The sequence below is a fragment of the Brevibacillus aydinogluensis genome (genome assembly GCF_961514395.1).
GTDB lineage: Bacteria > Bacillota > Bacilli > Brevibacillales > Brevibacillaceae > Brevibacillus > Brevibacillus aydinogluensis.
Genome location: NZ_OY569118.1, coordinates 1,698,378 through 1,756,048 on the forward strand (window position 1 = coordinate 1,698,378; position 57,671 = coordinate 1,756,048).

At 56.4% G+C, this 57,671-nt stretch carries 43 protein-coding genes (2 of these 43 cut by a window edge); 39 read left to right on the forward strand and 4 right to left on the reverse strand.

What is annotated here, in order from left to right; genetic code table 11:
• From Q7F15_RS08375 to Q7F15_RS08405, 7 genes are all read left to right on the forward strand, one after another.
• Positions 1-1,064: the 3' portion of a right-handed parallel beta-helix repeat-containing protein gene (locus tag Q7F15_RS08375; protein ID WP_171564558.1), read on the forward strand. 316 nt of this gene lie to the left of the window's left edge; the window shows 1,064 of its 1,380 coding nt (coding positions 317-1,380); its start codon lies off the left edge, out of view; its stop codon occupies positions 1,062-1,064.
• Positions 1,061-1,642 (forward strand): nitrous oxide reductase accessory protein NosL, encoded by a 582-nt coding sequence (locus Q7F15_RS08380; RefSeq protein ID WP_304415407.1) that lies wholly within the window; start codon positions 1,061-1,063, stop codon positions 1,640-1,642. The genes Q7F15_RS08375 and Q7F15_RS08380 overlap by 4 nt, the downstream gene beginning before the upstream one ends.
• 17 nt (positions 1,643-1,659) lie before the next feature.
• Positions 1,660-2,478, forward strand: coding sequence for an ABC transporter permease (locus tag Q7F15_RS08385; RefSeq protein WP_171564559.1), 819 nt, complete (start codon positions 1,660-1,662; stop codon positions 2,476-2,478).
• Positions 2,471-3,274, forward strand: coding sequence for an ABC transporter ATP-binding protein (locus Q7F15_RS08390; RefSeq protein ID WP_171564560.1), 804 nt, complete (start codon positions 2,471-2,473; stop codon positions 3,272-3,274). The genes Q7F15_RS08385 and Q7F15_RS08390 overlap by 8 nt, the downstream gene beginning before the upstream one ends.
• A 98-nt stretch (positions 3,275-3,372) precedes the next feature.
• The gene (locus Q7F15_RS08395; protein WP_171564561.1) at positions 3,373-4,788 is read left to right on the forward strand and encodes an FMN-binding glutamate synthase family protein; all 1,416 of its coding nucleotides are present in this window, start codon (positions 3,373-3,375) and stop codon (positions 4,786-4,788) included.
• A 209-nt stretch (positions 4,789-4,997) separates the two neighbouring features.
• The gene (zwf, locus tag Q7F15_RS08400) at positions 4,998-6,518 is read left to right on the forward strand and encodes a glucose-6-phosphate dehydrogenase (protein WP_304415408.1); all 1,521 of its coding nucleotides are present in this window, start codon (positions 4,998-5,000) and stop codon (positions 6,516-6,518) included.
• A 120-nt stretch (positions 6,519-6,638) separates the two neighbouring features.
• A complete protein-coding gene (locus Q7F15_RS08405) occupies positions 6,639-7,268 on the forward strand; it encodes a cyclase family protein (protein WP_171564563.1) in 630 nt (209 codons plus the stop codon).
• Positions 7,269-7,443: 175 nt separating this feature from the next.
• On the opposite strand, the gene Q7F15_RS08410 is transcribed toward Q7F15_RS08405, so the two are convergent.
• Together Q7F15_RS08410 and Q7F15_RS08415 are read right to left on the reverse strand one after the other, a co-directional pair.
• The gene (locus tag Q7F15_RS08410; RefSeq protein ID WP_171564564.1) at positions 7,444-8,001 is read right to left on the reverse strand and encodes a cupin domain-containing protein; all 558 of its coding nucleotides are present in this window, start codon (positions 7,999-8,001) and stop codon (positions 7,444-7,446) included.
• Positions 8,002-8,079: 78 nt separating this feature from the next.
• On the reverse strand, positions 8,080-8,967 hold the full coding sequence (locus Q7F15_RS08415; RefSeq protein ID WP_304415409.1) for an AraC family transcriptional regulator: 888 nt from the start codon (positions 8,965-8,967) through the stop codon (positions 8,080-8,082).
• A gap of 550 nt (positions 8,968-9,517) precedes the next feature.
• Here Q7F15_RS08415 and yjcZ point away from each other — a divergent pair.
• On the forward strand, positions 9,518-9,607 hold the full coding sequence (gene yjcZ, locus Q7F15_RS08420) for a sporulation protein YjcZ (RefSeq protein ID WP_171564566.1): 90 nt from the start codon (positions 9,518-9,520) through the stop codon (positions 9,605-9,607).
• Between the two features lie 247 nt (positions 9,608-9,854).
• On the opposite strand, the gene Q7F15_RS08425 is transcribed toward yjcZ, so the two are convergent.
• Together Q7F15_RS08425 and Q7F15_RS08430 are read right to left on the reverse strand one after the other, a co-directional pair.
• The gene (locus Q7F15_RS08425; RefSeq protein ID WP_171564741.1) at positions 9,855-10,061 is read right to left on the reverse strand and encodes an aspartyl-phosphate phosphatase Spo0E family protein; all 207 of its coding nucleotides are present in this window, start codon (positions 10,059-10,061) and stop codon (positions 9,855-9,857) included.
• Between the two features lie 295 nt (positions 10,062-10,356).
• On the reverse strand, positions 10,357-11,760 hold the full coding sequence (locus Q7F15_RS08430; RefSeq protein WP_212133168.1) for a helix-turn-helix domain-containing protein: 1,404 nt from the start codon (positions 11,758-11,760) through the stop codon (positions 10,357-10,359).
• Between the two features lie 381 nt (positions 11,761-12,141).
• On the opposite strand from Q7F15_RS08430, the gene Q7F15_RS08435 reads away from it, so the two are divergent.
• The 31 genes from Q7F15_RS08435 to Q7F15_RS08585 all read left to right on the forward strand — a co-directional run.
• Entirely contained in the window at positions 12,142-12,699 is a 558-nt protein-coding gene (locus tag Q7F15_RS08435; protein ID WP_171564568.1) for an NADPH-dependent FMN reductase, read from the forward strand.
• A 5-nt stretch (positions 12,700-12,704) separates the two neighbouring features.
• A complete protein-coding gene (locus tag Q7F15_RS08440; protein WP_143862700.1) occupies positions 12,705-12,827 on the forward strand; it encodes an ammosamide/lymphostin RiPP family protein in 123 nt (40 codons plus the stop codon).
• A gap of 102 nt (positions 12,828-12,929) precedes the next feature.
• On the forward strand, positions 12,930-14,312 hold the full coding sequence (locus Q7F15_RS08445) for a TldD/PmbA family protein (RefSeq protein WP_304415410.1): 1,383 nt from the start codon (positions 12,930-12,932) through the stop codon (positions 14,310-14,312).
• Positions 14,309-15,667, forward strand: a complete 1,359-nt coding sequence (locus Q7F15_RS08450; RefSeq protein WP_212133165.1) for a metallopeptidase TldD-related protein — start codon at positions 14,309-14,311, stop codon at positions 15,665-15,667. The genes Q7F15_RS08445 and Q7F15_RS08450 overlap by 4 nt, the downstream gene beginning before the upstream one ends.
• 19 nt (positions 15,668-15,686) lie before the next feature.
• Positions 15,687-16,928 carry an MFS transporter gene (locus tag Q7F15_RS08455; protein ID WP_212133164.1) on the forward strand — a complete coding sequence of 414 codons (1,242 nt, stop codon included), beginning with the start codon at positions 15,687-15,689 and terminating at the stop codon, positions 16,926-16,928.
• A 12-nt stretch (positions 16,929-16,940) separates the two neighbouring features.
• On the forward strand, positions 16,941-19,538 hold the full coding sequence (locus Q7F15_RS08460; RefSeq protein WP_304415411.1) for a lantibiotic dehydratase: 2,598 nt from the start codon (positions 16,941-16,943) through the stop codon (positions 19,536-19,538).
• Positions 19,535-22,042 (forward strand): lantibiotic dehydratase, encoded by a 2,508-nt coding sequence (locus Q7F15_RS08465; RefSeq protein ID WP_304415412.1) that lies wholly within the window; start codon positions 19,535-19,537, stop codon positions 22,040-22,042. Before Q7F15_RS08460 ends, Q7F15_RS08465 begins: the two co-directional genes overlap by 4 nt.
• The gene (locus Q7F15_RS08470) at positions 22,036-24,315 is read left to right on the forward strand and encodes an amino acid adenylation domain-containing protein (RefSeq protein WP_212133161.1); all 2,280 of its coding nucleotides are present in this window, start codon (positions 22,036-22,038) and stop codon (positions 24,313-24,315) included. Before Q7F15_RS08465 ends, Q7F15_RS08470 begins: the two co-directional genes overlap by 7 nt.
• Before the next feature lie 14 nt (positions 24,316-24,329).
• Positions 24,330-26,840, forward strand: coding sequence for a lantibiotic dehydratase (locus tag Q7F15_RS08475; protein ID WP_304415413.1), 2,511 nt, complete (start codon positions 24,330-24,332; stop codon positions 26,838-26,840).
• Entirely contained in the window at positions 26,837-29,326 is a 2,490-nt protein-coding gene (locus Q7F15_RS08480) for a lantibiotic dehydratase (protein WP_304415414.1), read from the forward strand. The genes Q7F15_RS08475 and Q7F15_RS08480 overlap by 4 nt, the downstream gene beginning before the upstream one ends.
• A 4-nt stretch (positions 29,327-29,330) precedes the next feature.
• The gene (locus Q7F15_RS08485; RefSeq protein ID WP_304415415.1) at positions 29,331-31,166 is read left to right on the forward strand and encodes a lantibiotic dehydratase; all 1,836 of its coding nucleotides are present in this window, start codon (positions 29,331-29,333) and stop codon (positions 31,164-31,166) included.
• Entirely contained in the window at positions 31,127-31,816 is a 690-nt protein-coding gene (locus Q7F15_RS08490; RefSeq protein WP_304415416.1) for a hypothetical protein, read from the forward strand. The genes Q7F15_RS08485 and Q7F15_RS08490 overlap by 40 nt, the downstream gene beginning before the upstream one ends.
• Positions 31,813-32,613 (forward strand): hypothetical protein, encoded by an 801-nt coding sequence (locus Q7F15_RS08495; protein ID WP_304415417.1) that lies wholly within the window; start codon positions 31,813-31,815, stop codon positions 32,611-32,613. The genes Q7F15_RS08490 and Q7F15_RS08495 overlap by 4 nt, the downstream gene beginning before the upstream one ends.
• On the forward strand, positions 32,610-34,259 hold the full coding sequence (locus tag Q7F15_RS08500) for a lantibiotic dehydratase family protein (RefSeq protein ID WP_304415418.1): 1,650 nt from the start codon (positions 32,610-32,612) through the stop codon (positions 34,257-34,259). The genes Q7F15_RS08495 and Q7F15_RS08500 overlap by 4 nt, the downstream gene beginning before the upstream one ends.
• A gap of 16 nt (positions 34,260-34,275) precedes the next feature.
• Positions 34,276-36,240, forward strand: a complete 1,965-nt coding sequence (locus Q7F15_RS08505; protein ID WP_171564579.1) for a tetratricopeptide repeat protein — start codon at positions 34,276-34,278, stop codon at positions 36,238-36,240.
• Between the two features lie 44 nt (positions 36,241-36,284).
• On the forward strand, positions 36,285-37,418 hold the full coding sequence (thiO, locus tag Q7F15_RS08510; RefSeq protein ID WP_304415419.1) for a glycine oxidase ThiO: 1,134 nt from the start codon (positions 36,285-36,287) through the stop codon (positions 37,416-37,418).
• Between the two features lie 2 nt (positions 37,419-37,420).
• Positions 37,421-39,427 (forward strand): radical SAM protein, encoded by a 2,007-nt coding sequence (locus Q7F15_RS08515; RefSeq protein WP_304415420.1) that lies wholly within the window; start codon positions 37,421-37,423, stop codon positions 39,425-39,427.
• A complete protein-coding gene (locus Q7F15_RS08520; RefSeq protein WP_212133153.1) occupies positions 39,396-40,220 on the forward strand; it encodes a tetratricopeptide repeat protein in 825 nt (274 codons plus the stop codon). The genes Q7F15_RS08515 and Q7F15_RS08520 overlap by 32 nt, the downstream gene beginning before the upstream one ends.
• Positions 40,221-40,335: 115 nt before the next feature.
• Positions 40,336-42,702, forward strand: a complete 2,367-nt coding sequence (locus tag Q7F15_RS08525; RefSeq protein WP_304415421.1) for a lantibiotic dehydratase — start codon at positions 40,336-40,338, stop codon at positions 42,700-42,702.
• Between the two features lie 10 nt (positions 42,703-42,712).
• A complete protein-coding gene (locus tag Q7F15_RS08530; RefSeq protein WP_212133151.1) occupies positions 42,713-43,882 on the forward strand; it encodes a tetratricopeptide repeat-containing glycosyltransferase in 1,170 nt (389 codons plus the stop codon).
• 176 nt (positions 43,883-44,058) lie between these two features.
• Positions 44,059-45,663: a malate synthase A gene (aceB, locus tag Q7F15_RS08535; protein WP_171564585.1), complete on the forward strand. Its 1,605-nt coding sequence runs from the start codon at positions 44,059-44,061 to the stop codon at positions 45,661-45,663.
• 15 nt (positions 45,664-45,678) lie between these two features.
• Entirely contained in the window at positions 45,679-46,368 is a 690-nt protein-coding gene (locus Q7F15_RS08540; protein ID WP_304415422.1) for a FadR/GntR family transcriptional regulator, read from the forward strand.
• Between the two features lie 25 nt (positions 46,369-46,393).
• Positions 46,394-47,704 carry an FAD-binding oxidoreductase gene (locus Q7F15_RS08545; protein WP_304415423.1) on the forward strand — a complete coding sequence of 437 codons (1,311 nt, stop codon included), beginning with the start codon at positions 46,394-46,396 and terminating at the stop codon, positions 47,702-47,704.
• A gap of 1 nt (position 47,705) precedes the next feature.
• The gene (locus tag Q7F15_RS08550) at positions 47,706-49,136 is read left to right on the forward strand and encodes a (Fe-S)-binding protein (protein ID WP_304415424.1); all 1,431 of its coding nucleotides are present in this window, start codon (positions 47,706-47,708) and stop codon (positions 49,134-49,136) included.
• The gene (locus Q7F15_RS08555; protein WP_171564589.1) at positions 49,055-50,482 is read left to right on the forward strand and encodes an FAD-linked oxidase C-terminal domain-containing protein; all 1,428 of its coding nucleotides are present in this window, start codon (positions 49,055-49,057) and stop codon (positions 50,480-50,482) included. Before Q7F15_RS08550 ends, Q7F15_RS08555 begins: the two co-directional genes overlap by 82 nt.
• Before the next feature lie 39 nt (positions 50,483-50,521).
• Complete coding sequence (locus Q7F15_RS08560; protein WP_212133180.1) at positions 50,522-52,219, forward strand: L-lactate permease; 1,698 nt, start codon at positions 50,522-50,524, stop codon at positions 52,217-52,219.
• 181 nt (positions 52,220-52,400) lie between these two features.
• Positions 52,401-53,939 carry a spore germination protein gene (locus Q7F15_RS08565; RefSeq protein WP_304415425.1) on the forward strand — a complete coding sequence of 513 codons (1,539 nt, stop codon included), beginning with the start codon at positions 52,401-52,403 and terminating at the stop codon, positions 53,937-53,939.
• Positions 53,940-54,090: 151 nt separating this feature from the next.
• A complete protein-coding gene (locus tag Q7F15_RS08570) occupies positions 54,091-56,136 on the forward strand; it encodes a molybdopterin-containing oxidoreductase family protein (protein WP_304415426.1) in 2,046 nt (681 codons plus the stop codon).
• A 495-nt stretch (positions 56,137-56,631) separates the two neighbouring features.
• Positions 56,632-57,345 carry an urease accessory protein UreH domain-containing protein gene (locus Q7F15_RS08575; RefSeq protein ID WP_230077034.1) on the forward strand — a complete coding sequence of 238 codons (714 nt, stop codon included), beginning with the start codon at positions 56,632-56,634 and terminating at the stop codon, positions 57,343-57,345.
• Positions 57,346-57,461: 116 nt separating this feature from the next.
• Complete coding sequence (locus Q7F15_RS08580) at positions 57,462-57,548, forward strand: YjcZ family sporulation protein (RefSeq protein WP_171564742.1); 87 nt, start codon at positions 57,462-57,464, stop codon at positions 57,546-57,548.
• A 116-nt stretch (positions 57,549-57,664) separates the two neighbouring features.
• A protein-coding gene (locus Q7F15_RS08585) for a hypothetical protein (protein WP_171564594.1) crosses the window boundary here: on the forward strand, positions 57,665-57,671 show its 5' portion. Its footprint extends 287 nt past the window's final position; only the first 7 of its 294 coding nucleotides appear in the window; it begins with the start codon at positions 57,665-57,667; its stop codon lies off the right edge, out of view.

Here is a 57,671-nt window from a genome sequence, read left to right on the forward strand (position 1 = left end):
GGAACCACAACATTGTGGAGGACCTTGTGATCGAGACGATGGGAACAGGGGTGCAGCTTCGCAATGCCAGCGACAATACGCTGCGCGGCATCCGTGTGATCGGCATGGTAACCGACCCGGACAAGGATGAAAATGGTCTTCACAATCACAGCCAACACGCGCACCATCTGTTGAGACCAGTCAACAAAAATCCGGAGGTAACGCCCAAAAAAGGAAACGGCATCGACTTGAAACACGCTCATCGCAACCAGATCGTATCCAACCGGATCAGCAACGTGTTTGACGGCATCTATGTGGAAAACAGCAACGATAACCGCATCGAGCAAAATGTCGTGGAGAACTCCCGCTACGGTTTCCATTTGATGAGCGCGAATGCCACGAAACTGCTCGGCAACACGGGCAGTGCCAACATGACAGGCGCGATGCTCATGGAATCGGATGGCGCAGTCGTTCAGCATAATCGTTTTGTCAAACAAAGGGAAAATCCCAACGCCCAGGGGATTCTTCTCTACGACGTAACGGGCTCGCAATTCGAGGGGAACCGCATCGAGGGAAACCGTGTCGGAGTGTACGTGGAACGCTCCACAGGGAACCGTCTGGAAGGCAACGAAGTCACGCTGAACTTCGTCGGGATGCAGCTCAAACAAGCCTCAGGGAATGCCATGACGTCCAACCATTTTGTCGCCAATGTCATCCAGGCGCAGGCACAGGACAGCACAGCCAACACGTTGGAGGGGAACTACTGGGACGACATGCAGGGCATTGATCTGGATGCAGACGGCCGCAGCAATATTCCCTATCAGCTCAACCCGTTTTTCCTGGCGTTGACTGACGCAGTGCCGCCTTATCAGATCTTTTTTCAAGCGCCCGGCTTTGTGTTTTTGGAGGGGCTGTTTACTGCCGGGACCGACGCATCGATTCGGGACGGAGCCCCGTTGCTGGCTCCGGCAAAGACGCAAACGGACCAACAGCGGGCGGAACAGCAGACGGTTACAGGCGTACTCAGTGTGCTGCTGTTAAGCGGAAGTTGTTTAATGATGTATAGAGGAGTGAGACGAACATGAAATCGCGAAAGTGGACAATTGGTGCAGTGGTGATGACCTTCTCCATGCTGATGGGAGGATGCGGCAAGGAGGTAGCAAAACCGGTGGACATCGTCGAAGGCGTGGACAAATGCGACGTCTGCCATATGAATGTGCCCAATGACCACAACGCAACGGAAATCGTTTTGCAAAACGGGAAAGTGTTAAAATTTGACGATATCGGATGCATGCACCGCTGGACAAAGGAGCATGAAAACGAATCGGTGGAAGCCAAGTTCGTGCGCGACTACCTCTCCCAGGAATGGGTAAACACCGATCGGGCGACGTATGTTTACGACAAATCGTTCGAGACCCCAATGGGCTATGGCATCTATTCCTTCAAGGACAAGGAAGCGGCGGAAGCGTTCGTCAAGGAAAAGCAAACCGGCCTGGTTATGAGCGTACAGGAACTGGACAAGCACACCTGGGAGAGAAGCATGAAAAAACATGGGAAACATAAGGGCGATTCAGAATCGGATCAGCATGGCTCGAAGGACGACCAGCACGGCATGCAGGATAACCAGCACGGTACGCAAGAAGCACAGCAAACACAAAACTAATAGAGGAAGTGGCACACGTGCACATCATGACGATTGCCAAACGGGAAATACAGATCGGGTTTCGCAATCCGTGGGCGTATTCTTTCACGGCCCTGTTTTCCCTGTTCACGCTGGCCCTGTTGATCATTCAATCCCAGTCCTACATGGAGGGATACACGTATACGACCGGCACTATTCTCAACCTGATCTTGTACCTGCTCCCCTTGATGACCATGCTGCTCGCCTCCTTTTCGGTGACGGCAGAAAAGGAGGAGGGGAGCTGGGAGCTTCTGTCCACCTACGCCGTTACCGCCACGTCGTTTTTGTGGGGGAAGTACGCGGGATTGGCAGCGGTGCTCGTCTCCATCGTGTGTTTTAGTTACGGGTTTGCCGGGCTGTCCGGCACGCTTCTGGGAAAAGGGTTCACCCTTTCCGCCCTGCTGTTTTTCCTGTTGTTTTCCATCTGCATTGTGCTGCTGTTTCTGGGGATCGCCATGGTGGTCGGCTCTCTCAGCCGGAATCGGTGGCAGGCGCTCACGCTCGGGGTCAGCATCTGGTTTTTCTTGGTTCTGGCCTGGCCCACGCTCCTGATCTCGCTCTTGAGCTTTTTGCCGTATACGTGGATCAAACCGGCACTCCAGGTGGCCAGCTGCCTGAATCCCGCTGAGTTGGTGCGCATGTTTTCCGTCGTCAGCCTGGGCGGAGGCGCCATCTTCGGTCCGGAGTACTACAAGTGGGTAACCTGGATGGAATCCCCTTTTGGCATTGCTGGGTTTGCCGCGCTTTGCCTGATGTGGATCGGCGTAACGATGCTGACCGCGATAGCGGTGTGGGAAAGAAGGCGATACCGTGACTAAGACCGGACTGCACATGATGCAGGTGGAAAAGGCGATCGGCGGAAAAACCATTGTGCATCCGTTTGATTTGCACGTCGAACCGGGACAGGTTGTTGCCGTTTGCGGGGGCAACGGGGCGGGGAAAAGCACCATTCTCCGCATGATTGTGGGAATTACCCAACCCAGTGCGGGAACGATTGAGCTGAACGGAATAAACTTGAAGCAAGATCGTGTCAATTATTTGCAGCAAATAGGCTATATGCCGGACCACTTCAATTTTCCAGCCGGACTGACGGCGAGCGAGTGCATGCGGTTTTACGCTTCGCTTCGCGGCAGGACAGCGTCGGAAGCAGATGAGGCGCTCAAGGCGGTAGGTCTTCACGAGGCCCGCAACAAAAAAGTGTCCGTGTTTTCCAAAGGCATGCAGCAGCGTTTGCTGTTTGCCCAGGCCATGTTGGGCAAACCGGCACTGCTTGTGCTGGATGAGCCGACAAACGGTTTGGACCCGTACTGGATGGGCGCCTTCGTGGATCTGGTAAATACTCTTAAAAGGGAAGGCATCTCTGTGATTTTCTCCACGCACCAGCTGCAAGCAGCGAACGAAGTGGCGGATCGGGCGCTTTTTGTCATAAACGGAACAATCGTCCGCTCCGCCGCGATGGAGGAATACCGGGCGGAATACGGCGAATTGGCCTTGCACCGTGCGTTTTCCGAACTATTTCCCCGTGAACGGCAGCCAATAAAGCATTCGGAGAAAACCTCCTCAGTGACCGTCACGATTCGCGGGCGTGAGAGCAGGAACGGTAGGGATGCTTGAGCACGCGGTCGGGACGCGGCTTAGGCCCAAGCCGATCAGTGCATAGACAGCGCGCATGAGCGGGATAATGATGGAAGAAACAGTGCAAGGAGGTTGTCATGACCATCAACTGGGGGGAATTTCTCGTCGGCTCGTTTATTGGCGCATGCCTGGCCATTCTCTGTGCGGCTCTGATTGCCATCGCGACTGCCCGGCCCATGATCAAATGGGTGATCGGGCGCTTTACGAAACGGCTGATGGAAGACCGTTACCCGGAAAACATCTGGGAGATGGTCTCGGCGCTGACCAGGACAAGCCCCCGGATTGTCGTGGAAAACAGTATGCGTGCAGCCAGAGGAGACGTCATCAAACGACCGTTTGGCACCCCGCGCCGATATCTGTTCTATGACAACCTGGTTTTTTCTCCCGCTCAGCTTGCCACGCTGCCCGCATCGGAAAACGCTCCCGTCGACATGATGATTACGATCGGCCCGCAAGCCAAACGGCCGCTCATCCTGAACATCCCCCTGCTGGCCGGAGCGATGGGCTACGGGATCGGGGTGTCTGAAAAGGTGAAAATCGCCATCGCCAAAGGAACGGCTGCGGTCGGAACCGCGACGAACTCAGGTTTAGGCCCTTTGCTGCCCGAAGAGAGGGCCTGCGCCGCCCACTACATCCTGCAGTACCATTCCGGATACTGGGCCAAAGAGACAGAGATTCTCCAGCAAGCGGACGCGATCGAGATTCGTCTCGGCCAAGGGGCGGTTGCAGGGGCCGGGACCGAGATTTCGCCCGAGGATCTGAAGGGAAGGGCCCGTGAACTTATGCATGCTCCGGAAGATGAGGTACTCGTCGTCCCTTCCCGCTTTCCGGAATTGGTCGAACCGAAGGACTTGAAGCCCCTGGTCGAGAAACTGCGCACCATCACCCAAGGCATCCCCATCGGAGTGAAGATGTGTGCCACCGGACAGCTGGAAGCGGATCTGGAAGCCGCTATACAGGCCGGGGTGGATTTTATCAGTCTGGACGGAGGCAATGCCGGCACAAAAGCGGGAGAGCCTATTCTGGAAGACGATTTTGGCCTGCCGACGATTTTTGCCTTGTCCCGTGCCGTGGAATATCTGAAAAAACGGGGCGTAAAAGACCGGATCACCCTCCTTACCGGCGGAGGATATGCCACGCCCGGCCGATGTTTGAAAGCGCTCGCCCTTGGAGCGGACGGCGTCTATATGGGAACGGCCCTGCTGTGGGGGATGGCCCATGATCAGGTGACAAAAGCGATTCCGTGGGAGCCGCCCACGCAGCTCGCCTTCTACACGGGAAGCCTGAAAGACGAGTTTGAAGTGGAAAAGGCGGCGCGGTCTTTGGAGAACTTGCTTCAAGCCTTTGCAGAAGAGATGAAAATTGCCATTCGCGCATTGGGGAAAACGTCTGTGAGGGACGTGAATGCGGACGATCTGGTTGCTCTTGACAGATGGACGAGCGCCGTCACGAAAGTGCGGCTGGTCACGCAACCCGATGAGCTCGTCCGGTGAAGTGGACAACAATTGCAGCACCAGTGAAAAGGTGCTGTTTTTTTATGTTCAGCCGATTGCCAGAAAATGACAAAAAATATTTTTGCTTGAGTAGATACTTGTTTATTTAGGCTGAAAGAATCATAATGTATCATTGTTCGATGTATTGAGTTCGTCACGGTTATCCGTCAACAACAGGTCAGTCATATGCAGTTACGGAGGGTGTAAGGATGGATGGGATGACGTTTATCCTGTTTGGAGCAACAGGGGATTTGGCAAAAAGAAAAATATATCCTGCCATATACAATCTGTTTCTTGATGACAAGCTGCCGCGCGCGTTTGCTGTCTTTGGTACCGGAAGACGGGAGATGTCCGATGAGGACTTTCGTGCTCATGTGGAACAGTCGGTGAAAACATTCTCCCGTCGCTGGGATGACGATCGTGACCGTGCGGGGCAGTTTTTGCGCATGTTTCACTACTGCGCCATGGACGTGACGCAACCGCAGGATTACGGGAAGCTGGCGCAGCGCATCCGGCAGCGTGAGCAGGACGGGAAGATTCCGGAAAACCGAATCTACTCGTTGTCGGTGGCACCGGAGCTGTTTGGCGTGATTGCCTCCCATATTTCAAACAGTGAGTTGGGTTCGGCAACAGGCTGGAAACGCCTGATCATCGAGAAGCCGTTTGGGCACGATCTCCGGTCAGCCCAGGAACTCAACCGTTCCTTGCGGCAGTTCTTCGACGAAGAGGAGATTTTCCGCATTGATCATTACCTTGGCAAGCCCATGGTGCAGAACCTCGAGGTATTGGAATTTGCCAACCCCATTTTGCGGACGTTGTGGAACAATCAACACATCGCCAATGTCCAGATTACCGCCAGCGAAACAGTCGGGGTGGAAGAACGGGCAGGGTATTACGACAAGGCGGGCGCGATTCGGGACATGTTTCAAAACCACCTGCTCCAACTGCTCATGATGACGGCGATGCAAATGCCCCGGCAGTTTTCCGCCCGGGAAATCCGCAATGAAAAGATCAAGGTGGTAAAAGCGCTGCGTCCGCTGCGTCGGGAAGACGTGGCCAAGCATGTGGTTCGCGGGCAGTACGGAAGCGGATGGATCAACGGGAAGCCGGCAGTGGCGTACCGGGACGAGCCGGGGGTGGACAGGGAGTCGAACACCGATACGTTCGTCGCCGCCCGGCTGTGGATTGACAACGAGATGTGGAGCGGGGTCCCCTTTTATATCCGGACCGGGAAGCGCATGCAGGAGAAGTCGACCCGAATCGTGATCGAATTCAAGAATCCGTTGAGGGAGTCGTATCCCGTCCATGTGAATCCAGCTCCCAATCTGTTGGTCATCCATGTAAATCCGCACGAGGGTGTTTCGTTTCAATTAAACAGCAAGCATCCGGGGAAAGACAGCAGGGTGGAGCCGATCACCATGGAGTTTGCGGCAAATGCCAACGATGTGCCCGAAGCCTATGAGCTGTTGCTCTATGACGCGCTGCGAGGCGACTCTACGTTCTTTGCCCATTGGGAAGAGGTTGAATGGTGCTGGAAGTGGGTGCAGCCCATTCTCGACGCCTTCTCCGATCAGCAAGTTCCGCTTCATTTGTACGAAGCCGGCACGCAGGGTCCCGAAGCCGCTTTTCGCCTGCTGGAGGAAGACGGTTTTTCATGGTGGGAACTCAACCGCCATGCGGAAGAAGGAACGCTGGTGGTTCGCAGGGAAATGCTGTCCGCATCGATGTAGATGCCTTTCCATTGACGTGATGGCGAGATCGGGCACAAACCGGCAGATGCTGTGGAACAGCAGTATTTGCAGTGGAATAGCAGCCATTTTCAAAACATATGTCCAGGCAGGTGACTCCACATGAAAATCTACGATGTAACCGGATCAATTTTTGAAGGCATGGCCGTGTACAAAAACAAACCGGAAAAGCAGCCAAAGCTGAAAACGGTCACGAATGGATATGTAACCGAATCCCGCATCGACATGGATGTGCACACGGGCACGCATATTGACGCGCCGCTGCACATGATGACCGACGGGGACACGTTTGAAAGCATACCGCTCGACAGTCTGGTCGGCATGTGCACTGTGCTGGATCTGACAGGGGTCCACGACCGGATCACAAAGGAGGACTTGGAGCGATTTGCGATTCGCAAGGGCGATTTTGTTCTCTTGAAAACCAGAAACTCCGATGTTGATGAATTCCGTTTTGATTTTGTCTTCCTGGCGCAGGATGGAGCCGAATATCTGGCTCAGCTGGGCGTTCGCGGAATAGGCATTGATGCGCTTGGCATCGAGCGGGATCAGCCGGGCCATCCGACGCATCACATCCTGTTTCAACACGGCGTGATCGTCATGGAAGGCCTTCGCTTGAAAGAAGTGGAAGCAGGCGAGTATTTCATGGTGGCGGCTCCGCTGAAAATCGTGGGGACCGACGCTGCACCTGCACGCGTCCTGCTGTTTACCGGGCTGGCCCCCACGGCATCATAGCCTGTGTCTGCATTTCCCGCTTCCCTTCCCAGAAGAAAGAGCGGGCGCTCGTAACAAAACGCTATGGAAACGAACAGATCGCACCGTGTTGTGAAGCTGCACGGTGCGATCTGCTTTTTTCATGTGCTGCGGCTCCGGCATGCTCCACTGTCATGATGGAATCCATCCGTCTGATTCAGCGGTCATGTCCGCTTTCTTCGGCAGCCATGGCAATTTGTTTGGTTTCATGGACGGTCCCAAACGGATGTTCAGGCGGCGCATAGATCACGTACACTTTCAGCGGTTTGTGACCGGTATTCACGACGTTGTGCCATGTGCCGGCAGGGATCATGATGGCATCGTCCTCATAGGCCATCTGCTGAAAATCCAGGCGATCTCTGCTTGGCCCCATTTGGACAAGTCCCTGTCCTTCTTCAATCCGTATGAATTGATCCGTAGTCGGATGGACTTCCAAACCAATGTCATCGCCCACATTAATGCTCATCACCGTCACCTGGAGGTGCTTTCCTGTCCATATGGCCGTCCGGTACGTCTGGTTTTGTTTGGCCGCCTGTTCAATATTCACGACAAACGGACTGTTGCCATGATCGGTCAGGTTGATCCGTCTGTCATGAGGATAGCGGCTGGGATTCCAATGGGCATAATAGGGATTCCACTGGTAGCTCCACGGATTGGGAGTCCAGTCGTACACGGGAGTATGCCAATATGGGTATCCCCACGGTTGTTGGTACATGCGTATTCGCCTCCCATACATTCATCATGCACCATAGCCTATGCCGTTTGCTGTGCATGGGTGTATAGGAAGCAATCGTTATCCATTCGCGTGCGGTTTTTTCACAACCGGAATCCAAATCTCGCTGCGAAACGTGGGGGAATGGATATCTGCATGCTCGTTCCACAGAATTTCCGGACCTTCTGTTTGTTCATAGTGCGCGGTGGGAAACCATTCGGAATAGATGCGTCCCCAGATATTCTGCAGCGTGTCGGGAAAAGGACCGACTGCTTCAAATACAGCCCAGGTGGAGGCGGGCACTTCCAGCTGCGTGAGACCTTCCGGGCACTCGTTCGTCGTGGCCACGCCAATGTAGTGATCGAGCTCTCCTTTTTCCTCCATTCGCCCTTCCGAAAAGTTGGTGGATGCTTGAATCAGCCCCATTGGCTCGACATTGGAAAGACTTTTGAGTGTTTGGATCGTATGCATGTCCAGACTTTTCCACATGTCGGCGATGGCCGGATTCACTCCTTTGAACACGATGGGCACTCGTTTCATGATCCCCACAATGCGAAATGCCTCTTTTTCTACGATGCGGTAGTTCATTTCGTTTCCCCCTTGAATGGTTAATTGGAAGCTCATTAGAGGATAGGCTTTCAGGGAATGGCCGTTTGTTCTGGCTTCCGACGGTGTGATCCCATGCAGGCTCTGAAATGCGCGGGCAAACGAATCAGGGGAGTTGTACCCGTATTTCATCGCGATGTCGATGACCTTCGCGCTGCTGTTTTGCAGCTCAAACGCAGCAAGTGTCAGGCGCCTGCGGCGAATGTATTCCGACAGGGTAATCCCTGCGAGGAAAGAAAACATCCGTTTGAAGTGATATTCGGAGCATAAAGCCAGCCGTGCCGCTTCCTTGCAATCAATGTCGTTCGTCAGATTGTCTTCGATATACTTGATTGCCTTGTTCCAGTTCGTCAGCACATCCATTGAATTCGCCTCCTTATCCACAGCATAGCAGGTGAGGAATCGACTCACCCGACATTTCGTGCCCAATCCTGCAGGGGATTCGAGTGTGTCGCTGCTTTGTGTACCGGCTCATGAGAGAAAGGCCCGTTTTATGCTGTCATTCTGTATGGTGAACGGACGGAAATCCGCCTGTTTTGACTCTCAAGTAGACGAGAATCGAGACAGGCCGATGATGCCATACATAGTATAACCTGGGTAGGGACAAACACAGGATGCCCTGCTCATGGCGAGATGGAAGGGAGGGAATAACATGAGCGGGAAGCACGGTTTCTTTGGCGGAGGGTTCTTTGGATTGATTCTGATCCTGCTCCTCTTCTTCATTCTCTTTGAGGAAGACCGCTGGTAACAGGAGCGGACAGAGCTGTCAGGATAAAGCGTCCGGAATGGGGTACATTTCTCGGCTTGAACGGTATCGGAAAAATTGTGCTCATTCCATGACACCAGTCTATACCCGTTTCCTTCTTGCGACATAGCATAAATACTGAATCAACAGGAGGAGGTGGATCCAACCATGAGTGGAATCTTCAACGGTTTCGACGAATTTGGGCTGGTCCTGGTACTGTTCATTCTGCTGGTGATCGTGGGTTGTTCTTGCGACTAGGATGGATTCACTTGCGTCGATGGTAAGGCAAAGAGAAAAGCAGCTGCAATTTCTTCCCCTTCACACAGCAGAGGGGAATCGCATAAGCATGTTGACCCGAGAACACTGCAGCATCGCTCTTTCAATCCTTCCCTCAGGTTGGGGGAGGGATTTTTTACGTGCAAAGGGGAGTGCGCCGAACGAAACTGCCCGGAGAAAACAAATTGGGAACCAGCCGCTCACCTGATTCCCAAGAGGAGTATTTGTTTTACAGCTTCTTTTTTTTCTCATTCATCCGGTGTTGAATCGCCAGAATATACTGGTCCAAGCGTTGGCTTAGCTCCACCACGGTATCATTTGACAGGCTGCCCGTCTCCTGAACCAATTGAACCAACTGCCGGCGCAGTTCTTCCGTTATTCCTACGATGTCATAGACATGTGGAAATTTGCTTCTTTCCTGTTCAAATGATTGCATGGTAGACTTTACATATGGAAGTCGTCTCTCTTTTTTTGGGGGCGTTCCTTTGCTCTGGCGAGGAGGAGGAACGTCCTTTTCGTTAATCATTGTGATTATGAGATTCACCTCCTTTTTTTGACAATAAAGGACAATTATTACTATACAATGGTATCCCAAAACTTCCGGGCTGAAAAAAATGGAATAATGAAAAGCACCCCAAAGGGTGCTTTTCATTGCTCAACCGCCGAATCCGTGTGTAAGCATGGTTATAGTTTGACTTGTTTCAATCGGCATCGCAATAGCGCAATATACACTAAATATGACGATAAGCGGAAGGAACAACGTTTTTACATTCATTTGTTGAACCTCCTTTTAAAATTTCTTCAAAGACGCTTAACTGCTGCTTGGATGCTTGGTGTCGGTGCTCCCAGAACAATTCTGTACAACGTTTGAAGGCTTGGTAGTGATTCATCTTATCAGCAAGGGAAAGGCACAGTAACGTTTCTTCGAGAGCTTTGGCAATACGCCCCCTTTTAAACTCATATATAGTTTTACAATAACGAAAATGATAATGTCTGCCAATATTAATTGGGTCTTGATATTGCTTGAAACGGTCAATTTCCTCAGAAAAGCGTTCCAAAATATGGTCAATGGTAATATCATATTTACTGGCTGACTCCATAATGGTTAATAATCCCGCTGGTATTTCGGCGGGGTATTTCATCAGAAAATCCACGTACTCCGGCAGAACGTCGATATTCCCCGTTAACAGATCAAGGGTATAGAGATTGGCTTTCGCCCAGATTCGGAACTTCTCGACTTCCCTTCGCCCAGTTTCATCCAAAAGTTGAAACCACCCAAGATCGGCGTATCCCTGCACATACGTTTTGGCCTCTTCGTACCTGCCTTGCATTTGTAATGCCACGCCTTTTGCAAGAAATCCTTGCCCATAGTATACAACCAGGTGCCGCTCTGTTTTTAACGGTTCGAATTCCTTGTTACTTTGCTTTTTTCGCAATTGGTCTTCATATACTGCCATTGCAAGCGCACGCAATTCGTCAGCGTATGTTTCAATCTGGTTCCACTTTTGTAACATAAAGCAAGCATTCGCCAGTTTTAATAGCGCATCTAACTGATACTGTTCAGGCAGCCGCTTTCGATAGGGGGCAAAACGTATGACCGCCTCCCAATGTTCTTCTGCATTTGTACCTTGCAGCGATTGAAAGATCCGATAGTGAGCCAACACAAAACGATCGTTGTGGCTGTCCTTTTCGTTATCTATAACGTGTTGATAAAATGGCACTGCCTCTTTTCGTTTTCCGGTCTCAAATAGCTGCTCGGCCACGGAGAAAAGAATCGACACATGTTTAGGGTTCTCCAGCAATTTGGGGACAATCGACTCAATACAATCCTGCCTTCCGATTTCCGCACAGCGGATCAAATATGGCACCAGTCGTGGGCGTGATACTTTTCCCTCGGAGAAACACTCTTCTTCGTACAAATCGTACAGCCACCCCGGAGCCTGTCCAAAAGCTGTAGCCAAAGCATCCAACTGCCGAATCGTTATTGCCCGAGGAGGATTTCTGTTCAGGATGGCACTTAAATGTCCCTGATTAATGCCAGTTATTTCGCTAAGTTTCCTGAGTGTGTAGCCGTGCTTTTTAATCTGACGCTCAATTTCAGATCGCAAGGACCGGCGCACCTGTTGAAATCCCATAAGCACTCCCCCAAGAAATTAGAGAAATCACCCTTATTTTCCTGTATATTACAATATCATAAGATGATAGACAAGCGCTTTTCCCATCCTGCTCAGAATGTTCGGGTGGCTGGGTGAATAAGATTAGGGCAGCGATCATTTCCGACTGCCCCTTTTTGTTTGGGCATGCTGGGGGTGTGTCGAAAAAAAGTGCACATTTGCGGGCCCACATGGACTTCACGACCAGATGGAAAAAATGTAAGATACAGGAAAGAACTCCTTTTCCGGTGAGGCTGAACGGAACGAATGGGTGCATCGTCAAAAACGGGGTTGAATGGTCGTGCCATATCATGTAATATGTTAGAAAAGTTTCATTTTTATGGAAATTCGGAGGAGAACGTCATGGCAAAAATCGTCTTGATCAACGGCAGCATGAACCCGGAATCGGTGACAAAGCGCGTACTCAATCTGTTCGCAAAGCTGTTGCAAAAACAAGGTCATGAAACGGAACTGATCTGTGTGGCGGAGACAAACTTCCCGCTGTTTAGTTTTACGGTACCGCAAACGGACAAAATGATCGAAATTTCGGAAAAGATCAAACAAGCTGACGCTTTTATCGTGGGTTCGCCCGAGTATCACGGCGGCTACACAGGTGCGCTGAAAAATCTGCTGGACTATCAGGATGGGTCGGGATTCAAACATAAGCCGATTGCGTTATTGGCCGTATCGGGAGGCCTAAAGGCAGGAATTCTGACGCTGATGAGCCTGCGGCAGGTGTTTCGTACGCTGCACGCAAACGTGATTCCAGAAGAGATTGCCATTTCCAGTGAACACGAGCTGGACGAAAACGGGCAGTTGAATGAGGCCTGCCGGAAGCGCGTGCAGAGCGTCATTGCCGGACTGCAGCGGGAGTTAAACGTTTTGTCCCTACGCAATCGTGTGGAAATGGAAAGGAGGTGAGTCCCATGGAACAAGTAAAAAATCAACAAGAAGCAGTGGAAAACAATGAAGATCTGGACCTGGAAGAGCTGGAAGACATTGATTTTCTCCTGGAGGACATCGAAGACAAGATCGCACCGCTTGCGTAGCCTGCGGGTAAGATGATCTATCATCCGCTTGATAGGTCATCTTGCCTTTTCTTTCCGCTTCAGTATCTATTTAAGAATCCTCATGAACAGAGAGGGTGTGTGATGGAAAAAGCGCTCGCAAACGAGTTGATCCAGCAGTTCCTGGCGTACGGGCATGAGGAAGTCGAGATATTTCATGAAGAAAAGCAGGTCCACTCGCTCCGCACGAGGCGGGGCGGCGAAAAGCCAGAGTGGAGAGTGACAGTTGGTCAGGGGGTTGGGGTGCGTATTTCAGGTGAAATGGGAATGAAATACCTCCACTTTCCCATGTCACCTGCCGATCTCCTGGAGCATGTAAAAAGCAGCCGGAACACGGCCTTGTTGAGAGAAGTGCGCAGCGGGAAGCAGGTCGGCGATGAGGAGGCTCAACATGTCGGTGTATCCTTATCGGCGATGGTTGCAGCGTTTGAAGAACTGCATGACAGGTGGCAGCGGGGGTTCAGAGCAGCCGGACGGGTGAACAGCCGTTGCATGGAAAGTGTCACCTCGTTTGACCAGCGCATCACCGTGGCCCGATCCGACGGCTTCTATGCTGACGATCACCGCTCCTACTACACGATCGACATCCAGGGGGAATGGACGGAAGAGTCGCGTCCCATGTACATGAGCCGTTCCTGCGGCGGCCTCAATCTGGAAGAACTGCGTGCGGGGTTTGCCGGATTCGTTCAATCGGCACTCGCTGAGTTCGACGATTTGCAACAGTACATAGAGATCGAAGGAGGAGACTGGTGCGTGGTGCTGGGGCCGGGAAACCCTGCGATCCTGATCCACGAAGTGTGCGGGCATGGATTGGAGGGCGATCTGGCTGCCCATCCGGACGCAGTCTACGGGGGAAAATTTGGACAGCCTGTGGCATCGGAGCAGGTGACGTTGGTTGACGACCCGACCATACCGGGTCTGTCCGGCAGTTATCGCGTGGATGACGAAGGGGAAAAGGCCCAATCCACCGTGCTGATCCAGAATGGCCGGCTGCAGGAACTGATGTACGACCGTACGGCCGCCAAGCGGTGGGATACGCATTCGAACGGACACGGGAGGCGTGTGTCGTATCGATACCCGGCGATTCCGCGGATGTCAAACACATTTATTCAAGCAGGCGAGTACACGCCTGAAGAAATTGTGCGTCAAACCTCCCGCGGGCTGTATGTTCGCAAACTTGGCACGGGAGAGACGGAACTGACCACCGGGCGGTTTCGGGTGCGTGTGGTGGAAGGTTTTTTGATCGAGAACGGCCGGATTACGCGTCCGACAGGCGACCTGTGGCTGGTCGGCAACGGTCCGGATCTGCTGTCTTCCATCGACCGTGTCGGCTGCGATCTCCGGATGCATCATTCCCGCCACGCGACGTGCCACAAATTTGACCAGATGAATCTCGCGGTCAGTGTCGGTCAGCCGACGATTCGGATAAAGAAAATCCATGTGGAAACGGGTGCTGGTAGATCATGAACATCGGGGTGATCGATAACGTACGCGTCGACGATTGGGCGGTCCGGCTGGCGGAAAGGGCAGTGGCGGCGGGCGCTGACAACGTGGAGATTTTCCTGCGTGTGGAGGAGATGGTGCGCCTGCACTGGACACCTTACCAAGGAGTCGCATTGAGAAGCGGCGCGGAAAGCAATGTGCATGTGCAGTTGGACGTCGACGGACAGACCGTGACGTTTGTTTCCGACGCGCTGAATGCTGCCGGCATCGAGAGCCGATTGATCCAGACGGTGCGCGAACTGATCCGCACTCCACGAGAGCGGGTGAAGCAGATCACGTGGGTCGATGCGGCCAGGCAGGGGCGGTATGCACACGTTGATTCGGACACGGATGCCGTCGATTTTCTTGCAATCCGCGACATGATGCGGAAATGGCAGGAACGATTCGTCCCTTCCGCCTTTCATCTGCATCGCTGGGAGTGCATCAGCGGGCGCACATTCACGGCGCTGGTTCGCTCAGACGGCCAGATGATGTCGGATGCAGCAAACAAGTACAGTCTCCAGCTCTTGCTGGAGGGGCGACACGGATTTTTGCTCGAAGGAACGTTCGCGCTTCGAGCGGCTGATTTCAGGACGGGTGACCTTGAGGAGCGGATCGGTCAGTTGCTGGCATGGCCGCGGGAAGAGACGACACTTCAACCGGGCACCATTCGGCTGTCCATACCGCCCAGCATCGGGGCTGACATCGCGCGCAAATACGGCATCCTGTTTTCCGGGCCGCGTTTGTTGGGCTCACCGGAGTTGGCGGGTCTGATTGGGAAGCGGCTGGCCAAAAGGCATGTAACGCTGGTCGATGATGCCTGCTTGCCGGGCGGATGGGCAAGTCGTGCGTTTGACGAGGAAGGAACACCGTCGCAACGCACGGTGCTGATTGACAGCGGCGTCATGGCGAAGTTTCTGCACTCGACGGTAACGGCGCAAAGGTGGGGCGTCACCTCCACAGGCAATGGCGTTCGCTCGCGGAACCACTCCGACAGTGTAAGTCCGAGCAATATCTATTTTGTACCTGGCGGGACGGATCACGCGGAATGGAGGAGGCAGACCGATCTGGGCGTGGAGATTGTTCACGCAGTCCAGCCGCCTGAATTTGTCAGCCAAAACGGGATGATCAGGTTTGTTGCCGACGGGTGGCTGATACGCGGCGGCAAGCGCGAACGACAAGTGAGTTCGGTAGCAGTCGCCCTGCATCCGTTCCGCTTTCTCCGCAAACTCTCTTCCTTCGGCAGCGACCTGACGTTCTTTCTTCAGGCAAAGGGCGCCGGATCGCCAACGATCTTTGTTGACGATGCTGAGGTACAGGAGGGGCACATTGTCATCTGAAGCAGAGGAGGATGTTCCTATGGCACACGATCAAGCCGGGTACAAGCAATTGTTCACCATCCCGAATTACGTGTTGGTGTGGATCGGGCAAACGACCGCAAATTTCGGGGACTCCCTGTACCAGATTGCGTTTTTCTGGCTCGCCTACAAAATGACCAATTCCTCATTCGTCGCGGGTCTTGTGGTTCTCGCCACATCGGCACCATACATCTTCTTTGGGCTGCTCGGCGGCGCCTATGCCGATCGCTGGGACCGCAAACGCGTGATGGTGTACGGGGACATCATCCGCCTTGTCTCTCTCCTCACCGTACCCTTTTTCTACTGGCTCGATCTTTTGCACGTATGGAATCTGGCCATTACGGCATTTGTGCTCAGTACGGTACGCTGCTTCTTTTTCCCGGCGATGAGAGCGTCGCTTACGAGCTTTATGCCGAAAGAACTCTGGTCGGCAGGCAACTCATTCATGCAGGCGTCCTTCCAGCTGATGCGCGCCATCGGGCCGATGATCGGAGGCGTGCTGATTGCGCAGACCAGCGCGATTTTCATCTATCTGATCACCGCCGCCAGCTACGTCGTCTCGATTCTGTCCCTGCTGCCGACCAAGATACCGCCGATTGAAAAGAAGAATGTGCAGGTATCAGTATTCCGGGACATTTACGATACTTACCTCTTCGTCAAAACCGTTCGTCCGCTGTTTTGGTCCATCTTTTTCTTTGGCGTGGGTCTTTGTCTGATTGTCGGTCTTGACCGTTTGGGCCTTCCCATTCTGTCCGATCAGGTGTGGGACATGGGCTCCAAGGGGTATGGGATCATTTTGAGCGCGTTTGCGGTCGGCAACTTGCTGATGACGCTTCTGCTCGGCAAAATCCAGATCAAGAAATTCGCAAGGGTCATTTTCAGCGGCTGGGCGCTCTGGGGCTTGTTTTACTTCCTGATCGGCTCCACAGACATGTTTGTCCTGGCGGTCGGCTTCGCCTTCCTGGCCGGCGCGGCGGAATCGTTGATCGATATGCCGCAGATTCTGCTCGTGCAGAACTCCGTGCCCAACGACCGGCTTGGCAAAGTGTTCAGCATGCAATCGACGACCGCCTTTATCGGCGAGTCCGGTTCCAGCCTGCTGGCCGGTGCGTTGATCGGGTGGCTGGGAGCAGCTGACAGTTACAAGGTTGCAGGCGTCGGGCTGATCTTGTGCGGCGTGGTTGGATTGTGGCTGACCCGGACTGCCCACCGTGTTCCATCTTCCGTTTCTACACAGGGATAGGGAAGTGATTTGATGTTGAAAAACAGCCAAGCGGTGCAGACGCATTCGCTGGATACCGGTTGGGAGCTGCTGCAGGATTTCGTGTTTCGTACGACCGGCTTTCCCTTTGAATGGTTGGAAGAGTTGCGGTGCACACAAACGCTGGCGCAAGCGAAGCGGCTGCTCGCACTGGAGCAGGAGCAGGACCGGCTGCGCGATCGCTTTGTGCACGAGCTGTTTCCCCGCCTGATCGCGTATGAACAAGAGCGGGAAGAGGTCGGGTCGGCGGTGTTTCCGACACTGTACAAATTAAGGAAGCGCGTGATGAAAAACCGGACGCTCTCTTTGGACGATGTGGCCTTTTGGAAGAGCCGCCGGTATGAAAACACAGACTGGGAGCACTTTGTGGATGAGTGGAACGAGCTGGAAAGCAGGCGGGCAGAGGCAATAGCGGCGGGGGAGGAGCTGTTTCAAGCGGAGTTGGCCCGCGTGCGCCGCGTCATGATGGCGAAGGTGAACGATCCGCGTTTTCAGGAGGCGGTGTTTCTCAGCAGCCCGTCTTCCTTTCAGCGAGTGATAAAGTACAGCAAGGACTGGGAAGCCAAGCCAGAACCGGACTGGAACAGCACCGCACGAGGTGCCGAGCGAATGATCTTTGCGTACCTGCAGCGCTTTTGTGCCAAGAACGACACGACGTCGTTCTTCGGGCCCGTCAATTACGGAACGTGTAACGCCGCAGAGCCGCGAGCGATTCGACGCGCGTTTCGCGAAGGGAACGTCCTGGGAAAGCGGCGCGTGTTTATCGCCCATTGGTATGTCAAGCTGCTGGCGCAAAAGCTGGCCGGGCGCAACGAAATCCTCCCGCATCTGAAGCCGCGCCCCAATCCGCTGGTGCGCCCCCTGGACAGCCACACGTTTCATTTCCACGGACTCAACCGGACGTTCCGCTTGCCGGATGCGCATGCACGTGTGTTTCTGGCGTTGGACGGCGAGAAGACCGTTTCGCGAGTGGCCGCGGAATTGTCCATGGATGAAATTGCGTTGATCGCGCTTTTGCATGAGCTCAAGAACAAACGGTTGATCGATCTGTCGATTCCCCTCTCTCCGGTGCGCGTAGACGCCTTGGCCGAACTGCGGGACCAGCTGGCGGCACTTCCGCCAGCGGCGCGTCAAGCGGGGGAGGAGTTGATCGATAGACTGGAAGGTTTCCGGGTCTTATTGGAACATACCCCGTATCCGGAGCGCGTACAGGTGTGGGAGGATGTGGAAAGGCAGCTCGCTGACCTGGTGGAAGAGGATACGCGGCGAAAGGGCGGAGCCTTGTATGCGGACCGCACCGCGCTGTACGAAGATTGTGCAGGCACGCTCTCCGCGTTGACGATTGGCGGCCCCCTCTATCGGGCGCTGACCGGTTCGTTTTTAACAACATTAAAACTTCTGACAGCCGCTGCCGTCCTGAAATGGATGGATTACCAACAGGAGGGCAGGACATTGTACCGCAAGCTGGCGGCGGACGGGAAAGTGGTCCGCTACATCGACATGATCCCGCTGTTTGAGCAGGGCGAACCGGAGATGAGGTACACCCGTCAATTCCAATCCCGCATCCAAGCGCTGCTGCGCCAGCGGCAGGAGGAACATTCGGGGGGCGAACTGCACATCAGCGAGGAAGAGGTCCGCGACCTGTTGGAACCGTTCCAGGAAGAGATCGAACGAGCGCTGGCTCACCTGCAGATGACCCTGCCAAGTCCCGATATCATGGTCGCGGCACCTTCTGCTGATGCGGTCGAGCGAGGGGAGTTCCGGCTGGTGCTCGGAGAACTGCATGATGACTGCTCAACGATTTTCAACGGGTTCATGGCGTACTTTGCGGATGATCCAGAGGCGCTGTGGGCACGGTTTGAACAGCGCATTCAAAGGATGCCGCAGTGGGAGCGCATGGCTACAATCATCACGGAGCGGCGAAACAAGCATGTCACTCCGGAGCTGCCGGGCCATACGATCCTGCTCTCCGCCGTTTCGACCAAAGAGCCTGCCTATGTCATTCCGATCCATCAGGTCGAGGTACGTGAGATCGACGGGCGGCTCACGCTTTGGGCAAACGGAAAGCCGCTCACCCTCTATCCGGGAGATTTGCACTCGGCCGCGCACGGTTGTTTTTCCCTGCCATGCGTGGTGCCGATCGCAATTACGGTTTCCAGCGAGCAGGAGGAGGCGGATGTGAAACGCTCTCCACGCATCGTCGTCGACGGTGTGGTGATGCAGCGTGAACGGTGGGAGATCCCGGCCGAACACATGCGGGCTGATTCCCTGGAACTGAAAGGGTTCCCCTTGTTTGTGCACATGGCTCGCAAGCAGATGCAGTTCGATCTGCCCGACCGCTTTTTTGTGAAATGGAAGGCGGGCGAGAAACCGATGTATGTCGATCTGTCCATCCCCTGGTCGCTTGAGTGGATGGTGCGGGTGGCGGCCCAGACGGACCGCGTGTCGATCAGCGAGATGTATCCGGGCCCGGAGCATCTGTGGTGGCATGATGATATCGGTGTGCATACGTTTGAACTCCGGACAGGTTATGTGTACGACTACTCTGCCGGTTTGAGGCAGAAGCAGGAAGCGAGGATGGATAGGCGATGAACATGATGACGGCCGAAAATCAGGCGGGGACGCAGCCGTTTTCCCCTGATTTTGAATGGCGTTTTTTCCCGTACTACATCATCCGCAGCACCGGATTTCCATTTGAGTGGCTGGAAGCATTGGCGTTTCCCCGCACCAGCGACATGGCACGGCAGATTGTGCAGGTAGAGCGTTCACTGGATGTCCAGACGGCAGCGCTGCTGGAAATCGCCGAACGAAGCGGCGGGTTGCCGAGAAAAAGCAGGCAGAAGCTGTCGCGGTTCTTACAGCGCCGGGAGACAGGCGCCGCTGTCAAACTGGCCGAACTGGAACTCACCGGCCCGAATGAGCTGCTCGACTGCGCGGCAGCCTGGGACCGAATTGCCAAAGACTACCAGGAATTGCTGGCGCTGGTGCCGGAGACGTTTGAGCAGGAGTTGGCCGAAAAACGCGAAAAGCTGCGCCAGCTCGTGAAAGATCGCAAGTATCAGGAGGCAGTCTACCTCTCCTCACCGGACATGTACGCAAACAACGTCCCGAAGTATCTCAGCTACACACCGCTGCCGGACCGAAACGCGGCCGTCAAACGCATGGAGCGGCGCTTCTTCCATTACGTGCAGCGCCTGTGCGGAAAAAACGAGACCTCCAGCTTCTTTGGCCCGCTGAACTACGGCAGCATCGACGATTCTGATCCGTCATACCTCGACGCGCGTTTTCAAACGGGCGACATCATCCGGCATCGCGAAGTATTCCTGGCTTTCTGGGCGATCAAGCGCCTGGCGGAAGCCATCAGGCAAGACAATACGCTCCGGCCTCATCTCCCGGTCCACCTGCATCCGATGGTGGAGGCGGTTCCGGAGAAAGGGATTTTGCACCTGCACAACAGCGGAAAAACCGTAACGGTAGGCCGTACGCTGGCCTCCCTGCTCAGGAAGGCGGACGGCACGAAAAGCCTGCCGGAGCTGCTCGCCCCTCTGGACGAGAAGGAGCGCCTGACTGTGGAAAAGCCGCTTTCCCACCTGCTGCAAGCCGGGCTGTTGAAGCAGGAACTGCACGTTCCGTCAACGCTGGGGAACCCGCTCCCCTACGTGATCGAACAAGTAGCGGCGCTGCCGCCGTCCGATCAACGGCAGATGTGGCTGGAGCGCTTGCGCGGTTGGGAGGCATGGCTTGCGCGCATGTCGGCCGAGCAGGATTTGCAGGCCCGCATCGAGCTGATCAGCGAAGGCGAAGCGCGATTCACCGAGCAGACCGGAGAATCGGCCCGCCGGGGCAGCGGCAGTCTCTATGCCGACCGCTACATCTTCTACGAGGAAACAAAAGGGCACATCGAGCGATTTGTCATGGGCAGGCAGTTCCATGAAAAGCTGTGCAAAGACCTGCGCGGGGCGCTGGAATTGAGCGCGTACTACGGCTACGAACTATGGCTGCATGCGCAAAGGCTCGGCAAAGAAGTGTTTGACTCCATCTCCAACGGTGGCGCTCCCGTTCCGTATTACACCTTTGTGAACGCGCTGCGGGACAGGTATCCAGATTCATTGGAACCGTTCAAACCACAAGTCGTCGGGCAAATCGAAGAACTGGTCCGCTGCAAAGCGGCTGACAGCCCGCATTGTGTCGAGCTTTCCAGCGCTGCACTGCCGATTCGCGAAGTCACGATGCCTATGTACAGCTTGCCGGACCTGTTTATCGCCAGTGAAAGCATCGATGCGATGGCGAAGGGAGATTTTCAGGTGGTGCTGGGCAAGCTGCACAGCCACCTGCTCGTGCCAAACTGGATGACCATCTTCTACCCGAACCGGGAAGCACTGCGGGAAGACCTGTGCCGTGAGCTGAATAAAACGGCTGAGTTCCGTCAGCTCGTCGCGCCGGAAGTCGTCCGCCGCAACAAAGGCTTTTACGATTTTCCGGGCCGTGCGATGCAGTTTTCAGAGCTGTCCTTGAAAAAGGGCGACGACGTCATCCCGATGTACGATCTGGAGGTCGTATTGAAGGAAGACGGCACACTCGGGCTGCAAAACGTGAAGAGTGGTGAAGAGATCCGCCTGTACATTCAACTGGCTGATCAGGTAACGTATCTGCCCTTCATGCTGTTTGCCCTGCCGGCTTTGACACACATGCCGATTTCGCTCGGCGACCATACCCCGCGCATCGTCATCGACGGAGCAGTCTACCAGCGGGAACGCTGGGAATGCGGGGCACAGGCGGTCGCGGAACTGCTCGACAAAGACGATGCAGCTGCGTTCCTCAACGTATTCCGCTTTAAAGAAAAGCAGGGCATGCCGGACGTGGTCTACATTCGCGGTTTGTCGGAGCGCAAGCCCTATGTGGTGGATTTTCGCAACTTCTTCTGCGTTGAGATGCTGCGCTCGATCGTGCAAAACAATGAGCGGCTCTTGATCGAAGAAATGCTGCCGACGCCGGGTCAGTTGTGGCTGACCAGTGAAGCGGGCCGATATTCCTGCGAATTTCGCATGAACGTGTGGAAGACCAGAACCGAGAACAAAGGAGGCGGACTATGGTAGCCGTTCCTGAAACGTCTGTGAAAGTTGATTGGAACCGCTCGCTGATCGATCAGCTTCAATCCGTGCGAGAAGCGGCAGTGCTCTTGATCGGAGAAGAGCGGCTGGGCGGTGCCATGCTTATGGCACAGGCAGCAGAAGACGTGCACCAGGCAGGTCATCTCGCCGTGTCGATCGACGTAACCGGGCGCATGTCCCACTCTTTTTACGGGCTAAAAGCGATGCTCATGGCGCTGGAACCCGTTCTTCGGCAGGAGGCTGCCGACTTGCTCAAGGCACATGCGGCCGAGTGGACCAGTCTGTTCCCCCATGCCAGGGACGACGAGCTGTTTGCGAACACCGTCAGGATTGAAGAGATCGCCCTTTCGGCTTCCGAACGGCGTCTCTCGCGGGAAAATGAGCAGGTGTTTCGCCTGATTACAGGCTCCGTAAGCCTCGTCCTGCAAGCGATGGAACGCTGCCCTTCATTGGCAGGCAAAACGCTCTGGCTGTTTATTAACCGCCTGGATGAGGCTGACCGGCTCTCCGCTCATGCCTTCCACAATCTGCTGCTGCGCCGCCATCCGCACATCCGCGTCGTCGCCACGATGCGCAGCGTTCCGCGGCCAGCGCCGAAAGCGCAGGAAGGCAATCCGCTCCAGGTATTGTTCGATGTTCGCCGGATTCGCGCGCAGTTCTTGTCTGATCTGGTGGGCGATGTGCAGCCGCGTGTCATGGAGCTGCAGGCGTGGACGGAAGACCAGGTGCGCGCGTTCGTGGAAGCGAAGCGCCCCGATCTTGTGGAACGGGTCCCGCAGATGTACAGGCAAAGCGGCGGCATGCCGATGCTGGTGCAGGCACTGCTAGCCGGCGCCGGAGAAGGGCTGGGCACATTCGAATGGACAGCGGAGGAGCAGGCGTTTTTGCGGCTCTATCGCGCCGTGCATGCCAACGAGCACGTATGGACCGCGGCCGGTATTCAGGCGATGACGCGGGACCGACTGCTTCTGGCGGAGCAGCTCGACTCGCCGGAAGCGCCCGGTGAAGAGGAAGTGCAGGCTGCTCACCGCTTGTTGTACGAAAAACTGATAGCGCGTGGATGCCCGTCATACTGGACGGCGGAGGAGTACTACAGCCACCTGGCCTATCACGCTTTAATGGCAGGCCTGACAGCGGATGGTTTCGCACATGTAGAGCAGGCGGTGTCGATTTCTGAACATTGGGGCAACTACGAAAACGTGCTTGCTCTCGTCAAGCTGGCCCTGCGCACGGAAGAATCATTCTCAGTGGAGCAGCGAGTCTACCTGTGGAAGCGCTGCGGGCTGATGCAGGCATACCTGGGGAACTACGACGAGGTGAACGCCGCATACGAACAGGCACTCCGGGTCGCGGATACCCCTACCATGCGCGCCCAGCTGTACGCCTATTTGACGTTGGTGGCCACGAAGCGACAGTTCAACGTGGAGCGCGCCGAAGTCCTGGCGCATCAAGGGTTGCGAGAGATCGACGGCCTGGAGGATGAGGCGACCATGATCGAGCGCGGCTGGCTGCACAACACGCTTGCGCTCACCCGTTTCATGCAAAAGCGGTACAAGGAAGCGTACGAACTGTGCAGGACGGCGTTTCAGTTTCTCAAGAGCCAAAGCAACTCGGAAGCGCTGCATTTGAAGATCAATCTGGTTTCCAATATGAGCGTGGTCGCTGAACAGATGGGCAATCTGGACATGGCCCTGAAGATTTGGCGCCGCTTTGAACAGTTCCTCCGCGGCAGCGGCAGCCGTCTCTTCGCCAAAATCTACTTCTATCGGGAAGCGGCTCTGCTCCTGTGCATGGGCGACGAGGAAGCGGCGTTGCAACAGCTCATCCGGGCGTACGAGGAGGCAGGCGCCATCTCGGATCATTTTCATATGGACGTGATCTCGCGCAACATCAGTTCCCTGTACCGGGAGCGGGGAATGGTGGACGCGTGCATCGACTGGCTTAGCAAGAGCGAACGACACGCGCTGGAAGTAGGCAGCTGCAACCGTGCAGAAGGAGCCAGAATTGCCGCTGCTGCCATCGCGTACGAAACGGGGCGCGGCGGGGAGCAATCGGTGGAAATCCTGAAGCAATTGGAGGCCACTTGTCGCATAGAACGGCGGCGCGACTTGTGCAGACAGCTTCTTCTCGAATGGGAGCAGGGCGGCCGCGATACAACGCAAGCAGTCATTCGTCAGGAGTTGCAGCGGCCGCGCACCAAACTGGGCATGCCGTTTTATCTGATTCATATACCATACGGCCACGTGATAAAAGAGTAGGGGGGACCCGCTGCATGTCAGAATGGAAATATATCTCAAAAATGGTAGTTCGTCGCACCGGTTTTCCCTTTGAATTGCTCTACCGAATCGCGTTTGATAAATCGGCTGCGCACATTGACAAGCAGCTGGAAACGGAGGAGCAGCTGCAACGGGAAATTGGCGTTCTCCTCAGTGAGCGGTTCACCGAACAGGTGAAAATATCCCAGGCAAAACAGGCCCGGCAAGAGCTGAAGCTCCTATCGAAGTATCGCCGAAAAGTGGCGAAGGGGCAGGTGTCGTTGCAGGACCTGGAACACGTGCGACTGTATTGGCCGAATACGCCGTTTTACGAGCAGTTTGCCAAGGTGGTCGCCCTGGCGGAAGAGGTCAGGAAGCTGCATCGGGAAGGAGAGGCAATTCTGGCCGAGGAGCTTGTGCACAAGCGCCGCGATCTGCAGAAACTGGTCGGAGACCCTTTCTTTGCGGAAGCAGTGTTTATCTCCAACCCGGACGTCTACGAATACTCGTACCTGAAATACATCGCCCACGACGAATTTGAAAAGCGCACAACCCGGTTAAAAATGCTGGAAAAACGGTTCATCGCCTACCTGCAGCGATTCGCCGCGAAGAACGATACGGCGAGCTTCTTTGGCCCGATGAACTACGCCCGCTTCGACCTGGAGCAAACAGAACCGGTCAAGCTGGACATGGTCAGTGGGAAATTCACCAAGCGCGCTGTCTTCTATTCATTCTGGATGACCATCGTTCTGGCCGATGCAATCTCTAAAGAGCCTTCAATCCGTCCCTATCTGGCTCCGCGCCTGCACCCGCTGTGCACCCTGACCGAAGACGGCGTCGAGTACCTGTTTATCGACGGCCGGCGCAAACTGCCTGCTCATCTTCTGCGGCTGCTGCGCGATGTGGACGGGACGACCACGGCAAGGGAGCTGGCAAACCGCTACGACATGCCGGTTGAGCAGCTGATTCAGCAGATTGAGCTGTTGGTCAAACAGCGCATGATCTTGTTCGGCATTGAAATCCCGTCTACCATCTTTGGACCGTTTGACTATCTGCACGAGTTCGTTCGTGCCCTGCCGGATCATGTGGAAGCCAAAGCCAAATGGGCAGCCGAACTGGATCAATTCGAACAGCTCCGGGCCGCATTTGAAGGCGGTACGTTTGAACAGCGCGTGGCAATCAGCAAGCGCATGGAGGAACGGTTCGTGGAACTGACCCGGCATGCAACGCGGAGGCTTGCTGGCAAGACGTACGCGGACCGCACGCTTTATTACGAAGAGTGCAAGGGCACCATCCGGAACCTGTCGTTCAACAAGGCGTTTCTTGACGATTTTCATTCGCGGATTGAACCGATCCTCGAGCTTATCGCTTCCTACGGGGAGATGATGCGCGGGTACTATCAGCGGATCGGCAAACAGGTGTTCCGGGAGATCGCACAAGGACAGAGCGAAATTCCGTATGCCCACTTCATTCGCCGCGTCCAGGAGATGGAAGAGCAGGGGAAGATCAACTACGATGACGAGATCTTTAACGAGTTCCATCGGAAGCTTTACGCCGTGGTGAAAGCCAATCAGGAAGGAAACATCGTCCGCCTGACGCAAGAGGACCTCGCGGAACTGATCGCGCACGATGCCGGCGGTTCCCTGCACACGTCGCCGGACCTGATGTTTGCCGCCCGGGATGTGGAGGCGCTCGCCCGCGGTGATTACCAGATCGTGCTGGGTGAGGTGCACCAGTTTGTGTCCATGTGGGGGTCGCAATTCCTGTTTGATTCAGATCGCGAAGCGGTGGAACAGGAGATCGAGCAGGTGATCCAGGAACTGCCTGCGTATCAGAAGCTGTCCACCATTTTGAACACACGCCGGCACAAAGGGCTGCTCTACGAAGCGTTCCCGGGCACGTTGATTCAATTCCTCGGCAAGCCGTCCGATCGTGCCAAACACGTCGTTCCGCTTCGTGATCTGGTGGTGCGCATCGAGCAAGACGAATTGGTGCTCGCCGACCGACATTCCAACAGAACCTTCACGATCTACAACAGCGGCGACGACAACCTGCACTTGTGGGCGTTTGCTGTACCGCGCGTGGCAAGCATCCCGATTGATTTTGGGCAGCATACGCCGCGCATTGAAATCAACGGCGTTGTCTACCAACGGGAACGTTGGGTGCTGCCGTCGAGGGAGTTTATCGGCACGGACCCTGACACAAGCGACTACGACCTGTTCCTCGCGATGCGCCGTGCGAAGCGCCGCCATCAATTGCCGCGCTGGGTGTTCGTGCGTGTGGAGAATGAGAAAAAGCCGTATTACTTCGATTTCGACAGTTTCTTCCTGATCGAACTGCTCCACGGCCACTTGAAGACCAACGACCAGGTGACCATGACAGAGATGTATCCTGGTCCAGAGCATCTCTGGATGCGCGACGAGGACGGCAGCTATTGCATCGAACTGCGCGGCACCGCATTTCGTCCGCCGCTGCCCGGCTCCAGGGAGTATGAAGCGACTCGGGAAGAATTGGGGATGAACATATGAACCAGACGGCACTGGCTGCGTCTGTGTGGACGTGGTTTCCGCATTTCGTCCTGCGCAGTACCGGCTTTCCGTTTGAATGGATCGGACGAATGAGGATGGAGGAGACCCAACAGGTGCTGGAGGCTGTGTTCGCGTGGGAAGAAAAACGCCACCGCCTGGTGGAGCAGTGGGAGCGGGACGTGCTGCCGCTCCTTACCGACAAGGCGATTCGCTGGGAGAAACCTCAGCAGAAAGTGCTGGCCAGCGTGTACAGGAAAGTAAAAAAAGCGTGTGCGTTCAACGAAAATGAACGGGCCGGGATTCAAGCGATCGGCCGCTCCGAGCTGAGCGAATGGGCGCACCAATGGCAAGAAACGTTTCAACAGGAGGAGCAGCTCTACCGTCAGGCGGAACAGGTATTTGCCGGCGAATGGGAGCGGGTACGGGAGGAACTGCACACCTGCATTGCGCATCCCCGCTTCCGGGAGGCGGTGTTTCTCTCCAACCCATCCTTCTATGAACGCGGCTTCGCCTATTTTGACCAACACCGTGCCGACCAGACCCGTGACTCGCGCTGGCGGCAGTTGGAGCGTCAATTTTTCACCTATTTGCAGCGGTTTACAGCAAAAAACGAAACGGCCAGCTTCTTTGGCCCTGTCAACTACGGCCGGATCGCGGAAGGGGAGGGTACCGGGACCAACGGCTTGATCACGGCGCAATGGCCCGACACATTTGCGCTGGAAAAGCGGGTCGCGTTCTACGCCTTTTGGGTCTTGCAGGAACTGGCCGCACTGGTTGCGGCCGATCCGGCGTTGGCCGATGTCGTTCCCCTGATGTTTCGGGGAAGCTCCAAGCAGGTGCAGCTTGAACACTTCTCGGAAGGAATGAGCGTGCGGGAATGGGCGAAAGCGACAGGAGCGGCAGTTGAGCAAACCCGTCAGGAGGTTGATCGCTTGATTGCCAACAGCACGCTGCAGCGCATTTTCCCCATTCCGTCTTCCGTGATACACGGGCTGGCCGATCTGATCGAACGGATTGGGAGGCTGCAGGCGGAAACGGAAGCGGAGCGCGGCGCAAAAGAACGCTGGCTGTCGGTGCTGAGACAGCTTCAGCGCCTGCAGCATCAATTCGAACAGGGGGACCTGCAAGAACGCATCGCCATCCTGGAGCGGGTGGAGACCATGGTTTCCGACTTGACCCGCCTGGCACCGCGCCGCGGTGAAGGGGAGTTGTTTCGGGACCGCACGGTGCTTTACGAAGACACTCGCGGCAATCTTACCATCTGCCTCGACCGGCGGATGGTTGACCACCTGCTCACGGATTTGTACGGCCCGCTGAAGATCGCCACCGTCTACACGACACTCCGCAAAGAGCGGTACATGAAGATTGCCATGCAGATCTACCGCAGGATGTTTGGCAATCGGCAAGCGGTGCGCTTTGACCAATTTGTCGTCGCATGCCACAAGCTGCTGCCGGAGCTGGCGGACGGCGCGCGGGAGCATGGGGACGCCGATGATCCGCTGGAGGAATTCCTCCGGATCTTTCACCAGTCATGCGACGCCTATCTGGAGGGGCACTCCCCCACGCTGATCTCACCGGAGTTCGCGGCGTTCTTGCACAAGATGAAAGACGACGACCTGTACCTCACGTCCCCCGACCTGCTCGTGATGTTTGATTCGGGCGCAAAAGGAGGGGCGACTGCACCCACATTCGTGCTGGGCGAACTTCATCACGGTATCACGATGGAAGGGTGGATGCTCTCTTTCCATTCTGACGCGGACCGTGTGCGGGAGGAGATTCGGCAGGAAATTGTACGTCATCTCGCAATCGTACAGGAACGGTCGAAACGGAAGATCCTGCCGGCCAACCTGATTTTCAACCGAAAGATGAAAACGGCGCCGCAAGAGTATCCGGGTGTGATGGTGGAAGTGTCGGGATATGCCTCCACGCGCAGACCGGATGCGACGTTTGGTCTGAAAGATCTGGTCGTACGAGTGGACGGGGACGAACTTGTCCTCACGTTGCGCGGAGATGATCGAGCCATTCGTTTTTATCCGCCGGCCTTCGGGTTCACAGATCAGGCGTATGTTCCCTTTGCCCTGTTTTCCTTCCCGATCGTCCAGATGCCGACCTATCGCCGTGAGGGATTCACGCCAAGGATTGAAACGGGGCACCTGGTCGTGCAGCGGGCGCAGTGGACGCTTTCGACGGAAGACCTGCAGACGGTAATCCGGGCAAAAGAGCCGTTTTCCGCCTACGTCGCCGTGCAAAAGGTCAGACGCCAATATTCGCTGCCCCGCCATGTGTTTCTCCGCGTGCCCTCCGAACAGAAACCGGTCTACCTCGATCTGGAAAATCCGTACGCGGTGGAATTGCTGCAGCATCTCGCGGGCAAAAACGAGACGGTCACATTCAGCGAGATGCTGCCGGCCCCCGACCAGTTGTGGCTGCGCGATCGGCACGGCACCTACTGTTCGGAACTGCGCACACTGCTGATGAGGAGTTGAATCGATGAGCGGAGAGTGGAAACTGGCCAATGATTTTATCCTGCGGAGTACCGGGTTCGCCTTTTCTGACATCGAGCGTCTTCGGTTTTCGAGAACAGTGCAGGCCATTGAGGACTTGTTTGAAAAGGAAGAACAGTTGAATCGCGTGCTCAGTTCCTTCCGGGAACACGGCAGTGACTGGCTGAGGGACCGGGATGTCGCACTGCGCTGGAAGAGGCTGAAAAAATCAATCGGCAAAATGCAGGCGATTACCGCGGAGGAGTTGGAATGGATCAGGCAGCACGGCGGACCTGCGGAGACGGCGGCAGACTGGAACCAAAAGCTGGACGCCCTTCACGCTGCCAAGGCGGCCGCTGTCCGTGTGTTTGAAGCAGAACTGCAGGAAAAGCGGCGCGAATTGCGCGCCCTCGTCTCCAACCCGCGTTTTCAGGAGGCGGTCTTCCTCTCCAGTCCCCATATGTACAGAAAAGGGCTGCTGGCCTACTTGCATGCATCGGGTGAAGAACGGAACGCGGAGACCAAACGTTTGGAGCGGCAGCTTGTCGCCTATCTCCAGCGCATGGTCGGCAAAAATGAAACGACCAGTTTCTTTGGACCGATCAACTACGGCTGCTTTGCAGACGACTGCGCCCCGCACGATCCGGACGTCTCCCTAAAGCGGCCCGATATCCGCTACAACTGGACGCCTGCCCTGCAGCACAGGGAGACATTCATGGCCTATTGGGCTGTCCAAACGCTTGCGGAGACGTTTTCCCGCCTGCCAAGTGTGTTTACCCGGCTGAGACCTGTACGCAGCTTTCTCTATCGCCTGCGAGACGATGGAACGATTCAAAACGCGCTGACACAAAAACGATCCAAGCTCCCTTCTGCTGACTACGAGCTGCTGCATCTGGCCGACGGCACGCGGACGGTGGAGCAAATGATGCGGGAAGTGGAGATGTCAGAAGAACAGCTCAGGGAAAGGCTCTTCGGTTTGGAGCAGCAGAAGCTGATCAACCTGGCATGGGAAGTGCCAATCACCGCCACCCGCACGCTCGAATGGCTGATGCACGAGATGCAGTGCGTGCAGACGGATGATCCGGAAGTGGATACGTGGCGCCAATCGGTGCGGCGGCTGCTGGAGCTGAAAAACAAGTATTCGGACGGGGACGTCGCTGCAAAAGAGCAGATGCTGGGAGAGGCAAACAGAATCTTCCAGGAACTGACCGGGCAGGCAACTGAACGCAGTGGCGGTCGCATGTACGCGGACCGTACGCTGTTTTACGAAGAGTGCCGGGGGCAGCTCGCCCATCTGCGGATGAGCGTCGAAACCCGCCGCCAGTGGGAACAGCGGTTGCGCCCCGTGTTGCAGATTGCGGCCAAGCACGCTGTGGAACTGAAACAGCTTCATCGGACGTTCGCGCTAAAGGTATTTCGGGAACTGTACGGCGAGACCGACCGTATGATTCCGTTTATCCGCTTCCTGACCGATGCGATGCGGCATGAAAAATGGGAGCAGTGGACGCGGGAGTTCGCCGCGTTGCAAAGCTCGTTTGCCGAGAAGTTCGGTGAACGGGTCCGCCAGCTTGCCGAACAAAGCGGTGAGCGCGTCGTGGTGCTTGACCCCGACGAGATCGCTGCGCTGGTGGGGGAGGAGGCCCCCGACGTCGAGGACCCGTTGTTCTGCTCCCCGGACTTGATGGTGATACCAGGGGGGAAGCCGTCGCCGACCAGCTTATTCTCGGGGAAATTCACGATACCGTGCTGCTGTGGGGCTGGGCGTTGTCCTTTCACCCGGAGGAGGAGCAGGTCCGTGAGCGGATGTGGCAGGAACTGGCCGCGATCGTCAGACGGCCGATAGCAAACATGCTCGGCTCCAAGCGTTTGAAGATCATCCCGTTTGAGTTTCCGGGGTACACCATTCAGATGAGAGCGCGGTCTGTCAGCGACCGCCACGACAAAAAGGGAATTGCGGAACTGTACGTCAGTCCGGATGGAGAATTGCAGCTCAAACTGGCGGAGGAACAGGAAGCGATCCGCCTGTACAACGGCGAACTGCACTCCATGGCGCACGAGTGGTTTGCGATCCCGAGAGTCGTTCCCTTTCGGGTGGACCTGGGCGACTGGACGCCGCGCATCGTGTTGGGTGACGTGGTGTACCAGCGCGAACGATGGAAGGTGACCCGCGACGACCGCTGGCGGAAAACCTATGCCGGCACCTCGTTCGAGCTGTTTTACGACATGTTGAAACTGCGCAGGGAATTGAAGATGCCGGAGTATGTGTACGTCAGAGTAAGCACGGAGCCGAAACCGTTCCTGATCGATTTTCACAACTACTTCCTCCTGGAGATGTGGGAGTCCTTTATGCGGGAGGATCAGGTGGCGATCGTCACCGAAATGCTGCCGGGTCCTGAACATCTCTGGCTGCGGGATACGGAGGGGAACCGCTACTGCGCCGAATTTCGGACGTCCGTCTTCTATCATGCCGATGCGGTGGGGGATCAGGAATGAGCAAGTGGCGGATTATGCCGTACGTAATCGTTCGGCGGGCCGGGTTTCCAATCAACTGGCTGGAAAGTCTGCGCTTTACCGAAACGCTTGCGTGCGTAAAAAACGTGCTGGAGATCGAAAAACGGCTGGATGAACAAAGGCTTGCGATCGTGCGTTTGATTGAACACCTGGTAGTGCGCGAAAAAAACGGTCAGGACCGGCGGCACCTCCTCTCGACGATGTCCAAGATCCGCAAAGGGCTCGCAAAGCGGAAAACCTTGCAATGCCCCGCCATCCCGGTGGAAGAAGAGGGGTACGATCAGCTCGGACGCGAGGTAGCAGCCTGGAATGATCTGCTGCAGCAGGCAGCCGAGCAGCAGCGGGCCGGCCGGGAGTGCGCGGAGTCGGAAATGAAAGAAAAGCGCGCCCGATTGCGTCAGTTGCTGCATTCGCCCCGCTTGCGGGAAGCGTTGTGGTCGATGAATCCGCGTTTTGACGAGGCTGTGACGCGCTACCTGGAAAATCCGCGCGGGGAACGCACCTCGGACGACAAGCGATTTGAACGCAGATTGATCACGTATCTGCAGCGGTTGTGCGCGAAAAACGAAACGAACAGCTTTTTTGGTCCGATCGATTACGCCAAGCCCAATCCCGAACAGCAGGCGCCTGTCGTGTACGAATGGGCTGTGCCGTTTGTCAGGGAGCGGCGCGTGTTTTGCAGTTATTGGGCGGCGGAAACGCTTCTCGAGAAGATTTGCTCAGAACCGGGAGCCACCCCTTTTTACGGCCGCGGCGTCACACGCTGTACAGCCGCGTGAACGATCACGTGCTCCGTTCAGGCTTGAGCGGACGAGAGACCACCCTGTCCGCACTCGCCGCTGCCGTCTACGACCTGGCGGACGGCACGCTCTCGTTTCGCGAGATGGCCGAACGGCTCCAGCAGCCGCTTGACGCGGTTTTGGCGGAGGGGAAACTTCTCGCACAGCAACAAGCGATCATTCTGCACCCGCTCCTGCCCGGGGATGAAGCAGACCCGATCGCCTGGATACTGACGTGGCTGAAGGAACAACCGCAGTCGTTTCCGCAGCGGGATGGCTGGATTGCCAACCTGCTCCGCCTGCAAGAGGAGATCAGGACGCTGGAAGAGACCGGGTGGCCGGAACGAAAGGAGCGGCTGCGCGAGTTGGAGCGGATGTTCGCCCGGTTGACAGCGCGGGATGCGACCCGCGAAGCGGGGGAGATGTACGCGGACCGCAGCATCGTGTTTGAAGATGCGCACGGCCCGCTAGCCATCGAGATCGGCGGAACGCTTTGGGCGCAGCTCGAAGAAAGTCTGCAGCCGATACTGGAGGCAGCGCGTGCCGATGCGATCCAGACATCCCGGCAAGAGCGGCAGGCCGCCGCCCGCCTGTTGGATGAATGGTCCAACGGCCGAGGAACGATGCCTTACCTGCGCTTTCTCCACCATCGCTCCCGGATCGCTGGCGAACAACATCTGCCCGAACCGGCGCTCTCCAGCTTCCAGCGGGCGGCAGCGCAGCGGTTTGAGGAAGGCGATCCTTCCACGCCGATCTGCCTGCAGGCGGCCGATCTGGACGCGGAAGGAACGGGGCAGACGGTGGGAGAGGCGGAAGACGACCTGGATTCGTACTTTCTCTCCGTCGATTTGATGTTCATTCCTACAGACGGTGGTGACGTACAGATCGTGGTGGGCGAAGCACATCCGCAATTTTTGACGGCGGTGTTCCCGTCCGCCTGCTTCCACCCGGAACGGGAGCGAATGATGGAAGAGATCGACGCGTGGGCCAAACGACAGCGCGCGTATCCGCATATGGCCCAGATCGCCTACCACCGCAAGACAAAAATTTTCCCCTATCGGCTGCCCGGCAAGGTGATTGAATTGCTGCCGCGCCTGCCGGAGATCGACGACCATGTAATCCCGGCCGGTGAATTGCACGTGTCCAATCGGGAGGGGCAGGTGTACCTGCACGATCAGACGGGCAAGGAGTGGCGCTTGTATCCGCCGCTGCACGCGGAGCCGCTGGACCCGGTCGCCCTGTTTTCGCATCCTCGCCTGGGAATTGGAACAGTGAAGACAGGGAATCGCACACCGCGCATCGTCATGGGGCGTGTACTGCTGCAGCGGGCACATTGGGAATTGGATGCTGACGCCTGGCGTGTGGAACAAGGAAGCGATCACCCCTTCGATTTGATGCTGCACGTGTATCGCCTCAAGGAGCAGGAAGGCATGCCGGATTGGGTGTTCGTGCGTGTGGAAGGGGAGCGAAAACCATTCTGCATCGATTTCGCGAACGTTTTCCTTTTGGAAATGCTGCAGGGACTGTTGAAGCAATCGCGGACAGCTGTCTTCAGCGAGATGCTGCCCGCACCGAACGACCTGTGGCTGGACGACGGCGGAGAGCGCTATTGCTGCGAATTTCGCACAATGTGCCTCCGCGCATAATGAAAGGGTGAGCCGGATGAAGGTGAAAAGCCAAACGTCGAGATTGAAAGCGCAGCGGGAAATGGATGCACCAACCTTGTGGAAAACGCTCAAGCGGCGTTTGCAGGAGCGAGGCCATGACAGCATGTTCTGGCTGCTGGATGTGGACCATGGCATCGCGGCGGTGAGGGAAAACCTGGCAGACATGGATGTAAAGATTTTCGTCGTGGATGGAACGGAGTCCGATACGCTGGGGTTCAGTTCCCTGATGCCGCTGATTCGGGAAGCCCTTGGCGTGCTGATGGATGACAAGCGGGAAGAGGCATGGCTGAAAAGCGTCGCATCTGAAGTGCTGTACCTGATGCCGGAATTGCGAAGCGACGAGAAGTTTCGCTCCGCACCTGCCCTGGATGCCATCGCTGTGGCTCCGTCGCGCCGCCGACTGCACAAGGAGTCGGAGCAGATGTTCCGCGTCACCCAGATGGTCGTAACGCTTCTGGTGAAATATGCGAGACGTCAGGAGCGGAGCATTTTGTTTCACTTTGAGCATCTGGAGCGGATGGATGAACACACGTTGACGTGCATAGCCCGTCTGGCACAATGCCTCTTCTCCCTCCCGGCTGCCATCACCGCTACAGTGCACGAGGAGGGCGTGCCGGATGTGCTGGCGGCTTCCGGCGCAGGAACAGGACACGTAGCGTTTTTCCCCGTGGCGAAGATCCGCATCGACCTCTTGAACCGGATCGCCGAAAAGACAGGAGCAATCCTCTGCTCGCTAAAGGGCAAAGCGTACCAGGCCCCGGCAAGAGAGAGACAACCGGCGGGCGAGGCGGCTGCGGCGGCAAATGCGGAGCGTGAGAAAACCCGTGCCTTCCGCGAGGCGCTGCAGCGCGGCGATGTGCAGGCGATCGAAACAGCGGTTCTGGAATTGTTGGAAGTTTCCGTATTTACAAAAAATCACGACCACTCCCTGCGGGCGATCGCGCAGGTGTGGCCGATGCTTCCCAGGTTTTCAACAAAAAACCGGGTGGAAGTCATTCATCTGCTCGGCATCCTCTACGCCTATATGGGAGACTTCCCGACAGCGATTGACGTGTTCACATACGGGGGGCAGTTCGTATCGGACCCTGTACAGGCGGCGGAAAACAAATTTTTCCTGGCGTTGTTGTACACGAAACGGCTGAACGACTCCGTCACGGGACGCGACTACATCGCACAGGCTCTGGAGTGCCTCGCCGGCGTGCAGGGAGAACTGGCGGACATTGAGCGGACCTGGTTGAACAACCTGTGCGCCTTGACGTACGTGAACGAGAAAAACAGAAGCGCTGCCTACGAGTGCTGCCTCAAAGCGCTTGACTACATCAAACACGGACACCGCTCGAGCGACGCGATCCACATTAAAATCAACCTGATCTCCAACATCACCGTTCTGCACGAATACGGAAAAGAACTGGATAAGGCGATCGCCAAATGGATGTTCTTTGAAAAGTTTCTCAAAGCGTCCGGACCGGTGTTTGCCAAGCACTACTATTACCGCAAAGGCGGTCTGCAGTACAAGAACCGGCAGGTAGCGGAAGCGATCACATCGCTTACGGCCAGCTATCGGCTTGCCTGCGATCTGCATTCGCTCTTTTACCAGGACGTGATCGCGCGAGGACTGGCCGGCGTGTATTTCTGGGAAGGACAGTACGAAGAAGCCGCCCATTGGTATCAACTGGCGATCGACGCCAAGAAGAAACTGCTGCAGGAAGACAATCTCCCCAAAGTGGCGCTTGGCCGTGCGCTGAGCCTGCGAAAACAGGGACGAACCCTCGAGGCCGAACAAGTGCTCCGCGAAGCGCTGGACCTGCAGCCGACAGGGGACGCGGCGGAAAAAGCGAAAAAGGCGCTGTCCCGCTGGAACGACCTCTCCGCTGAGGAGCTGGAGGAGCTGATTTCGTACGCGATTGACAAACCGGACACCAAACTGAATCGACCGTTTGATCTCACCAATCTCTATTGATTTGCTCCTCCAATGAAAAGAAGACGAAAAGGGGGTGGTATCCCTTGGAACGCACATCTGACGTTATCGTAGTCGGTGCGGGGATTGTCGGCTCGGTACTTGCCTATCTGCTGGCACATAGCGGACGCAGCGTCCGGATGCTCGATCGCGGGCTGTCTGGCGGGGAGGCATCCGGCGCCAGGGCGGGGCTGCTGACCACTGTTGCAGAGGGCAGCGGGAAGGGACCGTATCTCGATCTGTCCGTACAAGGCCTGGCGGAGATGCGAACAATTATTCAACAACTGGAAGAAGAAACAGGGATAGACTGCTGGCTGGAATGCCACCCGCTGTACCGGATCGCGACAAATGAGCAGGAACGGGACATGATGTTTGCCCTCTATCAGGAACGTCGCCAACTGGGAGGGCAGGAAGAATGGCTGGAACCAGAGCAGGTGCGGCGGGAACAGCCCCTGTTGTCCCCGCGCGTTACCGGAGCCATGCGCAGTCCACAGGAGTATCACGTCACGCCGGGGTTGTTATTGAAAGCCGTGCTGCAGGCTGCTCGCCAGCGCGGAGTGCTTGTGCAGGAAAACACGGCGGTCACTGCATTCTTGACGGAAGGGCAGCGCGTGATCGGGGTGGCTGCCGGAATGGAGCACTATTACGCGGAGCATGTGATTCTGGCGAACGGAGCGTGGTCACCGGAACTGCTAAAGCTGGTCGGCATTGATTTGCCGGTGACCCCTTTGCGGGGACAGATGCTGGTCGTTTCGCTTGCGGGATTCGCTCTGCCTTGTCTGATAAACACTGCACGCGGCTATCTGGTCCCGAAAAAGGACGGTCGCATCGTCGTCGGGGCGACGCAGGAACACGCCGGCTTTGCCAAGGAAATCACCGTTGCGGGCATCACGCACCTGCTGAAAGTGCTCTCCGCAGTTCCCGCCTTGGTGCAAGCCAGGATTCATGATACATTTGTCGGATTGCGCCCAATGTCCAGCGACGGAATGCCGCTGATCGGCCCCCTGCCCGGGTGGGAGGGACTGCATGTCGCGACGGGTCACGCCCAGCACGGTATCCTGCTCAGCGGAATTACCGGCAGGATGATGACCGCCTACCTGAACGGTGAAGACCCGGGCGAACTCTGGCGCCATTTTCAGGTCCAGCGAGTCTTGACATGTAAAGCGGAAACGGAGGTATGACCATGTTCTCCTTGCAGGTGATCGTTCCCCCTCAGGCCGATCCGTCGAGCGTCCCGTACCGCGCCTCCACGCTTGCCAAGCGCTTGCGGGCGCTGCATCACACTGTTCGGCTTGATGACGACAATCAGCATGCCTACGACTTTTTCCTTGATCCGAAAAGATTGACGGCCTGCCGGCTGGAAGCGGAGCGCACGCTGAACCAGATGGAGGAAGGCAGCAGGCTGTCAACACTTCGGGAAGAGTACCTGTATTACCGAACTGGCCGCGCGCTGCTGTACGGCGCCAATCTGCCCAAGCAGGTGGAACACGCCTGGTCTGTCCTGCAAAACCGGGGTTCCTCTGTCGCGCAGCGCGAGGAGGCAAAACGCATCGTGCAGCACGCCTTGGAAGTAGCGGGACTGTCCGCCTTTCCGTCGCTGATTTCGCTTCATGACCTGAATCTGCCGTATTCCAGCGAATCGTCCGAGCAGTGCCGTCGAGCGGCCGTTGACGATGCGGTTAATCCGTACGTCCCCTTTTGGCGAGAGCGGGTCGGGCAGATCAAATCGGATCGTCCGGATGCGGTCATTCTCTGGATCGAAGTGGATCAGCAGGTGATCCCGTCGCTGACGCTGGCCCGCATGTTAAAGGAAGCAGCAGTCTCTGCCGAGATTGTGTTGGCCGGTCCTTTCGCCCAGTTCATCAGTCGAGCGCTCGGGGGAAGCAATCCGTGGAAGGAGTGGATCGACACCCTCGCATGCGGTCCGGGTCTGTTCTCCGGGATCACAGTGCAGGAGCAGCCATTGCTGGCAGAGGGTACTGACAGCCCGGACCTGTGGACGTTGGAAGGACTGCCGTTGGACCGTTATCTCGGCCAACCTCCCGTGGCGGTGCTCCCGCTTGTGGAGGACGACCCTTTCTTCGATGGAAAGGGGGATAAAGAAACAATTGCCGGCTTGTATCAGCGGATGCGCGCATTGTCGCAACGCAAACCAACGCTTCGCTTTTACCTCTCCACACCGCTTATCCCGGAATGGCTGTGCGAACTGGCGCGCTTGATGGAAGCGGACGGCTTCCGGCCTGCCTGGGGCAGTCTGGTCTCCTATGGCACCTGGCTGTCTGCGGAACAAGCGGCTCAACTGGCCGCGGCCGGCTGCGAGTTTTTGCACTTCGAGCTGAAAGGATTCCTCGGTTATCCCGATCAGCATACGGCCAAACAGCAGATGACCGATTCCTGGAGAAACGCTCGCGCAGCAGGTTGCAGCGTGCTTTTGTCGGTGGTGTTCGGCCATCCGCTGTCAGATCCGCGGGATTTTGAGGCGTTTGTCTCTTTCCTCAACGAGCACCAATTCGCGTACGATCGGCTGGTTCGCTTTCAACTGTTCCGGCTTACCCCGGGAAGTCGTTTTTGGAACGATCCGGCCGCTTACGGCATCGTCGAGATCGGGGAGGCAGAGCGGGAGCGTGATCTGAAGCGCCACTTCCCGTTTGTGTCCAGGTATGGAGTGAACAGTGCGGACCTGTACCCGCTTGCAGCGGATTTTATCGCCGGATTGAAAAGACGTGCGGGTGACCTCCCGACGACCGCCCTGAAACTGGATGATTGGGCATTTCGGGGGGAAGGACGCAGTGCAGTTTCGCAGCAGGCGAACCAGTTGCCGGACGAAGGCGGGGAAGCGGTCCTGCAGCTCTCCCCGGACGTGGAGGCCCGCCGCTTTTCTTATCCGTTTGGCACGCTTGAGCAGCGTTGGCGGACATTTCTGATCGGGCAAACTCCCTGGCCGGAAGCAGAGCCGCTTCAACAATCACTTACGTATGTCGTCTATCGAAACGACCGGGGGAAGATGTCGGTGGTAAACAGCGCGGTGTTCAACGTGATCGAGTTGTGCAGACAGCCGGTCAAAGAGGCCGAGCTTCTGGCGAAATTCCCCGCCCGACAGGCGGAGTCACTACGCAGTCTGCTTCGCAAATGGAAAAAAGAAGGGATGGTGCGGGTCTATGCCGAATCCGCAGCCGCTCTCTCCGATTGAGAGCAGCAAATCGTCCGGTTTGCTGGTGCAGGATGGTTCCCGCTTTCGGATCAAGTTTTACCTGCTCTGGGCCTGGTGGCATCTCTGCCTGCTCGTTGTCCCGCGCAGTTCCTCGGCCCGTTTCCATCTCGGCAACGCCTATGCTGCGCAAGGCATGGAGGAGCAGGCGATCAAAAACTGGAAGCGGTGTGTAGAACAGGAACCCGGACATGCAAAGGCATGGCACAATCTCGCTGCGCTGTACATGCAAAAAGAGCGGTGGAGTGAAGCGATGCAGGCATTTGCGCAACTGCGGCGGCTGCATCCCGCGCAGGCGGAACACGCTTTTCACTATGGGCGATGCCTGGAAGAAGCGGGTCAGGTGTCAGAAGCGCTGCAGGCGTACGAGCAAGCACTGGAACAGGCTCCGGAGCAGATCGAGTGGCGCTATGCGGTGGCCAAAAGCCTGCTTCGCCACAAGCGTCTGAAGGAAGCGGCCGAACACCTGCGGCACATCGTCGCGGTGCGCGAAGATCACGTCGGCGCGTATGAACATCTGGGAAAAATCTATCTGGCTCTGAAAAAGTATGAAGCTGCTGAGCGCATGTTCCAGAAGGCGCTCGCCCATGCCGAACATCCCGACCCGCTGTATTACGTGCTGGGGATGGTGGCGGAGCGGCGCGGACAGGTGGAGGAAGCCCGCGCGTATTATGAGCGCATCACGGCACTCAACCTAGTCACTGAAGCAAAAAAACGCCTCGAAGCGATCCGGCAAGAGCAGGCCAAGGCACAGACAGAGCAGATGCAGGGATGACTTCTGTTCGCCGTCGTCAGCGTGGAGAATGCCAAAAAGGGGTGATTGAGTGGCTGGTCAGTGGTCGTTCTTGTCAGCGTTTATTGTCAGAAGCACAGGTTTTCCCCAGCATCTTATGGATCCGCTTGAGTTTTCCGCCACTGTGGAGCAAATGCAGGCGATTTTACGCGCTGAGGCAGAGCTCAAGCGGGAACAGGAACATTTTTTGCAGCAGTTTCCCGCGTGGGTGAAAACGTTGGAGGAAACGCATCCGAAAGGCGATCCGGTTTTCAAGCGGTTGTACAAGTGGCGAAAAGCAGTCGAAAAGGGAAGCGCACTGCCTTTGGAAAATCCGCTGCCTGACGTACTGCCGCTCGTTGAATGGCGCAATCGCTACGAAGCAATCCGTGAGCACAAAATGCGTCTGACGACCGAGTTGGCAGCGATTTTTGAGCGCGAGTTGCCCCAGTGCATGGAGGCGTTCAAACGCGTGCTTTCCCTGCCGCGCGTGCAGGAAGCGGTCGCACACTCCAGTGCGCAGGTCTGGCGGTCGCTGCAGCGCTTTCTAGCCGCCGATGCGAAAAAGTTGAAATCGTCCGGCAAGCGCTATGACAGCCGCACATTGATTCGCTACCTGCAGCGTTTTTTGTTCAAAAATGACACGACGAGCTTTTTTGGTCCGCTCAACTACGGCTTGTTTCGAGACAGTGAACAGCTGCTTACGGTGGAGCGAAGCGGTCCGATTCCGAGACGCCGCCGCAGCTTTTTGACCTATTGGGCGGTGGAGGCACTGGCAGAGCAGGTGAGCCGCCGCAACGAATGGCGCGAGTACATGCCGATCGCTGTGCACGATGCGTTTTATCTGGTGGAAACAGGGCTGGTTCACGCCCAGACGCAAAAACGGATCCCTCTGCCGTCCGAAGTCGTGCGGGTGCTGCACCGGGCGGATGGTCAAACTCCGGCGCGGGATTTGTTGGCAGGATGCACAGAGACGACGAGGAGTACTTTGGAAAAACTGCGGGACAAAGGAATCATCCTGTGGGAATTCCGTGTTCCGCAAGCGTGCCATGAGGTGCTGGAAGAACTGCTCGCCTTTGTGGACGCTCTCCCGGCCGATGAGGCACAGCGGCAGTGGAGCGCTGATTTGCGGCAGTTCGCTGCGTGGCAAACGGCCTACAGCGCCGCCGACGCGCAAGGCAAAACGGAGATTCTGGAACAGGCGTCCGCACTGTTTGAACGGCTGACCGGACGCGATTCCACCCAACTGCATGGCGAGACGTATGCGGATCGTTCGCTGTTTTGTGAGGAGACGCTGGGCGATGTGCAGGAATTCTTGATTAGCCTGGACATGAAGGAGGACTTGGAGCAAAGGATCAGCCCGCTGCTCGATTGGGGCGCGGCGGTGGCGATGAAAAAGCGGGAGCATGCGCAGCGTCAGGCCAGGCAGATTGTTGCGGCGATGAGGGAAGAGTGGGGCCAGGAGAAACTGCCGTTTCTCGCCGTATTGTCGGAATTGACCAGCCGGATGAGCAGCGAAGGGTTCCATCCTGACTTTTCTAACATCGTAGAGCGGTTGAATGCGAGCGGGAAGCGGGACCAGCGGGTCGTCGAGCTGCCGGACGAGTGGCTCCGCGAACAATCAGCCGGTCACGCTTTCGATCAGCGGCTGTGCGTCTGCTCCCCGGACCTCATGCTGCAAGCGAGAAGCGTGGAACACGTCAATCGCGGCGAGTATCAATGGGTGATTGGCGAAGTACATTGCTGCACGCAGGGCATGAGCAACCTGCTCTATTTCCATCCACAGCGCGAAGCGCAGATCGCCGAGGTGAGGGAGGCATTAAAAGCCTTGCCGAACGGCGAATTTCTGGCAAACGTCGTATTGAAACAGCGGGCAGGCAAAAGCTTCTTTGTCGAAATGTTCGAGCAGACGTTGACGCTGCTTGGGCGTTCGCAGAAAGGAGGTGATGCCGTACGGACATTTTCTGAACTCTGGGTCGTGGAACAAGACGGAGAATTGGTGCTGGTGGATGCGGACGGCAAGCGGTTCATTCCGTACATGGGCGACCCGAATTCACCAGTCGCTTTTGTCTTTGCCGAGCCGAGCATCGAAATTCCCAAAATCAGGACGGAGGGGCACCTGCCCCGTCTGACGTATCGTGGCCTGGTGGTCCAGCGGGAGACATGGAACCTGCCGGCAGCCGACTGGTTGTCCGATTCCACGTTGCCGCATGAACGGTTTCTTCACGTGTGGCGGTTAAAAGAGCATTACGGCATGCCCGACGAGGTGTTCGTGCGTGTGAACAGTGAGTTGAAACCTTTTTATGTCAACTTCCGATCGTATTTTCTGGTCGACCTGCTCCTCACGCATCTGCGGGGAGAAACACGGGTGACGTTCAGTGAACGGCTGCCCGACCGCTCCTCGGAGTGGTTTTCCAACGACGAAGGAGCGTATTGCTGCGAACTTCGCACCAATATCGTAAGGCGTCAACCATCAAACCAATGAGGTGAGAACGATGTTGAAAAACCTGAGTGCGTGCGTCATCCTGCGTGTCCCGGCAGAAGAACCGTTTCTCCATGCGAGTTTGTCTTCGTTCCGTCCGCTGACGGAAGACCTGTACATTCTGGACATGGGGCAGCATGCGTTTGCAGAACGATTTGCGGAAGAATACGGTGCCCGCGTGGTCCGCGTTCACGATCAGCCGCACGAAGCGGCCATGTTGAACATCATGCTGAAGGAAGCCAACAAAGAGTGGCTGATTTGGATGGATGCGGACGAGTTTATCCTGGAAGGCCATGCGTTGATTGGCGAACTGGTGCAGGACGGGAAGACCAAAGCAGCGAGCGTCCGGGCGATTCACTTCGAGGACCCGGTCAGCACGTTTGATGAACCGCGAACTTACCGCCTGCTGAATCTGCAACCCGACTCCCGCTTTTTGGGAACGATCGATCCGCAGTTGGTCCTTCCGGAAGACCGGGGAGCGGTTGTGGACAGCGAAATCAAAATCGCCCACCGCGCCTACATGCAGGACGAGATCATCATCCAGAAAAACCATCTGCGCGTCAAAAATTTCAGCCGACACCTTGAGGAGCATCCGGATGACCGGTTTGCACGCAACAAACTCGGGTACTATCTGATGGCAATCCGCGAGTGGGGCAAAGCGCTCGAGCAGCAGAACATCCTGATCGAGTCTGATCCGAATGACCCTGAGAATCCGCTGTTTATGCTGCGTGCCGCCACGTGCGCCCTGTCGCTGAATGACAGCGAACTGGCCCTGCAGTACGTCGAGCGGGCAATTGAGCAGCAGCCGAACTTCTCCGACGCTTATTTCATGCTCGGTACGATTCTGGTGCGGTACAACCGCCTGGACGAAGCAAAAGCCGCTCTGCAGCAGGCGCTGGAGCGCAAGGCGAAGACGCCGTATTACCTCTTGGCAGACGAGAGCATGTCTACCTGGAAACCGCTCAACGAACTGGCAGAGATCAGCCGCCGCGAAAACCGGTTGTTGGATGCGGTCCGCTTCCTCGAGCGCAGCCTTGAAGTGTATCCGACCAACTATCGGACCAATCTGATGCTCGCGTCCTTGTACAAACAACTGAACCGACCCGAAGATGCGAAAAAAGCGTACCAAGCGGCAATCACCATCAATCCCGCAATACTGCAAAAGAAAGCAGTGAAGCCTTGAGGCGTGTTGGGCTGCATGGGCAGGCGAGCGCAAAGAGTGCGTCAGGACAGTTGATCCTGGCGCGCTTTTTTTTTGGCGTGGTCTGGAACAACCACGTGACATGATTTTTCCGCTCATCACATATCTGATAACTGAACAGGGTTCGATTTCCCATCAGGAATGGAGTGAGGACAATAGTGGCGGTAGGAGGACAACAGGTAAACGGAGTGCAGATTGCCGGGACAGTTACGCCGGCGTTTGCCGAGATTTTGACGCCGGAGGCACTGCGGTTTGTCGCCGGGTTGAACCGGGCGTTTGCCGCGCGGCGGGACGCGCTTTTGCGGCAGCGGGTCCTGCGACAGGCGGAACTGGACACCGGTAAAAAGCCCGATTTCCTGCCGGAGACCAAACACATCCGCGACAGTTCGTGGACGATTGCGCCAATTCCATCTGATCTGAAGGATCGTCGGGTGGAAATCACCGGGCCCGCCGGAGACCGAAAGATGGTGATCAACGCCTTGAACTCGGGGGCGAAAGCGTTCATGGCTGATTTGGAAGATGCCAATTCGCCGACGTGGGTCAATACCATCCAGGGGCAGATCAATTTGCGGGACGCGGTCAACCGCACGATCCGGTACGTCAGTCCCGAAGGCAAGACGTATGCCCTGAAGGAACAGGTGGCCACCTTGATCGTGCGGCCGCGCGGCTGGCACCTCGATGAAAAGCACCTGCTGATCGATGGAAAAGCGGCGTCCGGCAGTCTGGTCGACTTCGGACTCTACTTCTTTCACAATGCCAAGACGCTGATCGCAAACGGTTCCGGTCCCTATTTTTACCTGCCCAAACTGGAGAGCCATCTGGAGGCGCGGCTGTGGAACGACGTGTTCGTCTGGGCCCAGGATCAATTGGGAATCCCTCGGGGAACCATCAAGGCGACCGTTTTGATCGAAACGATTTTAGCCGCTTTTGAGATGGACGAAATCATCTGGGAACTGCGGGATCATATGGCCGGACTCAACTGCGGACGCTGGGACTACATTTTTAGCTACATCAAAAAGTTTCGCCGCGACCCGGATGTGATTCTGCCCGATCGATCGGTCGTGACCATGACGGTCCCATTCATGCGGGCCTATTCCCTTCTGACCATCAAGACGTGCCACAAGCGCAATGCCCACGCGATGGGCGGTATGGCCGCCCACATTCCGGTGAAACACGATCCGGCTGCAAACGAGGAGGCCCTGAAACAGGTCCGGGCGGATAAACTCCGGGAAGTGCGCGACGGGCACGATGGCACGTGGGTCGCGCATCCGGGATTGGTGCCTGTCGCGATGGATGTGTTCAACCAGCACATGCCGGCCCCCAATCAAGTGGAGAACAAACGGGAAGACGTGCATGTGACAGCCGCAGAGCTGCTGGCGGTTCCCAAAGGGCCGATCACGGAAACGGGGCTTCGGACCAACATCCACGTCGCCATTCGATACATCGCAGCCTGGCTGAACGGTACCGGCGCTGTCCCGATTTTTAATCTGATGGAAGACGCTGCGACTGCGGAAATCTCCCGTGCTCAGGTCTGGCAGTGGATTCGCCATCCGAAAGGCATCCTGGAGGACGGGCGGAAAGTTACGGCGGCATTGACAGAACAAATCCGGGACGAAGAGCTGGAGAAAATCAGGGAGGCAATCGGCCGGGAGGCGTATGAGGCGGGACGCTTCGAGCAGGCTGCCCGGCTGTTTACCGAACTGGTCCTGGCCGATGAATTCGTCGAGTTTTTGACCATCCCCGGCTATGAGATCTTGGAGTAGGGAAGGAGTGAGCAGATGGAAGCGGTCAAAATCGACAGACAGAAGCTTTCTGACAGGGTGGCGCTCCAAATAGAGCAGTGGATTACCGCAGGACATGTACGGCCCGGCGCCAAGCTTCCATCTGTACGGGAATTGTGCCAACTGTTTAACGTGGGCCGTACCGCTGTGCGAGATGCCATCACGACGCTGAAAGGGAAAGGATTGGTGGAAGTCCGACACGGCAACGGCACATTCGTCCGCCAGTCTGACTGTTCTCGCGTCTTTCAAGGCGTGAGCCTCGTGCGCAAAGAGGATATCCACAAGCTCTTTGCGGTGAGGAAAATCCTTGAGGCAGGGACGGCCGAACTGGCGGCGGTTCACCGCAATACGGACCACCTGTACCACATGAAGAAGGCGTTGGAACGCTTGGCCCAGGCGGATTCGCGGGATGGGTGGAGAGCCGATCTCCACTTCCATCTTGCTATTGCGGAAGCCACGCAAAACGAGCACCTCGTGCAGTTGATGCAGACCGTTTCGTCGGCGATCCGCAAGGGGATCATGGACTGCCACCGGATCATTCTGGCTGATGCCGAGCAGGAGCGGGTGATTTTTCACCAGCATGTGGCTGTGTTCGAGGCCATCCGCGATGCAAAACCGGAACAGGCGAGACAGGCGATGGTGGAGCATTTGGCCCATGTGGAAGCCTTGTTGAACGGAACGTTGTGACATTGTGTCCAAGGGAGGGAAGAACATGGACGCGACGCTGATCTCACAGGTCATCGGTACGGGGAGCATACGGCCGGCGGCGAACTCGTCCCACGTTCTCGGCAATCACGGCTTATACGAAGTCTTTCCGGAAACCGAAGAAGAGATCGCAGCAGTGCTGAGAGCGGCGTACGAACAAGGGTGGACCGTCATTCCGATGGGCGGCGGAACGAAAAGAGGTTTTGGCGGTACCGAAGCAAACACAGACATCCTGCTCGGTCTGTCCGCCTTCCGGGGGATTGTCGACTACGCGCCAGGTGACATGACCGTGACGGTCAAGCCCGGAACGACCATCCAGGAGATCAATACGCATCTGGCTGCCCATGGCCAGATGCTTCCGTTCGATCCGTACTGGCCCCGGCATGCGACCGTCGGCGGCGTCGTGGCTACCAACGACAGCGGGCCGAAGCGCATGCGCTACGGTTCGGTCAGGGACCACGTCATCGGGATGCGCGTCGTCTATCCCAATGGCCGCATTATTCGAACAGGCGGCAAGGTAGTGAAAAATGTAGCCGGCTACGACATGAACAAGCTGTTTATCGGCTCCATGGGGACGCTGGGCGTCATGAGTGAAATCACGCTGAAACTGCGCCCGCTCCCGCCCTTTCAAACCCTGCTGCTCCTCGCATTCTCCCGCTCTGACTTTACCCAGATCCGCTCCTTTGCAGTATCTCTCCTCGATTCCCTAATGGAACCCGTCTCGTTGGAATTCCTCAGTCCCGCTGTCAACCAATACATGAGTGGAGGAAACGGATATGCGCTGGCGATCGCCTTTGAAGATGAAGAGAAAGCGGTCCGCTATCAGGAAGAGTGGGTAAAGGCACGACTGCCGAAAGATACGGAGATTCTGTCTTGGGAGCAGGAGGAAGCTGCAGAGTGGTGGATGCGTTTCGCCCGGCTGCCTCCCTCCGCCCTTTCTTCCGGAGATGGAGAGGAAACGATGGCGATAAAAATTGGCAGTAAAAACCTGGATGTGCTCGAAATCGTCAAGACCTGCCATGAGCTCGGCGAACGGTACGATCTGGCCGTCCAGACCCACGGCGGGGTTGGTCACGGCATTACCCGAGTCTATTTAAGGGGAAACCCGGCGCATTTTGCCGCATACCTGACAGAGATACGCTCGCTGGCCGAAAGCAGGGGAGGCTATGCAGTCATACAGCACGCTACGCTCAAACAGAGGCGAGAGCTGGACGTGTGGGGGAGACAACCTGCCGCCTTTTTCCTGATGGAGGGCATTAAGCGAACCATCGATCCGCGTCGTGTGTTAAACCCAAACCGATTCATAGGGGGGATCTGACGTGAGTGCGCCTGTATCTCATGCAAAAGGCAATTTTCGGTGGGAAGATCCGCCGGACGAAGAGAAGTATTCCGCATGCGTTCACTGCGGGCTCTGTCTGGAGTCGTGCCCCACCTATCTGGAGACAGGGCATGAGCAGCAATCCCCGCGCGGCCGGGTACATCTGATCAAGTCCGTGGCAGAAGGAAAGCTATCGATCAGTGCGGGGATTGAAAACCCTGTCTTTACCTGCCTCGATTGCCGCGCATGTGAGACTGCCTGCCCGTCTGGCGTACAGGTGGGCTCGCTGATTGAGGCCGCTCGCGGACAAATTCGCAAGGCCATTCCGCTCACGGGTTGGAAAGCGTTTCTTCATTCCTTTTTTCTGAGAGGCGTGTTTCCTCATCCATCCCGGCTGCACATGGTGGGAAATCTGTTGAAGATGTACCAGAAAAGCGGTTTGCAGTCGCTCTTCCGAAAAACGGGACTGCTCAACCTGCTCCCGCAGCACCTGCGAGAGATGGAGCGCGTCCTGCCGACCGTCACCGATCCCGTTATGCGTACGCGCCCGGAAGTGATTCCGGCGGCAGGACCGGCCAGGGGGAGAGTCGGCCTGCTCACCGGTTGCGTGATGGATGTGATGTTTGGTGAGATCAACGCAGCGACGATACGCGTGTTGAATCGAAACGGGTACGACGTGATCGTGCCGCGCGGACAGCGATGCTGCGGAGCGCTTCACATTCACGCGGGCGACCGGGAGCAGGGAAAGGCGCTGGCCAGACAAAACATCGACGCGTTTCTGGCGGCGGATGTGGAGAGCGTGGTGGTAAACGCAGCGGGCTGCGGATGTGCGCTCAAGGAATACCCCGAACTGTTGCGCACCGATCCCGCGTATCACGACAAAGCCGTTCGCTTTGCGGAAAAAGTGGAAGACATCTCCCGGTTCCTGGTTGCCCGCGGTTATCAGAAACCGCGCGGCAGGGTAGAGGCGAGGGTGGCGTATCATGATGCCTGCCATCTCGCCCACGGGCAGGGCATTCGCGACGAGCCGCGGCAGCTTCTGCGCGAGATTCCGGGAGTGGAGTGGATCGAGATGGCGCTTGCGGACCGCTGCTGCGGCAGCGCCGGCATCTACAATCTGACCAATCCCGAGATGGCCGGCAAGATTCTGGACGAGAAAATGAAAGCCGTCCCCGATCAAATTGATCTGCTCGTGATGGGAAATCCCGGCTGCATGTTGCAGATGATAATGGGGGCGAGGAAGCACGGTCGAACGACAACAATCGTCCATACCGTACAACTGCTGGATTGGTCGTACGAGCGGGAAGCGCTGACTGCGAACCAAGCGGAAGCGGTAAGGGGGGGTGATCCATGTCGGCAATCGACCCGATTGTCCATGAACTGGCGCGGATTGTGGGGGCGGATTCCATCCTATATCAACAGGAGGATCTGATGACCTACGAGTGCGACGGCTACACTGTGCACAAACACCCGCCGCGGGCTGTCGTCTTTCCGTCCTGCACTCAAGAAGTTGCCGCAGTGGTGAAGTATCTGCACGACCAAAACATCCCGTTCATCCCCCGCGGAGCGGGAACCGGGTTGAGCGGCGGAGCCGTCCCGTTGGGCGGCGAAGTGATCATCAGCCTGGTGAAGATGAAACGGCTGCTTCACGTCGATTACGAAAACCGTCTGGCCGTGGTGGAACCTGGCTTCGTCAATCTGAAACTGACAAATTCCGTAGCGGGCAAAGGCTACTATTACGCACCCGACCCTTCCAGCCAATACGCCTGCACCATCGGCGGCAATGTGGGGGAAAACGCGGGTGGGGCCCATTGCCTCAAGTACGGCGTGACCACCAACCATGTGCTCGGCCTTGAGGTGGTGCTGGCAAACGGAGAGATCGTGGAAATCGGCGGCGTTCCCGATGCACCGGGCTACGACCTGATGGGGCTTATAACCGGGTCGGAAGGAACCTTGGGGATCGTCACCCGGATCACGGTGCGCATCTTGAAAAATCCGGAAGGGAAAAAGACGGTGCTGGCTTATTTCGACAGTGTGGAAGAAGCAAGCCAGGCCGTCTCCGACATCGTGGCGGCCGGCATCATACCTGCGGCGCTGGAGATGATGGACAAAACGGCGATCGAGGGCGTGGAAGCAGGCACGTATCCGATCGGGCACCCCAAGGAGGCAGAAGCGGTTCTCTTGATCGAAGTGGACGGGATTGCCGCCGGCATTGACGATCAGATCGCAAAGATCGTGTCCGTTTGCCAGGGCAGAAAGGTGTCGGCGGTAAAGGTGGCCGCGACCGAGGAGGAACGGGCGAGATGGTGGGCCAACCGGAAAACGGCCTTCCCCGCGATGGGTTCCATTTCACCCGATTATCTCGTACAGGATGGCGTCATTCCGCGCAGCCGGCTGCCGGAAGTGCTGGAGAAAATCAGACAGATCAGCGAGCGTTCTGGGCTGAGGATCGCCAATGTATTTCACGCCGGAGACGGCAATCTGCATCCGTTGATCTTGTTTGACAGCAGAATCCCGGGCGAAACAGAACGGGCAGTCCGGGTGGGATCGGAAGTGCTGAAGGTGTGCGCGGACGCGGGAGGCTCAATCACGGGCGAGCATGGAGTAGGCATCGAGAAAAAAGAGGAGATGCGGTACATCTTTACGGATGACGAGCTGGACGCCCAGTTGCAGATTCGCAGCGTATTCAATCCGCGGAATCTGCTCAATCCGGACAAAATATTTCCCAAACCGGGCCGCTGCACGGAAATGAGGACGGCACCGGTTAAAACCTGTTGAATTGCAATGACGATTCTGAATTAAGGGTGTGGCGTTATGATGACGTGGTCACAAATATTCAGCCCGGTGGGAGGGAGTCTGGGCCTCTCCGCCCTGGTTGCAGTGATCCCGATTCTCTATTTTTTCTGGGCGCTGGCCGTAAAACGCATGAAGGGCCATGTGGCCGGTTCGACTACATTGCTGGTGGCTGTGCTGATTGCGATTTTGGTGTACGGGATGCCGGTCGGCATGGCAGTCATGTCGGCCATTCAAGGCGCTGTTTACGGAATCCTGCCGATTGGCTGGATTATTATCGCGTCCGTCTTTTTGTATAAACTGACGGTAAAATCGGGGCAGTTTGACATCATTCGTTCGTCCGTTGTGTCCATCACGGAAGACCGCCGCCTGCAGGCTCTGCTGATCGCCTTCTCGTTCGGGGCCTTTCTGGAAGGAGCGGCCGGCTTTGGAGCGCCGGTCGCCATCTCGGCGGCACTGCTGGCCGGGATTGGTTTTCATCCTCTCTATGCGGCGGGCATTTGCCTGCTCGCCAACACGGCACCGGTCGCCTTTGGTGCCATTGGAACGCCGATCATCGCCGTGTCTGGTCCGACAGGCATTCCGGCCATTGACATTTCCCAGATCGTCGGCCGCCAACTGCCGCTGCTCTCCATCCTCGTTCCGTTTTATCTCGTCGTGCTGATGTGCGGCTTTCGGCGGACCATGGAAGTGCTGCCTGCCATTTTGGTTTCCGGCATTTCGTTTGCCGTCACGCAGTTTTTCACTTCCAACTACATGGGACCGGAACTTCCCGATATTCTCTCCGCCCTGGTTTCGATTGTCTGCCTGACGCTCTTTTTGAAAGTGTGGCAGCCCCGGTCGATCTTCCGCTTTGAAGCAGATCAGACCGAAACAAGAACGGTTGGTGGTGCTGGAGCGACAGGAGGGAAAAACGGGGAAACCCTTTTGGCGGGGCGGGTTCTGTACGCTTGGTCGCCATTTTTGGTGCTGACCGCGCTGATTTCCTTGTGGGGAATTCCAGCGGTAAAATTGGCATTGACCGGCAAATACGAAGGGGGCAACGTGCTCCTGTCCGCCCTCAATTCGATCGGCAAGGCCCTCACCTTTGCACCACCGGTTCCCGGCCTGCACCGGCTAGTCATTGGCGCCAACGGTAAGCCAATCGACGCGGTGTTTAAGCTCGAACTGCTGGTGGCGGCAGGGACGGCCATCCTGTTTGCAGCGGTCATCACCAAGTTCATCTGCCGCCTTTCCTGGAGAGAGTGGGGGAAGACGTTTGGTGAGACCCTGTGCGAACTGCGCTTTGCCATCGTAACGATCGCCTCCGTCGTCGGTTTTGCCTATGTGGCCAACGCATCCGGAATGAGCACGACCCTGGGGATGACCTTGGCGGCGACAGGGATCCTGTTCCCGTTTTTTTCGCCCATCCTGGGTTGGCTGGGGGTATTTCTCACGGGCTCGGACACTTCGTCCAACCTGCTCTTCGGCGGTCTGCAAAAGGTGACGGCCATCCAACTGGGCATGGACCCAGCATTGGCGATCGCCGCCAACAGCAGCGGTGGTGTTACAGGCAAAATGATCTCGCCGCAATCGATCGCCGTCGCCTGTGCGGCGGTGGGGCTGGCTGGAAAAGACGCCGACCTGTTCCGGTTTACGTGTAGGCACAGCGTGTTGCTCCTGCTGATCATCTGCATGCTGACCTATCTGCAGACAAATATCCTCTCCTGGATGCTGCCGTAAACGAAATCATCCTTCCCCCGAATCGATCCCATTTATATGATAATCGAACATCCTGTAAGCAATACTATACCTATTACCGGATATACGGAAGGACAGCTATCAAACGACCATGAAGTTCAACCTGTTTTGGCGCAAATCGGTGGATAGATCGAAACGGTTCCTGTTACGCGAGACACAAGCGGTGAACACAATCGAGAAGACGCCCCTTCACGCGTCGCTGGTCAAAAACGCGGAGGTGCTGACGGAGCGCCTCGGCCGCAACAGCGATTTCGCCGCCTGCCACTTCACGTGTCTGGACAGGAATGTCAGCCTGTTCTTTCTGCACAGTCTGGCCGATTCCGACCGCCTGAACCGGCAGGTGATCGTTCCCCTCCAGCAGAGAGCGGGCATGTTCCCGACAGCTGTGGAGACGTCTTTGGCCGAGGACGAGGAAAAAAGCCTGATCCTGTTTATCCAGGAGAACATCATATCCGCAAGTGACATACAGCGAGTAGAGGACTGGCAGGCCGCGATTGAGCAGATCCTGCACGGCAAAGCGCTGCTCCTGGTAGAGGGCGAGTCGGTCGGTCTGGCGGTGGGAGTCAAAAAGGAATACAGCCGGAACATCGAGCAGCCGGAAACGGAACAAAGCGTCATCGGACCGAAAGACAGCTTTGTGGAAACGCTCAACACCAATATCGGCCTGGTTCGCCAGCGCTTGCGCGACCCGTATCTGCGGGTGGAATCCATCGTGGTGGGAAGACGGACGAAGCAGGAGACGGCCGTCATCTACCTGGCAGACGTGGCCAATCCGCAGGTCGTGGAAGAAGTAAGGCGGCGTCTTTCCTGCATCGAAACAGACAGCCTGATCGGCCAGATGCAGCTACTGGAATATCTGGAGGACAATTCGTTCTCCCTGTTTCCCCTCATGCGCCCCACGGAACGGCCTGACGTCACCTGTTCCTATCTGATTGAGGGAAACGTGGCGGTCATGGTCGAGGGGACGTCGCATGCGCTGATCCTGCCGATCACGTTTTTTCAAATGCTGGAAACGGTCGACGACTACTACACCAGCTGGCAGTACGCCACGCTGATCCGCATTGTGCGGATGGTCGCCCTGTTTCTCAGCATCACGACGCCCGGGCTGTACCTGTCACTCGTCGCGTACAACCCGGAGCTGATTCCCACCCGGCTGCTCATCTCCATGGACGCCGCACGTGTCAAGGTGGCGTTTCCTATCTTTATGGAAATTTTTATCATGGAATTCATCATAGAGATCATCCGGGAAGCTGGCGTCAAACTGCCCAGGCCGGTCGGACAGGCGGTCAGCATCGTCGGCGGTATTGTGATTGGGCAGGCGGCTGTGAACGCCAACCTGGTCAGTCCCGTGACGCTTGTCATCGTCGCACTGACCGCGATCTCCTCCTTTACGTCGCCTGTGTATTATCTCGGCATCACACACCGGATTCTGCGTTTCTTTCTGCTGATCTGCAGCAGTGTGTTGGGGACGTACGGATTCATCCTGGGCCTGCTCTTCATCCATGCCCATGTGGCCAGGCTGGTTTCGTTCGGGGTTCCCTATCTGGCGCCGTTTTCTCCGCTGCGTTTGCGCGACTGGACGGATATGCTGATTCGCATTCCGATGAAAAAGCTGCGTACGCGTCCAGCGTTTCTGAAAACGCGCAAGCCCAAGAAGGGAGAGGACACCCCGATGGTGCAGCGCGACCGGCGAAACACGTGAAGGGATCGTTGGCGACAAGGGAGTTGACAGGTGCGAAATCAAGCGCGTATCGTGATAAGATAAACGAAAAAAAGTCACGATCGTCGAGCAGAGCAACTGCGTATGCCGGGCAGTTGGTTCCATCGTGTAAAAACGGGAGAGGAGATACACTGTGGAGCACTACGCCAATCAGCCAAGTGGAGTTTTTCCGTCTGTCTGCTCACTGGATTGTCCGGATCAATGCGGTCTCCTTGTACACAAAAAAGATGGAAAGATTGTGAAAATCGAGGGCGATCCCAACCATCCCGTCACCCGGGGAGCTATCTGCAACAAGGTACGAAACATGACAGCGCGAATCTACGACCCCAAACGGCTCTCCTATCCGTTAAAGCGTGTGGGCGTAAAAGGGGAAGGCAAATTTGAACGAATCAGCTGGGACGAAGCGATTGAAACGATTGCTGCCCGCTGGAAGGAATTGATTCGCAGCGAGGGGCCGGAAAGCATCCTGCCGTACAGTTTCTACGGCAACATGGGCAGGCTCAGTGCGGAATCGATGGACCGCCGGTTTTTTCACCGCCTGGGCGCAAGCAGGCTGGAGCAAACGATTTGCAATGCAGCCGGAACAAAAGGGTACGAGTATACCATGGGCGGCAGCTTTGGGACGGACCCCGAGGATACGATCCATGCCAAGCTGATCATCATGTGGGGGATTAATGCGGTCAGCACAAACATGCACCAGGTGGCGCTTGCCGAGAAAGCGCGCAAAAACGGAGCCCAGGTCGTCGTGATCGATGTGCACAAAAACCAGACCGGACGTTGGGCAGACTGGTTTATTCCGATCATGCCCGGGACGGACAGCGCACTTGCCCTTTGCATAATGCATGTGCTGTTTGCCGAAAACATGGTGGACGAAGATTTTCTCCGCCAGTATACCGTAGGGCATGAGGAGCTTCGGGAGCATGTAAAGCGGTACGAGCCCGCTGCCGTTTCCGCCATTACGGGTGTTCCCGTGGAGGATATTGTCCGGCTGGCCCGCATGTACGGTCAAGTGTCCCCATCTTTTATCCGCATCGGAAACGGGCTGCAGCATCATGACAATGGCGGCATGTGCGTGCGGACGATTGCCTGTCTACCCGCGCTTACAGGCCAATGGCTGAAAAAAGGGGGCGGAGCGATCAAGGGGAACGGAGGGTACCTGCGGTTCAACAAGCAGGCGCTGCAGCGTCCTGATTTGCGCGCCGATAATCAGGCGCGCCTGATCAACATGAATCAGCTGGGGGATGCCCTGCTTGAGCTAGACCCGCCGGTGCGTTCGCTGTTTGTGTACAGCAGCAACCCGGCTGTTGTGGCCCCAGAAGCCAACAAGGTGCGCCGCGGGCTGGCCCGCGACGATCTGTTTACCGTCGTGCACGACATGTTTTTGACGGAGACGGCCATGTATGCCGATCTCGTGCTTCCGGCGACATCTTCTTTTGAAAACACGGACTTTTACACCTCGTACTGGCATCACTACATTCAATTGCAGCGGCCAGTGATTCCGCCGTATGGAGAAAGCAGGTCCAATGTGGAAGTGTTCCGCCTGCTGGCGAAAGCGATGGGATTTGATGAACAGGCATTTCAGGACACGGAGGAGGAGCTGATCCGGCAGGCGCTTTCCAACCACCGGAACCCGTATCTGGAAGGCATCGACTATGAAACACTGGTGGAGAAGCAGTATGTCAAGGCAAATGTAAAACCCCTGTTTCCGGGACGCCTTCCTACACCCAGCGGGAAAATCGAGCTGTATTCGGAAAGGATGGAGCGGGAAGGATATCCGCCGCTGCCGACGTATGTACCGCTTGCCGAAGCCGAAGACGGCGATTACCCGTATTGGTTTATTCCGGCGCCCAATCATAATTTCCTCAATTCGACTTTCTCCCATCAAGACAAGCACGTGCAGCTGGAAAAAATGCCTCGACTGCACATGAATGCTGCCGATGCAGCACGGGCCGGAATCAACAACGGGGATAAGGTGCGGGTATGGAACGAACGTGGCGAGTGTGAACTGGTCGCCGCCGTAGGCGAGAATGTGCTGCCCGGCGTAGTGGTAAGCCAGGGGCTGTGGGCGGATATGACAGGCACGAAACGGTTGGTGAATGCGCTCACGCCGGACCGTCTTGCGGACATGGGCGGCGGAGCCACCTTCTTTTCTGGACGCGTCAACGTGGCAAAAGCCTAGCTTATGGCACAGTGAGAGCCACACCCACTTTGGCGGGATGTGGCTCATTCGTGTATGCTGCTTGCTGTCGGAACCATTACCTGATCACGGCAGCAGCAGCGAGGGCTGCATGCAGCTGGGGCACTTAATAACCCCTTCTCCAGGGACGTCGGCAGCATTCCGGGGGACAGCGTCTGCAAAAGTCCGGACAGATTCGCCGGCGCGGCGGCCGATATTGCGATGGAGATTGGGCGGGCCAATACGATTGGTCCCACGATTCTGTCGACCAATAAGGCGATTGTGTGGACCATTGTTCGGACGATTGGTCATGCCATTGTCCAGGATAATTGTACATACACATCACCCTCTTTTCTATATTCTGGCATTACCATACCTGTATATTCGCGTGCCGACACGCTTGCATAGGCAAGCAACATTCACAGATGAAAATAGGGTTGCCACCCATCGGAAGATTTGATGGGTAAAAATGGAAAAAGAGGGGACGGAATCACAGATATGGAAGCGAGTTTGTTGTCGGTGCTGGCGGTTGCGTTTGTATTGGGGATCAAACATGCGATTGAACCGGACCATGTGATCGCGGTATCCACGGTCGCCACGCAGACGAAGCGATTGGGGAATGCGTCGTTGGCCGGTTTGTTCTGGGGAATCGGACATACCGCCACGCTGTTTGTCGTCGGCATGGTATTTCTTCTGGTAAAGAACGGCATTCCCGAAAAAGTGGCCATGTCGCTTGAGTTCCTCGTCGGGATCATGCTTGTATACCTGGGCGTTACGAGTCTTCGTTCCCGTAAGAAACGGCACATCCAGGTGCATGAGCATGAACATGACGGGGAACTGCACAAAAATGCCTTCTCGCACGTACAGAGCGAGTCCCGCAAACACCTGCAACGGGTGTCGTACGGAAAATCCCTGCTGATCGGACTGGTGCATGGGTTGGCGGGCAGCGCTGCGCTCGTCCTGTGGACAATGGCTGCGGTGAACAGTGTATGGGAAGGCGGCCTGTATATCCTGGTATTTGGGGCCGGCACGATTATCGGTATGCTCCTGACCACGACGATCATCGGGATTCCCTTCGTCATCAGCGCGAAAAACGCCGGAATAAGCCGCGTGCTGACACAATTGACTGGAGGGATCAGTGCCGTGTTTGGCCTGTATTACATGTACAACCTCGGCGTTGTGGAGGGGTTGTTCAGGATGTGGCTGCAATAGGGGCATTCGTATCGTGATGCAAAAGAAATTTTTGTCACCATGGGTACGCGTATAAGCATTTCCTACCTTTTGTACATAGAGTATGACGACTACATGTGCGAAAGGAGGAATTGCATATGGGTATCTTCCATCGTGATGGGTTTGCGCTGGCATTGGTATTGTTCATACTGCTGGTCATCGTCGGGTGTGATTGCGACTGTTAAAGACGGCGATGATTGCGCTGAGGTGCAAAGGGGCTCCCCCTTTGCTTTTTTTCACTTCTCGCAGTGTACGTGCCCATAGACGCTGAGTACACCGTCACGAAAAAAGAGGTGATTGCATGCGCA

Bases quoted from the DNA above. Each gene is read 5' to 3' on its own strand.
- Q7F15_RS08380 (WP_304415407.1), top strand. From the start codon at position 1,061: ATGAAATCGCGAAAGTGGACAATTGGTGCAGTGGTGATGACCTTCTCC.
- Q7F15_RS08395 (WP_171564561.1), top strand. From the start codon at position 3,373: ATGACCATCAACTGGGGGGAATTTCTCGTCGGCTCGTTTATTGGCGCA.
- zwf (WP_304415408.1), top strand. From the start codon at position 4,998: ATGGATGGGATGACGTTTATCCTGTTTGGAGCAACAGGGGATTTGGCA.
- Q7F15_RS08405 (WP_171564563.1), top strand. From the start codon at position 6,639: ATGAAAATCTACGATGTAACCGGATCAATTTTTGAAGGCATGGCCGTG.
- Q7F15_RS08410 (WP_171564564.1), bottom strand. From the start codon at position 8,001: ATGTACCAACAACCGTGGGGATACCCATATTGGCATACTCCCGTGTAC.
- Q7F15_RS08415 (WP_304415409.1), bottom strand. From the start codon at position 8,967: ATGGATGTGCTGACGAACTGGAACAAGGCAATCAAGTATATCGAAGAC.
- yjcZ (WP_171564566.1), top strand. From the start codon at position 9,518: ATGAGTGGAATCTTCAACGGTTTCGACGAATTTGGGCTGGTCCTGGTA.
- Q7F15_RS08425 (WP_171564741.1), bottom strand. From the start codon at position 10,061: ATGCAATCATTTGAACAGGAAAGAAGCAAATTTCCACATGTCTATGAC.
- Q7F15_RS08430 (WP_212133168.1), bottom strand. From the start codon at position 11,760: ATGGGATTTCAACAGGTGCGCCGGTCCTTGCGATCTGAAATTGAGCGT.
- Q7F15_RS08435 (WP_171564568.1), top strand. From the start codon at position 12,142: ATGGCAAAAATCGTCTTGATCAACGGCAGCATGAACCCGGAATCGGTG.
- Q7F15_RS08440 (WP_143862700.1), top strand. From the start codon at position 12,705: ATGGAACAAGTAAAAAATCAACAAGAAGCAGTGGAAAACAATGAAGAT.
- Q7F15_RS08445 (WP_304415410.1), top strand. From the start codon at position 12,930: ATGGAAAAAGCGCTCGCAAACGAGTTGATCCAGCAGTTCCTGGCGTAC.
- Q7F15_RS08450 (WP_212133165.1), top strand. From the start codon at position 14,309: ATGAACATCGGGGTGATCGATAACGTACGCGTCGACGATTGGGCGGTC.
- Q7F15_RS08455 (WP_212133164.1), top strand. From the start codon at position 15,687: ATGGCACACGATCAAGCCGGGTACAAGCAATTGTTCACCATCCCGAAT.
- Q7F15_RS08460 (WP_304415411.1), top strand. From the start codon at position 16,941: ATGTTGAAAAACAGCCAAGCGGTGCAGACGCATTCGCTGGATACCGGT.
- Q7F15_RS08465 (WP_304415412.1), top strand. From the start codon at position 19,535: ATGAACATGATGACGGCCGAAAATCAGGCGGGGACGCAGCCGTTTTCC.
- Q7F15_RS08470 (WP_212133161.1), top strand. From the start codon at position 22,036: ATGGTAGCCGTTCCTGAAACGTCTGTGAAAGTTGATTGGAACCGCTCG.
- Q7F15_RS08475 (WP_304415413.1), top strand. From the start codon at position 24,330: ATGTCAGAATGGAAATATATCTCAAAAATGGTAGTTCGTCGCACCGGT.
- Q7F15_RS08480 (WP_304415414.1), top strand. From the start codon at position 26,837: ATGAACCAGACGGCACTGGCTGCGTCTGTGTGGACGTGGTTTCCGCAT.
- Q7F15_RS08485 (WP_304415415.1), top strand. From the start codon at position 29,331: ATGAGCGGAGAGTGGAAACTGGCCAATGATTTTATCCTGCGGAGTACC.
- Q7F15_RS08490 (WP_304415416.1), top strand. From the start codon at position 31,127: ATGTGGCAGGAACTGGCCGCGATCGTCAGACGGCCGATAGCAAACATG.
- Q7F15_RS08495 (WP_304415417.1), top strand. From the start codon at position 31,813: ATGAGCAAGTGGCGGATTATGCCGTACGTAATCGTTCGGCGGGCCGGG.
- Q7F15_RS08505 (WP_171564579.1), top strand. From the start codon at position 34,276: ATGAAGGTGAAAAGCCAAACGTCGAGATTGAAAGCGCAGCGGGAAATG.
- Q7F15_RS08515 (WP_304415420.1), top strand. From the start codon at position 37,421: ATGTTCTCCTTGCAGGTGATCGTTCCCCCTCAGGCCGATCCGTCGAGC.
- Q7F15_RS08520 (WP_212133153.1), top strand. From the start codon at position 39,396: ATGCCGAATCCGCAGCCGCTCTCTCCGATTGAGAGCAGCAAATCGTCC.
- Q7F15_RS08525 (WP_304415421.1), top strand. From the start codon at position 40,336: ATGGATCCGCTTGAGTTTTCCGCCACTGTGGAGCAAATGCAGGCGATT.
- Q7F15_RS08530 (WP_212133151.1), top strand. From the start codon at position 42,713: ATGTTGAAAAACCTGAGTGCGTGCGTCATCCTGCGTGTCCCGGCAGAA.
- Q7F15_RS08540 (WP_304415422.1), top strand. From the start codon at position 45,679: ATGGAAGCGGTCAAAATCGACAGACAGAAGCTTTCTGACAGGGTGGCG.
- Q7F15_RS08545 (WP_304415423.1), top strand. From the start codon at position 46,394: ATGGACGCGACGCTGATCTCACAGGTCATCGGTACGGGGAGCATACGG.
- Q7F15_RS08555 (WP_171564589.1), top strand. From the start codon at position 49,055: ATGTCGGCAATCGACCCGATTGTCCATGAACTGGCGCGGATTGTGGGG.
- Q7F15_RS08560 (WP_212133180.1), top strand. From the start codon at position 50,522: ATGACGTGGTCACAAATATTCAGCCCGGTGGGAGGGAGTCTGGGCCTC.
- Q7F15_RS08575 (WP_230077034.1), top strand. From the start codon at position 56,632: ATGGAAGCGAGTTTGTTGTCGGTGCTGGCGGTTGCGTTTGTATTGGGG.
- Q7F15_RS08580 (WP_171564742.1), top strand. From the start codon at position 57,462: ATGGGTATCTTCCATCGTGATGGGTTTGCGCTGGCATTGGTATTGTTC.